Here is a 57,007-nt window from a genome sequence, read left to right on the forward strand (position 1 = left end):
GCCCAACATAGCTAGTGTCCTGATAATATCCGGTTCACCGTTCAGAATGCGCTGGAATGGAATGCCTAGTTCAATGCCGAATTCCCGTAGGTCCACTCTATTTACTGCCGCCAGTCTAGACATATGGGAGAAAGCGGTTTCCCGCGGGGCGGAGGCCGTCCTAAGAGGAAGGGGCGCGACATTGATCATGAGTTACTCTTATTTTTCGTTTCATCACCCAGCTATGCCATGTTTAGTCAACTGCAAGCTAATACCATTGTTTCAATTGCCGTCTCTCGTAAAGCCGGTTACATAGCATCAACAAAGGAGCTTCTCTGGGGTTTCGTCATACATATCCGAACGAGACCAAACCTCATTACCTGAGACGGCCCAGGAAGAGCGCGACGCGTTTCCAAAGTATTTTCTGCCTCAAGTGCCTGACACGAACGGCCCAGAATGAGAGGCGACGCCCCATCGCAGCTTCTTTGGAGCTGCCATTGATGTTAAGCACAGCATTTTTACCGGACAGACGTCAGCTAAGCGGGACAGAGCGCCAGTTCGCTGCGCTTGCTCGAACGGCCGCTATGGGGTGAATCTAAATTCAAACAGCAAAGCGCCCGATGGGTTGCACCGGGCACTTCTTTCTCAATTCACCTCGAGACTACTTAGTAGCGAGGATGTCGAAATTGTGGACGTTTGCCAACACACCATCGTCCCATCCGCCAGAGACCAATTCTGGAGCCTTTTCATTCAGGAGTCCGGCTACTTGTCCGGCAAAGTGCGCTTCGCGGCCAGAGTTGTCGGCAAAGATGTCGAAGATGGCAAAGTTGTTCTCGTCAATCTGCAGCGCCGCCCAGAACAATGTCTTGGGTTCGGTATCTGCGACGATGGGGCCGGCGGCGGTCAGCAAGGCTGCCAATTCGGGGCCTTTACCTGGAGTAGCTTCGAGCTTGATGTAAGTTGCGGTCGTTGCCGTGTAGAGATCAACCGGCGCCTTTACCGACAGGACATCGGAGTTGTTGATATTCGCGACAACACCGTCGTCCCATCCTCCGTCGACCAGCGCGTCCGCGTTTTGGTTCAAAGCCGCAGCAACCGCTCCAGAGAAATGAGCGTCGCGTGCTTCTCCATCTGCGAAGATGTCAAAGATTGCGAGCGTATCGTCGGCTTGCAGAGCAAACCAAAGTACGGTGCCCGGCTCTGTTTCTCGCACGATAGGTGCGGCACCAGCCAGAAACTCCGCGAAGGCTCCGGTCTGGCCTTCGGCGGCGGGCATGGCGATGTAACTGGCAGTATGATTTTCCATTGGGTTGTCCTGTGCAGTTGCAGAAGTTGTGATCAGAGCCACTGCAGCGAATGTCTGAAGGACTTGCGTCTTCATGGTCGTCTCCTAGTTTGAAGTGCATCGTGGTTGGTTTCGATGCACTCTTGTCCCATGCCGGATGCGTGGGACTCCAATTCCGAAATTCTATTCTTTGATAGACATGGGCTATCGTAGTTGGTTTGATGGCCTGAACCGGGATGTGACGGAGAATGCGGCGATGGAAATGAACCAGATCAGGTATTTTCTCGCTGTCTGCGAGCACCGAAACTTTACCCACGCAGCCAGTGCCGCCAATGTCTCCCAACCTTCCTTGACGACTGCGATCAAGAAACTTGAAGACGAGCTTGGAGGCGACCTGTTTGTCAGGGACCGTGCGGGATGCAGGCTTACCACCCTCGGAAAACTCATGCAGCCAAGGTTGCGGAAGGTTCACGATGAGACGCGACTGGCTAAGGCAGAAGCGATCCGTCATATGCGCTTGGAGCGGGTTCCAATCTCTGTCGGTGTCGGTGAAACGATTGGCCACCACAGGATTTCGGCAGCTATGGAGCGTACTCGTACGCGATTGCCGCAAGCCGAAATCGAATTGATCGTTGCGTCATCCTCCGAGCTTCTTGCCGGGTTGCGGGATGGTGAGTTTGACGTTGTCGTCAGCGCAGAGAAGGTCGGTGAAGACCTATATCGCATAGACCGTCTCTATGAAGAGGACTACAAGGTCGTGGTGTCAAAGTCGCACCCGTTGTCTGAACTAAATACGATTTCCCTGTCGACTCTTGCGAAAACTGACATGCTTGACCGACTAAATTGCGAAATGCGGGATGCTTTGTTTGGGACCTGCGCGGATCAGGGTCACGAACTCTACGCGGCCTATCGGTCAAATCGCGTGGATTGGCTGGTTGAGCTTGCTCGGCAAGGGTTAGGTGCGGTGATCCTGCCAGCCACCGCTATTCCTTCGGACATTGGCCTGGTGTCGAAACCCATCGATGGCCTTGAAATATCAAGAACTGTTGTGGCTCTTCGATATCGGCACCAAACGACGAGACCAGAGACAAATGATCTGATCCGTGAGATGACGCGCACGCCGGCGTAGTGAGGTCGGTAACCGACATTCGCCCATCGTGCAGCATTCGTCACTATGGGCTCGTTCCAGCCGTTCGCTGCGGTAGCCTGCCTAAATGCTGCCCAAGCTACAGGCCAAGATCTCCTACGCGGACGTTCCTGCCGTTCGCCGCATATGCTCGGTTCCCGTCGCTTCCGCGAAGCTAATCGGTAAGCAGGGCGGAGAGCTGACCTTTGCTGCAAGTGCGATACGGCGACGTCGGTGATCTAATAGCGGACATTCCTGGATTGCCGTCGCCGGTCTCATTGCGGCCTTCGCGATTCGAGTGATCAATGTCCGGCGCGGCGGAGCTGGCGCCCCCCCGCGCGCGCCAGGGGGCCTGATCCGGATGGCCGACCGAGGCCCTCAGCCCAGGGAACATTCCGGCCCGACAGGCACGATGCCGGTGGGGTTCAGCGCCTTGATCGAGTAGTAGCCGCGCTTGATGTGGTCAATGCTGACCGTATCGCGCACCCCGGGGATAGCGAGGATACGGGCCTGGTAGCGGCTTAGGGCAGGGTAGTCCGCGATGCGGCGCAGGTTACACTTGAAGAGGCCGTGATAAGCCACGTCGAAGCGCACCAGCGTCACGAAGAGTCGCACATCGGCCTCGGTGAAGCGACCTCCCAAAAGGAACCCGCGACCGTCGCCGAGGCGCTCCTCGAGTTCATCGAGCATTGCGAAAACCTCGCAGAATGCTTCCTCGTAGGCGACCTGCGTGGTGGCGAAGCCCGCGCGGTAAACGCCATTGTTCAAGCTCGGATAGATGCGGTCGTTGAGCGCCTCGATGTCCTCGCGGAGGTCCGCCGGATAGAGATCGATGCTATGGTCGGCCAGATCTCCGAAACCGGAGTTCAGCATCCGCAGAATGTCGGCGGACTCGTTGTTCACGATGGTCCCGCGCTTCTTGTCCCAGAGCACCGGCACCGTGGCCCGGCCCGAGATCGTCGGGTCGGCCCGGGTGTAGATTTCGTGCATGTAGGACGCGCCCTCGGCCTCGGTCGGATCGCCGAAGTGCCAGCCCTGGTCGGAGAGATCCGGTTCGACGACCGAGACCGAGATCACGTCCTCCAACCCCTTCAGCTTTCGGGCGATCAGCGTCCGCGACGCCCAGGGGCAGATCAGCGCGACATAGAGGTGGTAGCGGCCCGCCTCGGCCTTGAAGCCGCCCTCGCCGGTCGGCCCGGCGCTCCCGTCAGGCGTCACCCAGTGGCGGAAGCTGGAGGTCTGGCGGACGAAGCCACCCTTGTCGTCCTTGGCCTGGACCGGCTGCCAGTCGGCAACCCATTTCCCGTCTCGAAGCATGATCGTCTCCTTAATTCTTGAGCGTGATTGCGGTGCCCCAGGGATCGCGAACGGTCAGGCCGTTGGCATTCTTGATGCTTTCAAGCCCGGCGCTTTCAACCCGGCCAGCGATGGAGGCAATGTCCGCCGCATCACGGACAACAATCTCGATGGCATCGAGACCTGCCATACCCTCGGGGCGTTTGCTGGCCCGGCGGCTGTTCCAGATATTGCCGGCAAGCTGGTGGTGGTAGCCGCCGCTGCCGTAGAAGCTGGCCCCAGGATAGCGCGCCGCGATATCGAGGCCGAGCACGTCGCGGTAGAAGCGGTCGGCTTCGCCCGTGTCGCCCACCTGAAGGTGGACATGGCCGATGCTGCCGTTCTCGGGGAAACCCGACCATTCGGTGCCTGCGGCGCTTTGCAGCAGACCCTGGAGATCCAGCGGGTCGGTGCTCATCCGGATCTCGCCGCCCTCGCCGTGCCAGGCCGAGACTGGGCGGTCCGTATAGACCTCGATGCCGTTGCCCTCGGGATCGGCGAGATAGAGCGCCTCGCTGACGATATGATCCGAGGCACCGTGAAGCGGCACACCCGCCTCAGCGATGTGAGCGACCCAGCGGGCCAGGTCGGATCGGGTCGGCATCAGGAAGGCGGTATGAAAGAGCCCGGCCTGCCGCGGGTCGAGTGGGGAAAGGCCTGGGTCGCCCTGAAGCTCCAGAAACGGCGTGTCGCCGGTGCCGAGGGTGACGCGATGCTCGCTGGTCGCGACCGGGCTGAGCCCCAGCGCCATCTGGTAGAAAGTGGAGACCGCATCGAGGTCCCGCACCTTGAGCCGGACCGCCCCGATACGCATCGGCGCGGTCGTCATGTCGAAGAAGTGGTCGACGGTGGTCATTGCAGGTCTCCTTGTGAAAGAGTGCGGCCGCGGGAGATGACCCGCGGCCAGCAAGGGAGGTCAGGCGAACTGGCCGAGGCGTTGGTCGAGCTGCGGCACGCGCAGCGCTAAGGCTCCGCGTCCCAGGACGGCGACGACGCCTTGCACGACCGCCCAGAACAGCGGGTATTCCCAGCCGCCGCCTTCGTTCGAGAAGCTCCAGCCGAAACCGGAATGCGCCCATGTCGCGCCCAGGAGGACGGGGATCAGCGCGATCGAGACGAGGCGTGTGCCGAGACCGAGGATCAGGGCGATACCGCCCGCCAGCTCTGCGAAGATCGTGAAGTAGGCGAGCACGCCGGGCAGGCCGAGGCCTTCGAAGAAGGCGACGGTGCCGGGGATGGTAAAGGCGCTCACCTTCATCCAGCCATGGGCGAGGAACAGGACGCCGGTCGAGATGCGAAGGGCGGCGGCGGCGTAGTCGGTATGGGTCTGCGTGGTCATGTCAGATGCTCCGTGGGGTTGGGGATGTCAGGAAAACTGCCAGCGCGGCGCGATCCCGGTGCCGTGACCGAAGACGTAGCCGAACTGGATGTTGAGGAAGCCGATGGGCTCGAGGTAGCGGGCGTTGGCGAGCGGGCCGGCATCGACCGGCTCGAGGCCGATCTCGGCGGCCAGCGCCTTGACCGTCTCGCGCGCGGCCTCGTCATCGCCAGCAACGAAGGTCTGGATGGGCTGGCCATTGACCTTGAGGCCCGTGCCGTAGTGCTGGGCGAAGACCGTGTTGAACGCCTTCACCACCGTCGCGCCGGACAGCCTGGAGGCGATCTCTTCGGCCGCCGAGGTCTTGTGCCCGACTTGAAGGCCGGAGAAGTCCTCGGTCACCGGGTTCGAGACGTCGATGACGGTCTTGCCGCTGAAGTCGGCCTTGCCGGCAAGATCCGCGATGGCCCCGCAGGGCGTGGCGACGACTACCACCTCCGCCTTGGCGACGGCGGTAGAGAGATCGTCGTTGCGGCCGATGGTTGTCACCTCGTGGCCGGCCTCGCCCAGAATCCGCGAGAGCCCTGAGCCGACATTTCCGTTGCCGATAACTGCGATACGCATGGCATTCTCCTTCGCTTTGCCGCCCTGCGGCGGCCTGTTGATCACTAAAGCGAAAGTAAGGCTTTCCCATATTCCATAAAATGACGATGTTATGGAATGACTATCGCGAATTTATTCTCAAAAGGGCGCTCATGGATATTGTCGACGAACTCAAGGCTTTCGTGGCCACCGCACGTACCGGCTCCTTCACCGCAGGGGCCGAGCAACTGGGGGTCTCGAACCGCCTGACCTCGAAATACGTGGCCGAACTGGAGGCGCGCCTCGGCGCGCGGCTGCTCCAGAGAACGACCCGGAAGGTGGGGCTGACGCCAGCCGGCGAGGATCTCCTCGCGCGGGCGCCAGCCGTCCTCGATGAGCTCGATGCTCTGCTGGGGGCTGTGTCAGAGGGGTCGCGCGGCCTGAGCGGGATCATCCGGGTCTCGGCGCCCGTGACCTTCGGCGAAGTCTACGTGGCCGGCATGTTGGCCCGGTTCGCCGAAGCGCACCCGGATCTGACTTTCGACCTCAGGTTGGACGATCGCTACGTCGACTTGGCCGCCGACGGCATCGATCTGGCGTTCCGGATGGGTGTGTCGGAGACGCTGTCACTCAAGACGCGCAAGCTCGGCACGTTTCACAGCTCACTGGTTGCGCATCCAGACTACGTGAATGAGCACGGGGCACCGAGAACACCAGATGATCTCTCTCAGCACGCCTGCATTGTCGATACCAACCGGCGCCAACCGCATCGGTGGACGTTTAGCAAAGACGGCACCGCGATCGTCACCCAAGTGCGGGGCCGGTTCCATGTCAACTCGGCCCGGGCGGCAATCGAGTTGGCCTCGGCCGGCATGGGGATCGCCTATGCGCCGCGGTTCGCGACCGCCGACATGCTGGACACTGGCCGCCTCGTTCCATTGCTCGAGGATTTCGACATGGATGGGGGACCGGTTACCGTCGTTTATCTCGAAGGTCGGACCTTACCTCGAAAGATACGAACCCTCATCGACTTCGCTGCTGAGGATGTTCACGCCATGTCTTGACGAGCCATGAGAGGCAATCCTGGTCGGGTCAACAGCACCGACATGAATGGCACCTTCGGGTAAGTTGCGACGCAGCGAAAACCTCCCTGACGAAGGTCTGGTCTGGGCCCGTGAACGACTGCCTTCCACTTCCGAGAGAAAGGGCGGAAACCAGACACTCGCTGCAAATTGCACAAAGGTCAGCTTTGCCGAAAGCAGGCTCAGCAGCCCTGACACCAGCTACAGCGGCAACCTCTTGCAACTCTCAGACCGGGAAACACCCTAATGTATTTGCCAATGCCGCAAGCGGATAGAGGGGGGGCAGCGGGCATCAGGCGGTGGGCCCGTGATCGGCAAGACATTCCTCATGGTCGCGCAGCACCTCAAGAATGCGACAATCAGCCACCCGATCCGCATTGCAGGCACCGATCATGCGTAGCAATTCAACGCGGAGGGCCTCGAGCCGCACCAGCCGCGCCTCGACGTCGCGAAGTTGCCTTTGGGCGATGGCATCGACCTGCGCACAGGACCGGTCTGGCGTGTCTGAGAGGTCCAACAACTCTCGGATCGCCTCGAGCGAAAAGCCGAGCTGGCGGGAATGGCGGATGAAGGAGAGGCGGTCCAACTCAGCATCGCCGTAACGCCGCTGGCCGCCTTCGGTCCGGCCGGGCTCGGGCATCAGACCGATCTGTTCGTAATACCGGATCGTCTGCACTTTGGTGCCGGTCCGTTTTGCGAGTGTGCCGATCGCGAGCATATCTGACCCCTTTCATTCTACAGTCTCTGTAGGTTTTTTGAAGGGTGTCGCACAAGCCGGCAGTTCGTGAACTGGATGACACTCAACGCTGAGATTTCTGCAAATCGTTGTATCACGTTCCGCCACGCGGCCATTCTCGCAGCCTATTGCAAAGAAGGATGATCGGGAGAAGAAAAGTTAAACAAACCACTTGAAGCTACAGTTGCTGTAGGTCGTATCTCTGTGTCTGACGGTGAATCGGATTGGAAGCAGACATGACGGACGGGAGCACAGCACAACGGGAATGGCGCGTCACGGGGATGGACTGCGGCGCCTGCGCGGCCAAGGTGCGCGGCGCGGTGGAGCGCTTGCCCGGGGTCGCGGATGTCGATGTCGCGCTGATGTCAGAACGGCTGTGCCTGACGCTGGATAAGAATGAGACCTCGCCCGAGCGGATCGAGAAGGCCGTGCGCGGCATCGGTTTTGGCATCTCTCCAAAGGGGGCACAGGCAGAGAGGCCGAAGGGCGGTTTCATCCTGCCGGACGATGCAGTGATCGGTGGGACAGCGGCATCACCTCAAGCGCATGCGCCCGAAGAGATGCCAGACCCCGCTTGGTATCAAACCGCGAAAGGCCGCTTGGTCCTCGGCAGCGGCGCTCTGCTCGCAATGGCATGGGCCTCGCGGCTTGTCCTGCCTGCTGAGGTTTCGCATTGGGGCTTTGTCATCGCCACGTTGATCGGGCTTATTCCCGTCGCGCGCCGGGCCTTTGCCATGGCACGGGTGGGCATGCCCTTTACAATCGAAATGCTCATGACCATCGCCGCCAGTGGCGCGCTTGTGATCGGAGAGCCGGAAGAAGCCGCGCTGGTGGTCTTTCTCTTTGCCGTGGGCGAATTGTTGGAAGGTGTCTCTGCCGGGAAGGCCCGCAACAGCATCCGTGCGCTGACCAAGCTGGTGCCGAAAACGGCGCGGCTTGAGGTGGGCAACAAGACGCGGGAGGTGGCGGCAGAGGCGCTCAGCGTCGGCCAGATTGTGCAGGTGCGCCCCGGGGACCGGGTGCCCTGTGACGGCGAGGTGGTCAGCGGAACTTCGGGCGTAGACGAAAGCCCCGTTACCGGCGAAAGCGTGCCGCGCCTTAAGGAGCCGGGTGCGGATGTCTTTGCCGGATCGATCAACACAGAAGCGTTGCTGCGCATCCGAGTCACAAAGGTTGCGGCGGACAACACCATCGCGCGTATTGTGCGGCTGGTGGAAGAGGCCGAGAGCGCCCGCGCGCCGACCGAGCGCTTCATCGATCGGTTCAGCCGCGTCTACATGCCTGCCGTGGTCGGTATGGCCGCTTTAGTGGCCGTGGTGCCGCCGCTTGTCTTTGGTGGCGCCTGGGGCGAATGGATCTATCGGGCGCTGGCTCTGTTGCTGATCGGCTGCCCCTGCGCGCTGGTGATCTCGGTGCCTGCGTCGATCACCTCGGCCCTGTCCACCGGGGCGCGCAACGGGTTGCTGATGAAGGGCGGCGCAGTGATCGAAGCGGCGGCGCGGGTCACCCATGTGGTTTTTGACAAGACTGGAACGCTGACCCACGGCAAGCCCCGCGTAACTGATGTTCAGGTGCTTGTGGGAAATGAAGCCGATCTTCTGGCCCTCGCCGCTGGAGTTGAGAACGGTGCGAGCCACCCGCTCGGCCAAGCGATTTGCGGTGCGGCTGAGGCACGCGACATCGACCCCGCCGCAGCGACACAGTCCCGCGCCTTGCCCGGCAAAGGGGCCGAGGCGGTGATCGCGGGGGCAACCATCTGCGTCGGCTCGCCGCGTTTGGCGGCAGAACGCGGGGCGCTGTCAGAGACTTTGCGCGCCCAGGTCGAGACGCTCGAAGCGCAGGGCAAGACCGTGGTGATTGTCTTGCGCGATAACGAGGCCCAAGGCCTCATTGCTCTTCGCGATGAACCCCGCGCCGATGCGGCAGAAGCAGTGGCGCAATTGAACGCTTTGGGTATTTCATCGGTGATGCTCACCGGGGACAACCGGCGCACCGCTGCGGCCATTGCAGAGGGGCTGGGCATCGACCACCGCGCTGAATTGATGCCGGAGGATAAGGTTGCGGCCATTCAAAACCTCACGGCTGAGGCGAAGGTCATGATGATCGGCGACGGCATCAATGATGCCCCTGCATTGGCCGCAGCGCACGTGGGCGTCGCAATGGGCTCCGGCACCGATGTGGCGCTCGAGACTGCCGATGCCGCGATCTTGCGTGACCGGGTGACAGATGTGCCCGGCCAGATCCGTCTCGCCCGCGCCGCGATGGGCAATATCCGGCAGAACATCGCCATCGCGCTTGGGCTGAAAGCCGTGTTCCTTGTCACCACGGTGCTTGGCATCACCGGCCTCTGGATTGCGATCCTGGCGGATACTGGCGCGACTGTTCTGGTAACGCTCAACGCCCTGCGGCTGCTGTTTTTCCGGTCAACTACCGCCGAGCGGTTGGCCGAGCCCGGTTGCCGCCCTACAACCCATGCAACCAACGAAACGACAGTCTGAACCTTTGGAAGGATTTTACATGACCCTCACACGACGCAGCCTGCTGGCCTGTTCCGCAAGCTTTGCCGCCGCCGCACCATTTGCGGCATGGGCCGAAGACAAGCCCGCCATCCACGTGATGAAAGACCCCAACTGCGGCTGCTGTTCGGCGTGGATCGAGATTCTGGAGAACGAGGGTTTTGCCGTGACGACCGAGCGCAGCTTGGGAACGCTCTTGATCAAATACAAGCAAGACAACGGCATCCCGCAGGACATGGCCTCTTGTCACACCGGAAAGATTGACGGCTATATGATCGAAGGGCACGTCCCGCCCGCCGACATCCGTAAATTGCTTGCCGAGCGCCCGGATGCCATCGGCCTTGCCGTGCCGGGGATGCCCTATGGTTCGCCGGGGATGGGGCCGGAGAGTGAGCGCGACGCCTATGATGTCTATCTGATTGCTCGCGATGGCAACAGCGAGGTGTTCACAAGCTACGAGGCTGCCTAAATCGCAGCGGACTTGGACCAAACAAGCAGGAAGCGCGCATGGCGCATGATCACGCCCATATTGACCCCGAAAGCGGGGACCGCAGAGTATCACTGGCCATCTGGGCGAATGCCCTTCTGACTGTGGCGCAGATCGTGGGCGGTGTCTTTGCGGGGTCGCTCGCCCTTATCGCGGACGCGCTTCACAATTTTTCAGACATGGCCTCCTTGGTGATCGCCTTTGTGGCTCGCAAAATCGCACGGCGTCCGGCAGATGCGCGGATGACCTTTGGCTATGGCCGGATCGAAATCGTTGCCGCGCTGATCAACTACACCACGCTTATTCTTGTCGGGGTCTATCTGATCTACGAGGGCGGGATGCGCATGATTGATCCGCCGCAAGTGGCGGGCTGGACGGTGGTCATTCTGGGCGGGGTCGCGCTGGTGGTTGATACGATGACGGCGCTGCTGACCTATTCGATGCAAAGGGGTAGCGTGAACATCAGGGCATTGTTCTTGCATAACCTGTCAGACGCTCTGGCCTCGGTCGCGGTGATTATCGGCGGCACGCTCATCATCCTTTACGACCTGCGTTGGGTTGATCCCGCGATCACCATCGGTATCGCGCTTTATATCCTTTATCTGGCACTCACTGAAATCGGCGGTCCGATCCGTATGCTGATGCTGGGTAGCCCGCCTGACCTGGATGCAGGCGCAGTGGTCGACGCGATGACTGATGTCGATGGGGTCCGGGATGTGCATCACGTCCATCTCTGGCAGATGCAGGAGCATGAGGTGGCGCTTGATTGTCATGTAGTGTTGATGGGGCGAGATTGGACGGACCTTGAAGCTGTAAAGCAGGCGGTCAAGAAAAAGCTCGCGGATGACTTCGGCATCACCCACTCGAGCCTTGAGTTTGAAACCTCAGATAATGCCCATCAGGGTGCCGCGTTGTTTGGCCATAAAGACGGTGGAAACAACGCCGGCGAAGAACCTGGTGCATAAACATCTTGAGATGCCGAACAGCGTGGCAGCACGTTTCAATTGTCTACGTTCCGACCTTCAATGCGTTACGGTAGACGCTACGGTTTCTATCACTTCTCAATAAGCGGTGCGGGCAATGTCCGGTTTGGCCTGCCGCACCGTATCATAAGGTGTAAATGGTGAAGGTCTTCTAAGGGCCGTCTCCGTCCTCTACCAAGTCCCGTGATAGGTCGATGCTGCAACACGTGAGCGCCTGATGGCTGCCTACACTTGAACTCGGTCGAGACCTATGCGGAACAGCGGTTTGGCAAAGGGCGTAGTTTGCCGCTGCTGCCGCATCTGCTCCTCGATCCTCAGGCTGTCTCTTGGAAGAACATGCACCGCAGCGTTCGCCTGTTTGAAACCCCAGAGTCACAAACGATATCGTAAGTAATAGGGCATCGATTGGCGCGCCTGCCAGAGAATCACTGAGAAAATGGTGCAATTTTCAGCAGGATTAGGAAGAACTACTGATAATATACCGAATGAGTTCTTCGCTATGTAACAATTAGTTACCGATACTTGCTTGGTTAGGTTTAAATATTGCAGCTCCAAAAATAATTGCGCTTATTTGCCGACGTGAAAAAATGTTCGGGCGAATAGTCTCGAAAACATTCCATCCTGTCGGAGGAACGTTTTCCGCACCAAATCAGGATATATTCATAGGCATGAATTGTTTGGAAATTCGGGGCCAACTACAACGTTTTGTTTTTACAGCGTTTAAAGGTAAATCTATTGCCTTATATGATTCGAACCGGGGAGATTCAGGCACTGTCAAGGAGGCCGAAAAGCGGTGTTTTGTGGAGCCTTGCTAAGTGCTGAGGTTTCTGAAATTCCGAGCGGCGTTGCGAAAATTGGAAAAAAGGTCAAAAAAAGCGCGTGAATTGCAGCAACAGTCCACGCGCTTATCCGAACCGCCGAAGGCGACTCTCTTGAGCTCACAGTGTGCCATTTTGCACTGATACCCACAAGTTCCTTCGGCAAAACAAATAAAACAAGAGCCCGAACGCCGCACTCAACGTGCGGCGAACGCTCCCTGATGTCGAAAGAAGACCTATGGATTATCCAAACACGGCTGGGACTTTTCAGTTACCAGCCACCTCAATTGCAGAGCGGCAGCCCCCCGTTTCGTCCCGAGGACATGCGAACGGCCAACTTGTCGTTGGACGCCACGGTGCGCGACGCGGCCTCCACGTTGAGTCCGATCTCGAGTTCAAATGGGCAAGCATCTTGGATGCGGATCCCGATGTTGTATACTTACGAGAACAGGTAAGGGTCGAATGGGCCGATGGCTCAAAAACTCGAATTCACTTCTTTGACTTCGTCGCGACCTTCAGCTCGTGTAAATCGATAGCTATGATCGTGAAGCCATCTCATCGAGCAAACAAGCCCAAATTTCAGTCGGAAGTTCAACTTTTAGCGCGAAGCGCTGTGCAGTCTGGCTTCGTCGATGAAGTCCGCGTTTTGACGGAGGCCAGCTTAGACGATGCTCGCGTCCGAAATGCTCGTTTCTTAAGAAGTGTTCGTGAAATTGATGTCGTTGCTGACACGAATGCTCGAGCAGTGGCCGCGCAACTTTTGGGCTACGTAAGCCTTGCTGATTTGACAGCGAAGATTGGATTGGGAGGCCGTGGCTTCCGGGCTCTTGTTAGGCTTATCGGTGAAGGAGTGCTGAGCTGCGTTACACATGAATTGATCTGCCCTTCCACACTCGTTCAGGGAGGCAAGTGGAATGAGAACGCATGAAAAGTTTGCCCCGCGTGGAAAGGTTTACTTTGGAACATTTGACCGCGTCACAATCGGAGGAGCTGCGTTTAATGTGTCGATGTCGAATTCAGAAGGCTATCTACTCAAAACTGAGGATGCCGAGGGCCTCACCCAGTTGTTTCCCTACCGCGATCTGGCGGCGCACAGCGAAGCAGGAAATATCAAGGTGGAAAGAGAATTCTACGCTCCTGCCGCTTCTACGGTCAAAAGCCGACATACTGAGTTCGATTTAAGGCGGCTTCGAAAGAAACAACTGGAAAAAGTAGGGGTTCGGCTGAGCTACTCTTTGGCGGTGGAGGAACTCTACGGAAACGGTGAGATCCAACTCACTTATGAATCGATCGTCCAAACATTTCCTCAGCTTAAATCGAAAGCGAACGTGGCTTTTCGAGACTTCTTTCTGACCCATGTTGGCAATAAGAAAGCTTACGGCGGAGGGACTTGCATCGGTATTGCTGATGCGAGTTCGACCTCTGTCTTAAAGTGGTTCAAAGCGTATCGTGATGGTGGAGTTGCAGGCTTAGTCGACGGCAGGTGGAAATCTGGCCGAAAGGGGAGCCGGTTATGCTCTGAGACCGAAGCACTGCTGCAAAGGTGTGTAGCGGCTTACCTCCATCCGGACTCTCCGACTAAGCGCGCCGTGGTCGCCGATACTATTGAGAGTTTCAAGCGCGAAAACCGCGCGCGAGAAAGAGCGAGGCAGCCGCAGCTACCTATTCCGTCAAGAAATACTATTCGTGCGCGCCTCCGGGAGTTCACGCCATTCGAAGTGACCTTGCATCGAAAAGGTGAGGACGCTGCGAGGAAGGAATTCTTTCCTGTCGGCGCGGGGCTTCAACTCGGGCGTCCCCTCGAGCGGGTGGAAATGGACGGCTGGACCGTTGATTTGATGACAATCGCCAAGTCCACACGTCTATTAGAAAAATTGGCTCCAGAGCTTGTTCAGGAGATGGAGCTCGACGGTGGGAAGAAGCGCTGGCACTTGATCGGAGCAATCTGCTGCACGACCAGATGTTTGGTGGGTGTCACGTTGTCCAAGTCCGAAAACGTTTCGGCCGCGATCGACTGTTTGCAAATGATTATGCGCGATAAGGGGCATCACGCGGACGCGGTGGGCGCACTGTCGCCATGGCACATGCATGGCATTCCTGACCTGCTGGTAACTGACAACGGAAGCGCGTTCGCAAACTATCGATTTATTGCCGCTGCAACATTTGCTTCTTTGGACCTGATGCGCGCCCCGGCAGGGTTGCCACAGCTCAGGGGCACGATCGAGCGCGCGCTTGAAACAACCTCGACTAATCTGGTGGGCCGGCTTTCAGGTCGCACGTTTTCTGACGTTGTCCAGCGTGGGGATTACCCTTCCGAAGCGAGAGCGGTGAATACCGTGGAAGATTTTGCAACAATGCTGGTGCGCTGGGTTGTAGATGTTTACCACAATACTCCGCATGAGGGATTGGGCGGCGAAACACCCTTTGAATGTTGGGAACGGCTTTCCAATCTTTATGGAGTTCGACCGCGACCTGACTTGCGAACCCAACGTATCGCGTTTGGTGTCGAACTCGAACGGAAGATCGATAAATCCGGTCTCACTGTCTTAGGCGTTTCTTACAATAGTGAGCGACTGGGACGTCATTTCCGGCAAATGGGATCGTGTTCTCTGCAATTGCGTTGGTTGCCGGAAAACATCGGTGCGATCGAAGTGTCGCTCAATGATGAATGGGTGGCTGTGGAGGCGGTTTTGCCCGAGCTCCAGGGGCGGACTGCACGCGACTGGACCCTTTGCAGAAACCTGATCCGTCGGGGAGATCCAAATGCTCGCGAAATCGCCAGCTCAGTCGTTGCCACCGCTTTAGAGGAAATCGATCGCATGAACGCGGCAGCCGGCCGACAGGCGGGCATCCTTTCGGAGCAGTGGACCAAGGATGGGATAGCGCGCTTCGAACAAGATCTGGGGATTGGTTTCTATGCGGGAACGAGGAATGCCTCGCAGAAGACCGCTTCTCAATATGGAACCCTCATCGATGTCGGACCTCCAAGCGATCCAGGAATTGGGCGCCATAGGGCTGAACAGCTCGATGCCCTCTCCTCGAAGCCTAAGAAGAACGATTGGAAGTTTTGACCAATGACAACGCATGCAAGCATCGTCACGTTGGCGTCAATTGAGCGAGCTATACAGCAGCTATCCGCAATTCATGTCGAGACGCAGCGCGATGACCAAACTCGAACGGCGTTCAACCGGTTGTTTTTCGGCGAAGGAGCCGGTTTTTCCCCTCGGTTCTTTGCCGAAGGGCAAGAAACTCGGGGTGTCGCAATCGTAGGCGCGCCAGGCAGCGGTAAAACTGCACTCGTTAGTCATATTCTGTCAGAACACCCGAGTCTGCACTTTAAGGGTGAGCTCGGAGTCACGAAATGTCTTCAAGTTACTGTCCCCAGCCCAGCAACATTGAAAAGCGTTGGCCTGGAACTGCTCAAAGCACTGGGCTATCCGCAGGTATCCGAAAGAAGAGAACGGTGGGCGATCTGGGAAATGGTCAAGCACCGTCTCAGTGTTCTCGGAATAAAGGTGCTTTGGATCGACGAGGCGCACGATATTTATAATGCAGGGAATGTGCGAGAGAAGGAGGATCTGCTCAAGACACTCAAGTCTCTCATGCAAGGCCCGCAAGCGATCGTGGTGGTCCTGTGCGGCACAGAGCCTGTCGCCGAGCTGTTGAGATCTGATCATCAAGTTGCGAGGCGTTTCTCACAAGTCCGGCTGCCGCCGATCTCGTTTGCAAGCGATGGCGACGGTTTGATGAATCTGATTAGGTCCTACGCCGGTCGCGTTGAACTCGGAGTCGAGATTGATCCAGACCTCACTCAATGCCTTCTGCATGCTGCCCGCGATCAGTTTGGCATGGCTATCGAGATCGCAATTGGCGCTATTGAAACTGCACTAAGGTCTCGTCGACCTTCGCTTACTCGGCAGGACTTCATCGACTATTGGTTTATGCAAGAGAGTTGTCCACTCGACGAGAATGTCTTCGCAACAGGAAACTATTCAGCGTGGGAAGATCGGGAGGTCCGTGCCAATAGGGCCAACTCAGGCAAGGGGAGGCGGCAATGAGTGGTATCCTTGTGCCGCAGGTGCCTTTGCAAGAAGACGAGAGCTCTGTGTCCTGGGCAATTCGCACTGCGCGACACCATGTGGACCTCAACCTTCCGGAGTTTCTCCACGATCTGCAGCTTCCGCTGCCAGATTTGCTCGCTGGTAAGCGATCAGCAATGTCGAAACTTGCTGCGCTTACCGGCATTGCATTCGAAGCCTTGGTCGCTCACCAACCTGAACGCCTACAGGCCCGTCAATATCGATTTCGCGGGCATGAGTTCTCGAGCAGTTTTTTGGGCGGAAATCGAACAGCCTATTGTCCTCATTGCCTTCTTGAAGACGAGGGGCAGGGGGATGGACAGCGAGTTGCGCGTTGGCCCTGGCTCTTTAAGGCGGTGAGGACGTGTGAAGTTCACGGCTGTGCGCTTCAATCCGCCGCTAAAACTGCGTGGTCTGATCAAATGCGCAATTTGCAGACCTTGGCTCCTGATGCGCGAGAACTGCATCGTCTTGTGGACCAAAGCGACTTACGGCCGCCGTCTCCATTGCAAACCTATGTGCTTCGGCGACTGCGTGGCAAACATACATCGGCGCTGTGGCTCAACAGTCAAGATATCGAGCAAGCGTTCCGTGCGTCCGAAATGGTCGGTGTTCTCGCGGGGTGGGGCGCAAAGCAGAGATTGGGCGGGTTTAATGACCAAGACTGGGAAGATGCGGGGCGGTTGGGTTTCGATGTGACCGGGGAAGGTGAAACTGGTATTCGAGCACTTTTCTTTGACGTTCTTCGTAACGTTGAGCTTCGCCATGGGAAGGCTGGATCGCACACTATATTTGGCTTTTTCTATGAATGGTTACAGTTCGACAAAACAGGGCGCGATCCAGGGCCGATCCGGACCATCTTGCGAGAATTCATTCTTGAGAACATGGCCGTATCGCCAGGAACAGACCTCCTTGGTGAGGAGGTCGTTAAGACGCGCCGCCACCATGCACATTCCGTTGCGGTGAAATTTAATCTTCACCCCAAGACAGTCCATCGTGCCTTCGTGTCCCGAGGGCTGATCTCGTCCGAAGACCCCGATCGGATGACCGGCATGGACACATGTGAGGCAGATGCGGCTGAAGAACTGGCAGGAGAGCTTCAACGGGCGGTTCCTGTAGCGAAGTTGCCAACTCGCATGAACGCTACACGACCCCAAGTGGAAATGTTGCTTCGAGAGGGCTTCTTGAAGCCACTTGATAGCGGCTACCGCATCCTCACTCAGGTCTTACGGGGGGTAGATGCCCGCGAAGTAGATCGGCTACTGGCACGCCTCACTAAGCGAGCAACATATGTCTCACGAGCGACACCGGGGCAGGTTCCAATACCCCAAGCGGCTCAAGAAGCGAAGAGATACTCAGGGGAGATCATGTGTTCCTTGCTTGCAGGTGACTTGCACAATGTTGAGATTGTCGATGGCACGAAGGGCTATCTTGCGCTCCTGTTGGATCCCTCCGAAGTTCAATCGGTTCTGCCGCGTGATACTTCGCATTTGCCTTTGACCAAAAAGGCCGCGGCCGAGCAGCTGGGGGTGTCTCTGACTGCATTGGATCTTCTGCTCGGACTTAAAGGTAATACACCGTTAATCGAGTGGGTGGAGGATCGGCTGCCAGGGCCAATCAAGGTCCGAATTGAGCAGGCGGAAGTGAATAGTTTCAAGCGACAATATGTGACACTTGGCGAACTGATCCAACGCGACGGAACCAACCATTGGGTTGTTATTGGCAAGCTCAGAGCTGCCGGTATCGACCCAGTTCAAGATCCAAAAGAGATAGGTGTCTATTTGTATGATCGACTGCGGGCCATTTCAGTTCCGCCTTGATGATTACTATAGGATCCGAAGGAAAAGCCGCGCTGATGCGCGGCTTTTTTTGTTCCGTTGTCGGGTGAGTTGCAACTTTATAGTGGTCGCAGTTGCAAGGTGCGTTAGCCTTTTCTGGTAATGTCTTGCGTAAGTTATTGATCTTATTCTGTCCGCCTTCGAGCAATTGCAGACTCTTGTTGGTTTTCACATGTGTTCTGACCACCAATAAATAGCCATTGGCCGGGTTGAAATGTCCATTTCGCAAGCAAAATAAGTCAATCGGGCGGAAACGCCCGATTTTGGCGTTCTGGGCCCCCTTATGTGAAAAATGGAGGGCCGCCCCTGTTGATTGTCACTGAGAACTGATGGGGTGGATACCCCCTCCCGACGGCATCGCAATGTGCCAAGGTGATGTGGGTCACATCACTGATAGGAGGAAGCATCCATGGATCAACTTGGACCTGCATATCACCGAATGGAACATACGCACGCGGGACTATGATGAGGTAGGCATAAGGTCCGCCTCGACCATTCAGGAGCAGTTTGAAAACATGCTGGAAACAGGGGTCGACCGCGCCTTCGTTTGGCCCGTTCAGCACAATACGGACAGCGACCTTGCGGGCGGCCCCAAGGAAAGCCCGGTTCTCGATCCCGACGGGCGGCTGACCAACTCGGTCACGGGGGCATCTTTGATCTGATGAGCGAGAGCCTGCCCGGGCTTGAATTGGTCGCGACCGAGTTCGAGGGCGACGATGGCAGTTTCGAGATCAACGCCTATCAGTCCGAAGATAAGACCGTGATCTATGTCTCCTCCCGCTCGATGGAGGTTTTGAACCTCGATGTCGATTTCGCCGGATTGGTGCCCGAGGGGGCGACCGCGACCGGCATTCAAATCGGCATGGATCAATCCGCGCAAAGTTCCGACGGGTTCCATTGGCGCAGCGATGGCGGCCATACCCCTTCGGCCTCTGTTCAGGTGGATGGGCGGGCCTATTTCTACGATGAACATGACGTGCGCGCGCAATTCACCGACAGCCGCTTTGACAGCCCACAGGTCGAGCTGCGGTTGAAACCCTTCGAAGTGATCGAGATCACCTTCGACGCCGGGCCGACAGCGGGCGGGGAAAAGATCGACGGCAGCGGCGCGGCGGACGATCTGACCGGCACGGATGGAAACGACACGATCGGCGGCTTTGGTCAGGACGACACACTGCACGGCGGGGATGGCGACGACGTGATCAATGGCCATGGCGGTGACGACAGTCTCACTGGCGGGCGCGGTGACGACGACCTGCGCGGCGCACCGGGGGAGGACACGCTCCACGGCTGGGGCGGAGACGACACCCTGCGCGGCTTCGACGATGATGACCTATTGGTCGGCCAGCAGGGGGATGACCATCTGCTGGGCAACCGGGGCGACGATCAGCGTTCCGGCAGGGAGGGGCAAGACCAGCTAAACGGCGGCATCGGGCATGACACGGTCGTCGGCGGGGCGGGGTCAGACACCGTCACGGGATGGACCGGCGACGACGTTTTCGGCTTTTCTGAGGGCGAAGTGGCCACGGGCGATATCATCACCGACTTCGCCCCCGGCGTCGACGTGATCCAGCTCTCACTGTCTGGCATCAGGGGGCTCAATGATCTTGAAATCACGGCGCGAGAGGGCGGTGTTGCGGTCGGCCTCGGCGCGCATGGGGTGATCTTTCTGCAAGGCGACCTGACGGAAAGCGCGGTGGCTCAGAATCGGAACTTCGTAGTCTAACCGGCCACGCGCAGCCCGCCATCAATAGGTCGCGGGCGGATCGCTGGCGGGGAAGGACTCGTCGACCGTCTCGTCCACGATATTCCATTTGCGGGGTGGGTCGATCATCTCGCGCGGGCCCGCGACGCGGACGTGGTCTTGCGCCCGGTCATATGCCACCGCCCTTTGGGCGCGGGACTGGCGGTTCATCAGATAGGCGAGGCTCGCGGCACCGGCGCCGAAGATCAGCAATGCGCTCATTCGCATGGGTATACTCCTTTTCAAGCTTACCTGAAAAACCATGGGGCTGATGCTTGGTTCCTTGGCCCGCTGGTGATTGGCGGGGGCTTGCCACCGCTGGAAGGGGGGCGACGCGGAAAGGCGACCGGCCCCTGCGCGCAACACCCGTGATGCGCGAAATTTCTCTCATCCCGCTGCCGCGCTGAAACCAGACCGGCAAAGCGATCATTGCCCCTTTGTAACCCTAGTTTTTTGAACGCCCCGCCCGCGTGGGGCCACAACAGATAGGAATGCACCATGACAGGTCAGAATTTTGATGCCCTCAACACCCCGCAAAGCCAGCCCGGGCGGGAGCATAAGATGGACCCCGCGCCCGATTACACCCCGCGCTACCCCGGTTCCGACCGGCTCAAGGGTAAGGTGGCGCTGATCACCGGGGGCGACAGCGGGATCGGCCGCGCCACCGCGCTGCTCTATGCGCGCGAGGGGGCGGATGTCGCCATCGTCTACCGCAACGAAAGCCGCGACGCGGAAGAGACCAAGCGATTGGTGGAGGCCGAGGGCCGCCGGGCGTTGTTGCTGGAAGGCGATGTCGGTGAGAAAGCCTTTTGCAAAGATGCCGTAAGCCGCACGATGGAGAGCTTTGGCAAGATTGACATTCTCGTCAATGATGCGGGCGAACAGCACGCGCAGGAAAGCCTCGAAGACATCGAAGAAGCGCAGATCGAACGCACGTTCCGCACCAATATCATCGGCATGATCCTGATGACGCAGGCAACGCTGCCGCATCTGAAAAAGGGCGCGCGGATCATCTGTGTCACCTCGATCACCGCCTATAAGGGTCAGGACCTGTTGCTCGACTATGCATCGACCAAAGGGGCGATCCTGTCCTTCCTGCGGGCGATGGCGAGCAAGCTGGCGCCCAAGGGTATTTTGGTCAACGGCGTGGCCCCGGGGCCGATTTGGACGCCGCTGATCCCGGCTTCCTTCCCGGCGGATAAGCTTGAGGAATTCGGCGAAAATACCCCCCTTGGCCGCCCCGGTCAGCCGAATGAGGTGGCCCCGTCGCTGCTGTTCCTCGCCTGCGAGGATTCGTCTTATATGAGCGGGCAGGTGTTGCACCCGAACGGCGGCACGTTGGTCGGCGGATAAGCCAGATGAATGTTGCCCCGCGTGCGATGGCGCGGGGCAAACGCAATCCGGGGGCGTGTCTGTAGGTCAGGTTTATTTTGGACGCGATGCGCCCCCGGTCACCCCACCGGACGCCGCCGGGCGCCGGACCGCAGCGGCAGAGTGCCGTCATCCGCCCCTTCAATCGTGACCGACTCTGCAATCTCAGTCCGTGGCATGATCGAGATGTCGTGAATGCGCCAATGCAGGTCGAGCAGTTCGGCCTCCGCCGCCTCGACCCTCTCGGGCGTAGCACCGTTTTCATGCGCCACGACATAGATCGTGCCGGTCAGAAAGCGCCCTTCTTCGCGCAGGCGCAGGCGGCTTTCGCCGACCCATGGCAGCGCGTTGAAAGTATTTTGCACCTCTTCGATCAGCGGGTCGAACTCTTTATCCTCTATCGTGCGCGGCATCTCATCGCTGAGGTCCCGGATTGCCGCGCCGGTGTGTTTGAAACCGTCGTGCAGCACGTCCAAGGCGATCACGATGGCCGCGACCGCATCGGCCCACCACCAGCCCATCCCGATCCCAAGGATGCCCACGATCCCGGCAAGCCCTGTCATCCAATCTGCCTTGTTCATCATGGCATCGGCATAGAGCGTCTTGTCATGGAGCATCTTGGCGGGCTTCATTTTCAGGTGGCCGAAAATGACCGGCATCACGACGCTATAGGCCAGCGCCGCGATCATCACCCAGCCGAACCAAATGGTGGTGCCGAAAAGCTCGACACTGCCGATGGTGGGGTGCTCCTGTTTGATGAGCGCGATGGACGAGTCGACGATAAGAAAAATCCCGACCCCGCCGAGCGACACGGCGCTGATCAGGTAAGCGATTGATGTGACGCGGATATAGCCCAGTGGGAAACGGCGGTTGGGCTTCCATCCTTCGATCCACGAGCCAACCAGAAAGGCAATGGGCGGCACGAAGCTGAGCAGGTCTTCGATCCACGCGGTTTTCATCGCTTGGCTGCTACCCACTGCAAAATAGATCGCCGCCACGATCGACCCCAAGACCGCAATCCAGATGACCTCAAGCCAGCGCGCGCGGTGCAGCGCCTTCTTCTGCGCCTCGGGCATGGTGCGGATGGAGCGGGTCATGGGGCGGATGCGCGCAAACGCGCCCCGATGGTTCCGGCCTCATCTCGAAGAAAGCCTTCGATCTCCATCAGCCAAGCGTTTTCGCCCTGCTGCACGGCAACGACATGCTGCGCCCGCTGTAGCGTGGTTTCGGTGGCGGTAAGGTCTTTCTCATCAAGTTGCCAATGGGGGACGGCGGCGAGGTTGAGACCTTCCGCCCATTGATCCACCGGAATGCCACCTTCCTTTTCAACCAGCGCGGCAAGGGGCAGGTGGGGCGGTACGAAAACGCGTTGGCCTTCGATGTCATGGGGCAGGGCGTCTGGCCCCCGGCTGCCGATGACAAAGGACTCCTCGAAATAGGGGTAACTCGGCGCGGCACCTTTTACCGGGGTCACGTCCTTGCGGGTGAAACCCCCGATGGCGAGGTCGATGTCGCCCTTCTCCAACCCCTCCAACGCTGCGAAGGCGCCGAGGTGTTTCCACTCGATGGCCACCCCCAAGGTTTCGGCGAAGGCACGGGTCAGTTCGGCTTCGACCCCCTGCGGCGGCTGGCCGTCTGCCAGCACGACCCATGGTGGGTTTTCCGATACCGCCACGGTCATTTTCTGGTCGGAGAGAACGGTTTCGAGGGTGTCTTCCACATCCCGAGGGAACCGCAGGTCGTCGCAAGCGGCGAGCAGGCTTAGGGCAGCGAGGGGGATCAAGATTTTCAAAACAATTGAATTGTCCACGCCTTTGGCACCATGGGGCGTAGTTTCGCGGGGCGTCATTACATTATTCCTTTGGGCCGGATCGCAGGGGACCAACGGGCGGTTTCCCGAAAGGTTCCTGTTACTGGCAGCGCGCCCCCCGTGCGCGATCGGTTGATTTCCGCCGGAGCCGCGCTTTGGAGCCACTTCTTCGGAACACCTGCTGCGACCCTCGCGTTCCAGTTGAAACACTCGGTCTGCCATATTCAGCAACAGGAGGTTTCTTGATGACATCTTATCCTTACGACCAACGCAGCGCCGCTGAGGGCGCGCGGGACGCGCTGACAGAGCGGCAAAGCTCTCTGTTCTGGGGGCTCGGCGTCGGTGCGCTTGCCGGGGCGTCTGCCTATGCGCTCTACGCCGCGCGGCGGGATCGTGACGGGCTGAGCCATCGGCCAGCAGATTCCGCGCCCGGGCGCAGTGCGAAACAGGCGCGTTTCGGGGATTATGCCGTTGTCGGACGCACGGTGACGATCGACCGTCCGCGTGACGAACTCTACCGCCACTGGCGCGACTTCACAAGTCTCTCAGAGTTCATGGAGAACGTGAAGGCGGTCGAGCCGATCGACGCCGCGAAGGGTCAGTTCCGTTGGATGATCGCAGGCCCGGCGGGGACAGACCTGCGGGTCGAGACCGAGGTGGTCAGTGACAAACCGGGGGAAGAGATCGCGTGGCGCGCCCTCGACAGTTCGCAGATTGATACCGAGGGCAAAGTCTCGTTCCGCGACGCGCCGGGCGACCGGGGCACCGAGGTGGAGGCGATCATCGCCTATAACCCGCCCGCCGGGGAGCTGGGGCGCTGGATCGCCAAGCTGTTTCAGGCCGAACCCGCGCTTCAGGGGCGGCGGGATTTGAAGCGGTTCAAAATGCTGATGGAGACAGGCGAAATCGCCACCTCCGCCAATCGCAAATCGGACAAGTGAGGAGAGAGACATGCGCGCATTGACATGGCAAGGCAAGCACGACGTGCGGGTCGATACGGTCCCCGACCCGGAAATCGTCAACCCCCGCGACGCCATTATCGAGGTCACCTCGACCGCGATCTGTGGCTCTGACCTGCACCTTTATGATGGCGTGATCCCCGGCGTCATGGCGGGCGATATTCTGGGCCATGAGTTCATGGGCCGGGTGGTCGAGACCGGCCCCAAGAGCACCCTTAAGAAAGACCAGCGGGTGGTGGTGCCTTTCACCATTTCCTGCGGCTCCTGCTTTCACTGTAAAAAGACCCAGTATTCGGCCTGCGACAACTCCAACCCGGCGGACAAACAGGATTTGACCGAAAAGCAATTCGGCCATGCGGTCGGCGGGTTGTTTGGCTATTCTCATCTGACCGGCGGCTATCCCGGCGGACAGGCAGAATATGTGCGGGTGCCTTTCTCTGATGTGGGGCCGATCGTCATTCCCGAAGGGTTCGACGATGACGATGTGCTGTTCCTGTCGGATATCCTGCCGACCGGCTGGATGGCCGCCGAAAACGCCGACATCGAAGAGGGCGACACCGTCGCCGTCTGGGGCTGCGGCCCGGTGGGGCTTTTCGCCGTGCAAAGCGCGCTCAAGATGGGGGCCGCGCAGGTCATCGCGATCGACCACTACCCGAACCGGCTGAACCTCGCGCGGCAGATGGGGGCGAAGGTCATCGACTACACCCAGACCCATGTGCTGGAGGCGCTGATGGAGATGTCGGGCGGTCACGGCCCCGATGCGGTGATTGATGCGGTCGGCATGGAAAGCCACGGTTTCGCGCCCGATACGATGATGGACAACGTCAAACAAGCGGTCGGCGTCGGTGCCGATGGGGGCCATGTGCTGCGTGAAGCGATCATGGCCTGCCGCAAGGGCGGTCGCGTCTCGGTGCCCGGTGTCTATGGCGGCTTCCTCGACAAGTTCCCCTTGGGCGCGATGATGGAGAAAGGTCTGCAAATCCGCACCGGCCAGACCCATGTGCAGCGCTACACCAAGGAGCTGTTGCACCGCATCGCCGAGGGCGAGATCGACACCCGCTTCATGATCAGCCACCGCCTGCCGCTGGAGCAGGCCGCCAAGGGCTATCACAACTTCCGCTTCGATCAGAACGACTGGACCAAAGTGGTCCTCAAACCCGGCATGCAGGCCGCTGCATAGCAAAAAAGGAGAGTGACATGCCAAACGAGCCAGATCACGCCAAAGAGAAACGCCCGCCCCATCGTGAGCGCCACAATGCGCAGGACGACCACGAGGGCGCGGCGCACCGCCCCGAGGAGTTCGACCCAAAGAACCCGCAAAAGGTGGTGAAGCAAGAGAAGTGAACGGCAAAGCAGCGCGAGAAAATCGCGCTGCTTTTTCGTATCGCCCGGGCATTTTCCGGGCGCCATCTCACGCACGCAGAAGGGGCAGATTAGACCCCGCGAATATTGACCGATTTCATAGAAAGGCAGAAAAGGATGCCACAGTTTCACAAAACCCTATCGCTCATATGCCTTCTGGCCCCCGCTGGGGCCTTGGCGCAAACGGTGGATCAGACAACCACCACAGCCCCAGAGATGGAGCGGAACACCTCCGCCTCGGATTGGAGCCTAGAGGTGGGCGTCACGCCGAAATTCTTTTACCGTCTCAACGATGGCCCCGGTGCCGCCGAAAGCGCGGAGATCGAGGCTTTTGCGGAGGTCGCCTATGGCCCGGCCTATTTCCATGCCCTCGTTCTATCGCTGGACGACCCAAGGGATGACGCGCAATTCGAACTGACGCTGGGCCACCGTGGCGATCTCACGGAGAAACTGGCCTATGACGCCTATTACACCCGCTTTCTGCGCGATGAGACGGGCGATGTGCGCGGCGAGTTGCATGGCAAATTCGACTATAGCGTGAGCGAAGAGTGGCGGGCCACCGTCGATCTGGGGGTCGAGCCGGAGTGGGGCGATTGGGTCTATAAGCTCGAAGGCGGCTATACGTTCAACGACCGCGTTGATGCCTATGCCTTTGTCGAGCGGGACGATATTCTGGATTATACGGGCTATGAGGTCGGGGTGAACTACGATCTCGACGAGGGCAACGCGCCGCTCGATGCGTCATTGCTCAGCTACGTGAACCACACCGAAGGCGGCGACACTGTTTTCGCGGTTCAGATCACGCTGTCACGTTTTCTGTTGGGCGATTGATGCGGGGGGAAACAGTTATGACAACTGACAAGAATTTGGTTCTGCTCGGCGGGGCGCATGTGCATCTGTCCGACCATCTGGCGCATATCGAACAGCGCGGCTGGCGCGTCTCGCATGTTTTCGACCGGGATGAGGCCCGCCAAGAGGCGCTTTGTGGCCAGTTCAAGGCCAGCGGGGTGGCCTTGTCTGACCTTGCCCGATTGGATATGCGCGGCGCAATTGTGTGCAGCGAAACGGTGTTTCATGAGGAGGACATCACCGCCGCTCTGAACGCCGGTCTGCCGGTTTTTGTCGAAAAGCCGATGGCGGGCAGCGCCGAAGCGGCGCGCCGCTGTGCTGACTTGGCCTGCGAAAAGGGCTTGGTCTTGGCGACGGGGTATTTCCTGCGCAAATCCGCTGCGCTCAACCAGCTGCACGAGAGTATCGCGCGGGGCGCATTGGGCCGGGTGTTAGAGGCCCGCGGACGCTTTTCCCATGACGGCGGCTATGCCGATTGGCTCGACCTCGATTGCTGGATGACCGACCCGGCGCGCGCCTGCTATGGCGGGTTCGTGGATGAGGCGGTGCATGTCATCGACCTTTTGCAATGGCTCGTCGGCCCCATCGCCTCGGGCCATGCGGTCACGGGCAACGCGCTTGGTTGGCCGGTGGATGACCACGGCGCGGCCCTGATCCATTTCGCGACCCCACCCGCCACCGGCGTGGTTGAGGCAGGCTGGACGGATAGCGAAATGCGCCTTGAGTTGGACATCGTGGGCGAGGCCGGTTGGGCGCGGTTGCGGGCGGGCGTGCTGGATTTCGGTCGCAGAGGCCAGCAGAAACCGGTCGAGAGCATAGAGCTTCCCCCGCTTGATGCGGGCGAGGGGGTGGAGCCTTTTTTGGACACCTTGGAAGGCAAAGATGCGACCGGCCTCGTGCCGCCGCAGGACGCCGCGCAGGTCAATGTCCTGCTTGATGCAATGAAACTCAAGCGCGGCGGATCGTGATTTTTCCGACCTTCTTGGAACAATGACCAACGGCGGGCGTTCTTTCGTTAATTGGTCAAAAAATTTACCTGAAATAGGAGCGGTCTTTATGTCCCACCCCTCCAACGTCCGGCCCCCATCACGGCGCGATCTTTTGAAAATGATCGGTCTGGCCGCTGGTTCCTCCACCATGCTGCACGCCATGTCCTCCCTCGGGCATGCCCGGCAAAGCCCTTACAAAGGCCCCATCGAACTTTCCGGCGCGCCTCAGGGGCGCAAGGTTGTTGTGCTGGGGGCGGGTCTTGCGGGCATGTGCGCCGCGCTGGAACTGCGCAACGCGGGCTACGAAGTCAGCATCCTAGAGTATCAAAAGCGCGCCGGGGGCCGCTGTTGGACCCTCAAAGGCGGCGATGAATTCGAAGAATTGGGCGGCTATAAGCAAAAGGTCGAATTCTCCAAAGGGCAATATATCAACATCGGCCCGTGGCGCATTCCGCATCACCATCTGGCGCTCTTGGACTATTGCCACCGGTTGAACGTGCCGCTGGAAGTATTCGTTCAGGAAAACCAAAACGCCTATCTCCATTCGCAAACGGCATTCGACGGCAGACCAATTCGCTATGGCCATGCTTGGGCGGATTACGTGGGCCAGATCACGGAATTGCTGGCCAAATCGGTCGATAAAGGGCGGCTTGATAGCGCGCTGACCAAAGAGGACACTGAGATCCTTTTGGAATCCCTGAAATCCTTTGGCATCCTGAACAATGATTACAGCTATGAGGCCAGTCTCGATACCGCTGAATACCGCGGCTATCCTGAGAATGGCGCGCCGGGCGGGGGGCTTTACAACGCCGCGCCTGAACCTTCTGAGCCGATTGCCTTGGAAGACCTGCTGAAATCCCGCTTTTGGGAGAAGATGCGCAACCACACGACCTACCGCCACCATGCGCCGATGTTCCAGCCCGTGGGCGGCATGGAAGAGATCGCCCATGCCTTTGCCCGTGAGGTGGAGGATACGATCACCTATAACGCCAAGGTTGACCGGATCCGGCAGACCGAAAGCGGGGTCGAGGTGGAGTATTCCAGCGCCGATGGCGAAGGCGAGGGCGGGGTTGAAACGGCGGATTACTGTATCTGCACCATCCCCTTCACCGTGCTCAGCCAGCTTGATGTCGATGTCTCTGCCGACATGCGCCGCGTCATGCGGGCGCTGCATTACCATGAGGCGGTGAAAGCCGGACTTGAGATGAAGCGCCGCTTTTGGGAACGGGATGAGCAAATTTACGGCGGCATCACCCTGACCGACCTGCCGATTGCCGAGATCAGCTATCCTTCGGCTGAGATGCATTCCGATGGGCCGGGCGTGCTGCTGGGCTGCTATGCCTATGGGCCCCATGCCTATGCCTTCAACTCGATGTCGCCCGAAGAGCGGCTGGAAACCGTCTTGGAGCAGGGCGCGCGGATCCACCCGCAGTACCGCGATGAGTTTAGCAGCGGTGTGGTGCTGAGCTGGCACCGGGTGCCGTGGATGCTGGGCTGTTACTCCGATTGGGATGACCGGGGCCGCGATTATGAGATCGCCGCGACCATGGACAACCGTTTCGTCTGCGCGGGGGAGCATATCAGCTATCTGCCGGGGTGGCAGGAAGGCTCTCTGCTCTCTGCGCTGGATGCGGTGCGACAGGTCCATGACCGCGCGGTGAAGGAGGGTTGAACCATGCGTTATCTGATCTTTCCCCTGCTCATGGCGCTCGCCACGCCGAGCCTTGCGCAGGAGGACAATTCTCAGGTCGATGCCGGTCGGCGTGATCTAGGCTCCACCACAGAGAAATTCACCGATAGCGAGGGGTCCGATCTTTACCGCCGCGCCTGTTCGGGCTGTCACGGGCCAGAGGGCGAGGGGGCATATGGCGCCGGGAAATACCCCGCTTTGGCCGCCAACCCACGGCTGGGGCACAAGCGCTATCCGGTCAACCTGATCCTTGAAGGCAATGGCGCCATGCCAGCCTTTGCCGATTGGCTGGATGATGAACAGGTCGCCGCCATCGTGTCCTACATCCAAACCAACTTGGGCAATGACTACGAAGGCGATGTCACCGCCGAAGAGGTCAAGCGTATGCGGGCCGAGTTCGCCGATCTGGAGGAGGGGTAGACCATGCGACTTTCAATTCTTGTTCCCTTTGCCACCTTCGTCGCCTGTGCTGCCGCGGCGCAGTCTCCGCCACCGCTCTTCGACGACGCCGATGATGGCGGCGTGGAACGTGCCCCGGATACCGCTTTGGGCCGCACCGTCGCCTCGGGCGGCGCGCAGCAGGGCGGCGTCGGCATGAAATGCATGGCCTGCCACGGGCTGGATGACGCAGGCGCAGGCTTGGGCGAAATGCCCGGTCTGGCCGGGCTGCCTGCCGATTATATCGAAGCGCAGCTTCAGGCCTTCATGGCGGGTGAACGGTTTTCCCCGATCATGGTGCCCATCGCCACGCAGTTGACCGAAGAAGAGCGTTTGGCCGTGGCGGATTACTACGCCTCCGTCGCGCCGAAACTGTCCAAGTTCGATCACGGGGCCCCGCCGGATGTGGTGCAACAGGGCGGCGCGCTTGCGGCCTCGGGCAGTGACAGCGTGCCAGCCTGCAACCAATGTCACGGTGGCAGCGACACAAGCGGCGCGGCGATCCCGCGTTTGGCGGGGCAATCGGCGCAGTATATCGCCGATCAACTGGTGGCTTGGCAGAACGGCGACCGGGCGAATGGGCCGCTTAACGTCATGGAAGACATCGCCAAATCGCTTAGCGATGAGGAAATCCGCGCGGTTGCCCTATACTACCAACAGACGCCGCCTGATGCGGAATAAAGCTACACCACTACGGATACAGATGGCCCCAAGCTGATGGCAATTCGCCCGGCCTCTTTCTTCCGGTCGGGATCCTCGACCGTGATGACCGTCGCGCGGCCGCGTGTAATTGCGCTGACCCTCGGCAAACACGCGCCGATCTTTGGCGCGTTGTGCCTGCCGCCCGGTGCTTGGGCCTTGGCCGAGGGGGACTTGCCGCTAGCGCTGGTCTTGCTCGCGCCGGTTGTCCTCTCGGGCATGGTGCATGTCACGGTGCGGTCGCGCCCGCTGCCCGATGATCTGCGCGGGATGGAGGCGATGATGACCGTGGCTTTGGTCTTTCTCATCGCCGCGCTGTTGACCACACCCGCTTTCGTTGCCCTTGGCATGCCCCCCATAGATGCGTTTTTCGAGGCGGTGAGCGGCATCACCACCACCGGCCTTACCGTCGCGCAGGAGGCGGAAAGCTGGCCTTTCGCGGGCCATGTCCTGCGCGGCTGGATGCAGTGGTGCGGCGGTCTGGTGATCGCTACGGCGGTGCTGGCCCTACTGCTGCCGCGGGGCCGCCCGGCGCGGCGTCTGGGGCGGGTCGATATCCAGCAGGGGGATCGCATTTCATCGACCCGAGAGCAGGCGCGGCAGCTTCTGACTGTCTATAGCGCGCTGACCTTGGTCATGGTGCTGCTCACCATGCTGGTGATCCCCGATTGGCGTGAGGCATTGGTGTTGACCCTCGCCGCGATTTCGACCGCAGGATTTTCGCCCCGCCCCGACAGTCTGGCCAGCTATTCTCCGCTGGGGCAGGGCATGGTCATCCTGTCCTGCGTCTTGGGCGCGATATCGCTGCTGGTCTTTGTCTTTGTCGGCCAGGGGCGGCACCGTGAGGCTTGGAAGCTCGGCTCGGTCCAGCGGGTGCTGGTGGCGATTGCGGTGGCCTTGGTCATTTACCTCGCCGCGGTGCTGACCACCTCCCAAGATCGCGAGCTCAGCCTCTACGCCCATGCGCTGAACCTGATTTCGGGGCTGACGACGGCGGGGTTTTCCACGGGCCCGGTCTATGATGCCGGTCCTGCCTTGCTGATCCTGTTGCTGGCGATGCTCTGGGGCGGCGATGCCGGATCGACGGCGGGGGGGCTAAAGCTCAGCCGTCTGCATGTCTGTATCGGGGCAGTGGTCCATGCGGTGCAGCATGTGCGGCTGACGGAACATGCCATCGCCCCCCTGCGCCACAGTGGCCGGCCCGTGTCGACCGAAGCGGTCGTGTCACTTTTGGCGCTGGTGCTCATCTACTTCAGCTTTGCAGGGCTCTTGTGGTTTCACTTCGTGGCCCATGGCTATGCCCCGTTGCCCGCCTTGTTCGACACGATTTCAGCGCTTTCGACCGTGGGCCTCTCAACCGGGGCGGTGGGGGCGGACATGCCCGGCGATCTGAAACTCTCGGTCGCCTTCGCCATGTGGCTGGGCCGATTGGAATTCATCGCGGTGCTGGCGCTTTTGCTGCCACGCAGTTGGACCCGCCCGAGTTAGGAGATTACCCATGCGTATCGTCATCATCGGCGCGTCGAGCTTTGGCCTCGCCATTGCGGAGGAGTTGATCGAAACCGACCGCGAGGTCGTGTTGATCGACAAGTCGCGCGAGTTGTTGGAACAAGCGGCAGAGCGGATCGACTGCGGCATGATAGAGGGTGACGGCAGCAACCCCGATGTGCTGCGCGAGGCGTTCCGCGACGAAGATGACGTGTGCATCGCCGTGACCAATGCCTCCGAGATCAACATCCTCGCGGCGCTCATTGGTCGGTCCATCGGCTATGGCCGCGTGATCCCGCAGATCACCTCGAACGCGCTGCTGCGGGTCTGTTGCGAGTTGGGCTTGGACGACGTGATCAACCCCCATGCCAAGGTCGCCGAAGACATCGTGGATATGCTGACCGGCGATGACGAGGCAATGAAAGAGCCGCTGCTACAGGATGATCTGCTGCTGACCCGCGTCACCGTGCCCGAGCGTTTGGCCGGGGAGCGGTTGGACCTGCCGGGCCAAGGCCGCGTTGTGGCCCTGATCCGGGATGGGGAAGAGCAATTGCCGGGGCGGGATGTCACCATGCAAACGGGCGACGTGCTGATCGTGGTTCTGCCGCGCGACAGGCAGGAAGACCTGACCAAAGCCTTCGCGGCAGGCTAACCCGCTCAGCCCGCGCTTTGGGCCAAGCTGTCGTGCCGCAGCAGTTGCCGCACTTGAAGCGCCACCAGCACCATGAACAGCCCGCCGCCTGCGACCCACATCAACGCGCCCGCCAGTTGCTGGTCAGCCAAGGCGGAAAGCCCATAGGGCAGGGCGGTCAGCTCGTGCCAGCCATGCCACGCCGTGGGGGCGAGGGTGAGGGTCACCGCAAAAGCGGTCAACTGTGCTGCGGTAAAGACCGCAGGCACCGCCGCCTGCGCCCCGGCACCGCGAAACCCCATGAAAAGCGCAATCGCGCAGCCCGTCAGCGACAGATGCATCGCCCAATAGACAAGGTCGGACTGCAAGGTCGCCGCATAGGGCGTCGGGCTGTGCCACCCCCAAAACAGCAGGGCAAAGACCAAGGCGAGGGGCCAGAGCGGCAGCCGTACTTTCGGCAGTGCCGCCGCGATCAGCGGTGCGGCGATGAGGGTGAGCAGAATATGTTGCCCCACCCGGGCCGAGAACAGCGCCATTGAGGCCGCGCAGAGCGGTGAGATGAACAAGAAGGCCACCAGCGCCGCACCGCTCAGCGCTTGGCCCCGCCGCTCGGCCCGCGTCCAGAGCAGGGCCGCAAATGCCACCAGCCCGACCAGCAGAAAGGGGTCGAGGGTCCAGCGGGTCAAAAGCTCTCCGGGGAGGGGCGGTGTGCCGCAGAATGGGGTATAGGCGTCCTGTTGCATGAGGGGTCTCCTCTCTCTCTATCCGTGGCAGCCGGGCAGGATCAGCACCGGGGTTAGATTGGCCAGCGTGGCGATGAGCGAGATCAGCCCGGTCCACCATCCCGCGCGCAGAAGGGCGGTCTCATCCCGGTTCAGGTCCGACCGCCGACCGCTATGTGCGCCCCGCCACATCCAAAAGATTTGCACCATCGCCATGGCAAGCGTCAGCACGACGGCGATGATCAGCAGGTGGTCCTGCCCCAGCAGTGCGCGCGGCGCGCAGGCGGCTGAGATCAGCGCGTAGATCAGCGTGAAATGCAGCGCCCAGAGCAGGGCCGGTTTGGCGATGCCTTTGGTCAGACCTCTCATATCGCGCCTCCTGCCAGCAGATAGGCCGCCGCCGTGACCCCGCCCATGATGGCCACCACCTTGGCGAATGTGGCGATGAGCAGGTTGGGCAGCATCTGCCCCGGCTGGACCGCGCCCACGGCTTTGCGCAGCGCATTGATGAGCGACCAGTAGAGCACCACGGCAAGGTATCCCGCGACGAAGGCGAAAAGCGCCCAGCCCACGGCGGCATAGGCCGACCCATAGGGATCGACCTCTTGGATCGACAGGAACAACAGCGCGCCCAGGGCGATGGCGCCCACGGCCAGTCCCAGATCGACGGCGATGACCGATTTGACCTTGGCCCCATAGGCCGCCCGGCGGCTGGCCCAACTGAACAGCAGCAGGCCCAGAGCGGCGAGGGCTGCCAGACCCGCCATGAGCGGATCAGCGGCGGGTGTCGTCTCGGCCCAATGGGGCTGGGTGTTCCACAGGTAAAGCCCGGCAAAGAGCAAGGAGGCGAAGAGTGCGGCGGAGATCAGCATCGTGCCCACCACCGCCAAATGCAGGTGACTGCGCGGATCGACGATATTAACCGGCAGGCGCAGTTTGCCCAAGCCGCTGTCGCGCAGCACGCCGCTGTCCGACGGCTCCCAAATCCACGCGGTGATCCCCGCCAGCGCGATGGCGAAACCGACCGCCACCAGCCAATAGGCCGAAGCCAGCGTCGCGCCAAAGCCAAGCGCCAGCCCGAAGGCCGTGATCAGCGGCACCCATGTTGGATGGGGCAGGCGCACGATCTGCATCGGCGCGCCGGTCACTGGGTCATTGCCCATAGTCTCGCGCCGGTGGTCGGTGGTGGGGCGCAGCGCGCCTTCGACCTTATGGGCCGGGCGGTCCAGCAACTCGGGCTGATCCCAAAGCGGCTCACGCGAGCGGACGGGGGGAATGGCGTGGAAGTTGAACCCCGGCGGGATTGGCGGATAGAGCCATTCGAGCGTGCCCGCGCCCCAAGGATTGCGCCGCGCGCGCAGCCCGTGACGCTGGTGCCAAAAGAAGTCGAAGACAAAAAGCACCACGCCCGCGGCGAGAATGTAGGAGCCGATCGACGACAGCATGTTAAGCCGGTCCCAGCCCAGCCCTTCGGGGTAGCTGGCGATCCGCCGCGGCATGCCGCGCATGCCCGTGAGATGCATCATGAAGAAGGTTACGTTGAAGCCGATGAACATCAGCCAAAAGACCCAGCGGCCCAGCGTGTCCGACATCATCCGCCCGGTGAAATGCGGCATCCAGTAGTAGAGCGCGCCGAACATCGGGAAGACGAAGCCGCCGATCAGCACGTAGTGCAGATGCGCCACCACGAAGTAGCTGTCATGGGCCTGCAGGTTGAAGGGCACCGCGGCCACCATCACGCCGGTGAGGCCGCCCAACACGAAGATGAACAGGAAGCCGAGGATGAAGAGCATCGGCACCTCCATCCGCGGCTTTCCCTGCGCCAGCGTGGCGAGGAAGCAGAAGATCTGCACCCCCGTCGGGATTGCCACCATCGTCGAGGCGGCCGAGAACAGCGTCAGCGACATCACCGGCAGGCCCGTGGCGAACATGTGGTGCGCCCAGAGGCCGAAGCTGAGGAAACCCATCGTCACCACCGCGGCCACGGCAAACCCGTAGCCGAAAAGCGGCTTGCCCACGAAGGTCGGCAGCATCGTCGCCACCATGCCCGCGGCGGGCAGGAAGATGATGTAGACCTCGGGGTGGCCAAAGAGCCAGAACAGGTGCTGCCAGAGCAGGGGATCGCCGCCAAGCGCGATGTCGAAGAAGGGCAGGCCCAGAAGGCGCTCGGCCTCCAGAAGGATCGAGCCGATGATCAGCGGCGGGAAGCCCACGGCGATCATGAAGGCGGTGATCAGCAGATACCACATCAGGATCGGCATCTTGGTGAGGCTCATCCCCGGCGCGCGGGTGCAGAGGATCGCGGCGATGATCTCCACCGCCGCGGTCACGCTGGCGATCTCGGCGAAAGTGATGCCGATGAGCCAGAAATCCGCCGAGAGGTCCTGCGTATAGGCGCTGGTCGAGAGCGGCACATACATGAACCAGCCCCCCGCGGGGGCGGCGTCGAAGACGAAGGACGACAGCACGATGATGCCGCCAAACAGGTAGCAGTAATAGCCAAAGGCCCCGAGCCGCGGAAACACAAGGTCGCGCGCGCCCACCATGAGCGGGATGAGATGCACCGCGAACCCCTCAAGCATGGGGATCGCGAAGAGGAACATCATGATCGTGCCATGCATCGTGAAGACCTGATTGTAGGTCTCGGAATCGAGGAAGGTGTTGTCCGGCACGATGAGTTGGGTGCGCACCAGCAGGGCGAGGAAACCAGCGATCAGGAAAAAGACGAAGCCAGTGACGAGGAAGCGTTTGCCCACCACCCGGTGGCTGACCGAGGACAGATAGCGGATGCCCGGCGGGTAATCCCAAATCTGCTCGAACCCCTTGTCAGGCGCGCCCTTGGCGCTGCCGGAATAGGTCTGATCCTCGGGCAGATCCACGACATATGCTTTACGGTCCGTCATTTAAGGCTCGCCAGATAGGCCGAGAGCGCGCGCAGGTCGGGCCCCGGCAGATGATTGTAAGAAGGCATCTTGGCCCCCGGTTTCATCGCGGTCGGATCCGCGATCCAACCCGCGAGCGTGCCTTGGTTCATGCGGTACATCCCCGCGCCAAGGCTGCCGCGCGCGCCCACGCGGGTCAGGTCGGGCCCAAGCGTTCCGGTCTCAGCCACGCCGCGGATGGTATGGCAGGCGGGGCATCCCGCCTCGACAAAGACATCGCGCCCGCGGGTCAACTCCGTGGTGGCCGCGTCTCGCGCCTCGCCACTGCCGCGTTGCATCCAAGCGTCGAAGTCTTCGGGCTCCATCACGACGACCTCAAAGGCCATCTTGGGGTGCGACAGCCCGCAGAACTCAGCACATTGCCCGCGAAAGCGCCCCGTCTCGGTCGCCATGACGGGCAGGCTGTTCACCCGCCCCGGGATCATGTCCATCTTGCCGGTGAGCTTTGGCACCCAAAAGGAATGGATCACGTCGCTGGATTTCAGCCGAAAGGTGACAGGGCGGCCCTTGGGGATGACGATCTCGTTGGCACCGCGCATGGCCCAGCCTTCGGGGTCATAGACCACGTCCCACCAGAACTGCTTGCCGGTCACTTCGATAACCAGCGCTTCGGGGTCTTCCGAGGTGATGCGTTGCAGGATGACGGTAGAGAAACCCATCAGGATCAGCACCGAGACCAACGGCAATGCGATGCCGCCTGCCCAAATCCACCATTTTTGCGGGGCGAGCCTTCCAGCGAGGACACCCCAGACGAAAAGCAGCAGCAACACGAAGACCACGCCAAAGGCCACGGTCATGCCGATGGTCAGCCCGTTGATCGCCGTGGCACCGACCCCCTCTGGCGCGAGGGCGGATTGCACGCCGTATTCGCCAAGCGTGGACTGTGCGGTCTCGCTCATTCGCGCACCTCCGATCCCAGAAGATAGGCGGCAATGTCGCGCGCTTCGTCACGTTTCAGGCCTAGGTTCGGCATGGCGGTCTCAGGGCTATGGGCGGGTGGGTTCATCAACCAACGGGTCAGATCGCCGGGGCGGTTCGGCAGAACGCCCGCGACATAGGATTGTTGGGCGAAGTCATGCAGATCAGGGCCAACGGTACCTTGGGCATCGCGCAGCCCCGGCACGCGGTGGCAAGCGCCGCAGCCATGAAGCCGGATCAGGGCAACCCCGCGCTGCGGGTCGGCATCCAGAAACCGGCGCGAGGCGGCTTCGTAATCCGGGGTCTTTTCCACCAGTCCTTGGCGAATGTTGATCCGGGCCCAGTCCGACACCTGCCGCGAGGCTTCTCGGATCGGTCCTGACACAGCGGCGGCAAGGCTGCTTTGCGGCGGCAGGGCCGACCAGACCATCGCGAGGCCGGTCAGCAGCAGAACCGATATGACGGTGAAGACGCGCATGCCTCAGCTCACTGCGTCGGCGCCGTGGAAGGCTCCAACAGCGGTGACGTCTCGGGCGGCAGCGGCTGCGTCGGGCGGACACGGTTGTAATAGGCGCTGACGGCTTCGATATCTTTCTGGGTCATCTTTTTGGCGATGGCGGACATGACGTTGTCCACGTCATTGTCGCGCTTGCCCTCTTTCCACATCTGCAATTGATGCGCCATGTAGCTGGCATATTGCCCGGCAAGGTAGGGCACCGAGGGCGGGTTGCCGAGGCCGCTTGGCCCGTGACAATTTACACAAGCGGGCACGCCGCGCTCAGCCGAGCCGACAGCGCCAAGCTGGCCGCCCCATTGCAATGTCATGCCATCCACATCGCCCAAGGGCGGAGTATAGGGGGCCGCGATCGTGGCGTAATAGGCAGCAACAGCCTCCATCTCTTCTTCGGTCAACTTCTTGGCGATGCCCGACATGACGCGGTTCTGCCGGTCGCCCGAGGCATAGTCCTTGAGCTGCTTATAGGTGTACCACCCGGCCTGACCGGCCAGCCGTGGGAAGGCGCCCGAGCCGTCGCCCGCGCCATCGCCGCCGTGGCAGGTGATGCAGGCCATGCCGCTGTCGCCCGCCTCGGATCCGCCCATGGCGACCAGCCGACCCAGCTCCAGCACATCGTCGTCGACCTCGGTGTTCACTGTCGCGTTGAAGCGCAGAACGTTGTCTTGCAAACGTTGCTCCATCGCCGAGATGCCGGGGGCGGCCTCGTAATTCTGGGCGCGGATGAAACCGGCGGAAATGCCGAGAACGGCGATCGCGCTACAGGTCGTCAGAACGGTACGGAATGTCATGGGGCGGTCCTTTCGATCTGTCTTAGGCATCCATCAAGGGGCCGGGGTTCGGCAGGTAGTCGCGTTTCATGTGTTCAAGCGTCCAATAGGCGAGGCCCATCAGCGGCCCGGTGGGGTTGTAGCCAAGGTTCTGCGGGAACAGGCAGGCACCGAAAACAAAGACGTTGTGATGGTCCCACATCTGGCCATAGCGGTTGACCACGCTGGTCTCGGGGTCGGTGCCGATCACCGCGCCGCCGACGTTATGGGTGGTCTGATAGGGGACGATGTCATAGTGGCTGTCGATCGCCGCGTTGTTGCTGCCGCTGACGGAAGTCACATTGTCCATCTCGCGGGCGACCTCCATCGCGCGCTGCATCACATAGTCTGACATCTTGCGGTCATTCTCGGGGAAATCGAAGGTCATGCGCAGCAGCGGGCGGCCATAGGCATCGGTCCATGTCGGATCAAGGTCGAGGTAATTCTCGGGCGTCGAGACCGAAGAGCCATGCACCACAAGATCGGCGTGATGATTGTAGTTCTCGCGCACCGCGCGTTTCCACTCCGCGCCCCATTTCGGCGTGCCTTCGGGCACCGGCTGATAGCCGATGGGCCGGCCATGGTATTGTTTGCAGGCGATATAGCCGCCGCCGACGAAGCCCAGATCGCTATGGTCGAAATTGTCGCCGTTGTAATCGTCGATCACCACGCCGAGCGCGCCCGCGCCCATATAGGGGTCGGTTTTCACACTGTCGTCGAAGAAGGCATCGACCCCGGCCACGGTTTGATAGCTGTAGTTGCGCCCAACGACGCCGGTGCGGGTCTCGGGGTCATAGGGTTTGCCAAGGCCGGAGACGAGCATCAGATGCACGTTCCACAGCGCATAGGCGTTCATGCAGATCGTGTCGGCGGGCTGAAAGACCTCTTCGCCGTTCTCATCAAGATAGATCGCCCCGGTGGCGGTCTTGCCGTCTTCGCTCTTCTCGATGCGCAACACCTGTGCGTTCAGGCGGATCTCGAAATTCTCGTGGTCCTTGATCCGGTCATAGACGCAGATGATCGGGTCGGCCTTGGCATAGTAGCCGCAGCCGAAACGCTCGCAAAAGCCGCAATAGGTGCAGGGGTGCAGCTGCGCGCCATAGGGGTTTACATAGGCTTTGGTCACATTGGCCGAGGGCATGGGGAAGGGGTTCAACCCCATCCGCTCGGCCGCCTTGCCAAAGAGCGTGTTGGAGATGGGCTGGCGCATCGGCGGGTTGGGGTAATCCGCGCTGCGCGGCCCCTCAAAGACGTTCCCCCCGGCAAGTGCGTCGCCGTTTAGGTTGCCAGCTTGCCCGGCGGCTCCGCAAATCCGTTCGAAAAAGTCGAGATGTGGTTCAAGCTCATCATAGGTGACGCCCCAGTCCTGAATGCTAAGCTCGGGGCCGATGAAATCCTTGCCGTAGCGCTCTTCGTAATGGCTGCGCATTTCAAGGTCAGAGGGCAGGGGCCGCCAAAGCTGGCCGTTCCAATGGATGCCTGCACCGCCCAAGCCCGATCCGGGCAGGAAAGACCCCAGCCGCCGCATCGGCAGCGCTCGTTGGTCACGGTTGTTGCGAAAGGTCAGCGTCTCTTTCTTGACGTCGACCATATGCTCGTAACGGTGGGCGTATTTAAGCTCGTCATGCTCCTCGGGCGCGCCGAAGGATGTGGCGGTATGGCGTTGTTTGCCCCGCTCCAGCACGACGCAGCGCTGTCCGGCATGGGCCAATTCGTAGGCGGCAGTCAGGCCGGTCCAGCCACCGCCGATAATCAAGACATCCGTTTTGGGAAGCGTTCTGGGTGTCATCAGTCAGACCCTCCGCCAATCGCGCGGGGCGGATAGGGGGAGCCGCCACGATCATGGGCAATGCCACGCGGCGGCGGCGTGACCGAGCGTTCGTGTTCGTCCACCCGCTCAGTGTAATAGGCATGCGCCCCCGGGAACCCGACCATGCGCCAGCCGGCGTAATCGTGATTACCCAGATAGATCGGATCGGCGAAATACCCCTGCCGGGTCAGCTTCCACAGTTCCGCGATCAGCGTGCCGATAAAATCATCCCGGTTCGATAGTTCTTCGACATGATCGGCGCGGGCAGTGGCATCCATCGTGGCAAAATCCCCCAATTGGCGCGCCTGCTCTATTCCTTGGCGGAGGAGTTGGGCCGGTGTGAATTCAAGCTGATATCCCTGTTCCGCCACAGCCCCATCGGGAAAAGGCGGTTCAAGGTAGAGCCCTTTCCCCGCGCCATAGGCCGTGGCCATCTGGTAATCGATAAAGTCGACCACACCGGCTTGCGAGGCCGAGGGAAACTCGTCTTGGGGAATGAAAACATCGACCACGGCGGCCATCCACCGCGCTTCGTCATTCGTGAAAAACGCCCAAGGCCGGTCATCGCGGGCGGCAAAGGCGTGTTGCACCGGCAATCCGACTGTCGCGGCACCTGTACCAAGTGCGATTTGGGCTAAAATAGCTCGCCGTGAAAAGAGCTTTGCCATAAATTGCGGCTCCGCTTAAAAAATAGGTCTGCATCACAACAACGGTAAACTTCCCGTGGGGTTCCGGAACTTTGTGAACTTTTTCACTAATTCGCGAACGGATCGCCCCCTCGCGCGTTGACCGGGCATGTTTGCAAGCCTTTCCACCCCGATCCTCTTCGCTCTTGGCGGCCTCGCCGGGCTTATCATTCTCGTGACCGGCTACCGTATGACGGGGCTCAGCGACCAGATCGCGGACCGGACCGGCTGGGGGGAGGCGCTGGTTGGCGCGGCTTTGCTCGGCGCGGCCACTTCCATGTCTGGCACCGTCGTCTCACTGACCTCGGCGCTGGACGGGCGGGCCTCATTGGCCTTTTCGAACGGCATCGGGGGGATCGCGGCGCAGACGGCCTTTCTGGCCTTAGCGGATATGATTTACCGTAGGGCCAACCTCGAACATGCGGCAGCTGATCTGGCGAATGTCTTTCAAGCGGGGCTGCTGCTGCTTCTGCTGACGGTGCCGCTGATGGCCTTCACCGCGCCGGAGGTGGCGTTCTGGGGTGTCCATCCCGCCAGTGTCGCGCTGTTCGCGCTCTACGCCTATGGCATGCGGGCCACCGCCCGGCTGCGGGAAGAGCCGATGTGGCATCCGGTATCCACCTCGGACACCCGCGCGGATGAGCCGGAGGACGACGAAGAGGCCGAGAAACCCGTGGGCGCATTGGTCGTGCCCTTTCTGATTTTGCTGGTGCTCATGGGTCTTTCCGGCTTCGCCGTGGCGCGGATTGCGGCGGAAATCTCGGACCGGTTCGACCTGTCGGATACCGTGGTGGGGGCCACGATGACGGCGGTGCTCACCTCTCTGCCCGAGCTTGTCACCACCCTCGTCGCAGTGCGGCGCGGGGCGCTGCAATTGGCCGTGGGCGGGATCATCGGCGGCAATACGTTCGACACGCTGTTCCTGACCCTGTCGGACATCGGGTATCGGGACGGCTCGCTCTATCACGCGATCACGGCGGATGACCTGTTCTGGCTCACCGTGGCGATGATGATGACGGCGGTTCTGATCCTTGGCCTGATCTTTCGCCAGCGCAAGGGGATCGGTTGGGAGAGCATCGGCTTGTTGGTGATCTACGCAGGCGCGCTGGCGGTGCAGGTCTTGTAAATTCACGTAACAAGGGAACTATCTCATCAAGTTACCGTTATCCCCATGATGCTACCGGCCTCGCCCGCCCGAATTTTCAGCAGGAGATAGTCATGAGAAATGCGCCGCTTCTAGCAATTACGCTGATTGGCAGCCTCGCCGCGACGGCACTGCGATCCGAGACTGAGACACCGCAATTCATTCCCCAAGACACGATGATCGCCCTGTCGAGCCTGAATGGCCACAAGATGTTTCTGCCCGCCAAGGATGCGCCGCTGGCCGATATCGACCTCGAAGAATTGAAAGAGCCGATGGAAGGCTGGACCATGGCCGGGCAGGTGTCCGAAGTGGTCATCACCCGCGACGGAACACTGCGCGGCATCATCGTCGATGCGGGCGGATTTCTGGGCAAAGGGGCGACGCGGGTGTTGTCCCTTGATGATCTGCGTTTCCTGCCGGACGCGGATGAAGAGAACGAGTTCTTTCTGCTTTATACCGGCCAGAAAGAAGATCTGAAAGCCGCCCCTGAATACAACGAAGACGACGTGCGCCTGCGCGCTGCCGATATGCGTGAGGGCGGTGAGAAGATCGAGATCGTTAAATTGAGCGATCTGGATTCCGAAGAATTCCTCGGGCTCGCGGTCTTTGGCCAGAACGACAATTGGATCGGTGAAATTTCGCAGGTCACTTTTAGCGAAGATGGCCAGATCAAAATGGTGATCCTCGACATCGGCGGCTTCCTTGGCTTGGGCGAAACGCAGGTCGCTGTGCCGCTGGATATGATCGAGTTGCGCCGTTTGGGCGGGGACGATCTGCGGGCCTATGTCTCGGCGACCGAGAAGCAATTGCAGGAAATGGAGCCTTGGGAAGAGGACAACTGAGCCACTGGCCGCGCGGGCCAACCTCGGAATTAGGCGCAAAGAATATTTTAGGAGAGCATGATGGAGAGCGCGAAATTTGATCTACACCTGATCGACTATGCGATTGTGGTGGCTTATTTTATCGGTGTCGTCGCCCATGGCATTTACGTTTCGCGCAAACAATCCGGCGGGTCCGAGGATTATTTCCTCGCCGGTCGGTCGCTGCCTTGGTATCTGATCGGTTTCTCGCTTTTTGCCTCCAACATGTCCGGCTCCAGCTTTGTGGGGCTAATGGGCGGGGCCTATGCGAATGGCGTCGTGATCTTCAACTACGAATGGACTGCGGCGCTGGTCTTGATCCTATTCGCGATCTTCATTCTGCCGTCTTACCTGCGGGCCAAGATCTCGACCGTGCCGGGATTTCTGGAAGAGCGCTATGACGTCCGCTCACGTCGGGCGTTTTCGCTTTTCACCATCCTTGCCATCATGTTCATCGACACCGCCGGGGCGCTTTATGCGGGCGGCTTGGTCATCTCCAACGTCACCGGCTACCTGAACCTTTGGGCTGCCGTCGCGGTGCTGGCCTTGGTCGCAGGCATCTACACCATTCTGGGCGGGCTTTCCGCGGTGGTTGTCACTGACACGGTACAGGCGATCTTGCTCATCATCGGGGCCGCGGCCCTGTTCTGGATCGGCCTTGATGAGATCGGCGGCTGGGAGGAACTGTTCACCGGCACGCCCGAAGATATGACCCATATGATCCTGCCCGCGGACGATGATTTCCTGCCGTGGACGGGGCTTTTGGGCGTTATCTTGCTCGGCTTTTACTATTGGACGATCAACCAGTTCGTCGTTCAGCGGACATTGGGAGCAAAGGACCTAAAGGAAGGGCAGATCGGGGCCATTTTCGCCGGTTTCCTGAAACTGCCGAACATCTTTTTGATGGTGCTGCCGGGGGTGATTGCGCTCAAGCTCTACCCCGATCTTGAAACGCCTGACCTTGCTTTCCCCACGCTGGCGTTTGAGTTGATGCCGATTGGCGTGCGCGGGCTGATCATGGCGGCGCTGATTGCGGCGATCATGTCCTCGCTCGACTCCGCCTTGAACTCCGCCTCGACCTTGGTGGTAAAGGACTTTGCCGAGCCGATGTTCAACGTGAGCGAAGAACGTCAGGTCTGGATGGGCAAGCTGGTCACCGCGGGCGTCATGGTCTTTGGTGCGATCTATGCCCCGATGATTGCCGGGTTTGAAAGCCTGTTCAGCTATTTCCAATCCTCGCTGTCCTATATTGTGCCGACCATCGTGGTGGTCTATATCCTCGGCCTGATGTTCAAACGGTTGAACGGCAACGGCGCGTTTTGGACGATCATGTTTGGCCTCATCATCGGCATTCCGCTTTTCGTGTTGAAAGAGGTGACGAATTACTGGGCCTATATGGGGCTGCCGGAAATCCACTATACGGTGATGTCCTCGATCATGATGACCATCGGGATCATCCTGCATTTCGGTATTTCCTACGCCACCTCGCCGAAGGAAAAAGAGAATATCGAAGACCTTGTCTGGCAGGGGGAAGAGGCCAAGGAGATCTTTACCCAATGGGAGAAACCGCTGTGGCAGGATCGCACCCTCTGGGCCGGGCTGCTTGTTGTGGCCACGCTGGCGATGGTGGTTTGGTGGGCCTAAGCGATGGAGACGCTGGACCGCATAGCGACAGGTGTTGCGACGCAGCTTGAAGCCGCGCCCGATTTCGTTAGCCCCTTGCTTGCCGTGCTTCTGGCCTGCGCGGCGGGGCTGGCGGCGCATTGGATCGGATCCAGCATTCTCGACCGCGTAATCTCGGAAAAGAACATCACTGGGCGGTCCTTGCTGCGCCGGGCCCGCAGACCGCTGCGCCTTGCTGCCGTGGTCGCGGCGCTCGCTTGGGTGCTGCCGAATGTACGGCTCTATGGCTGGCAGGACGGTGCGGCGCATCTGTTTCTGGTCTTGCTGATCATCCTCGTGGGCTGGACGCTGATCCTGCTGACCAATCATTTCGCCGAACGCGCCGTGCGGCGGCATCGGTTGGATGTCGAAGACAATCTTTCGGCCCGCAAGTTCGTGACCCAAGCGCGGGTGCTGCGCCGGACCGTCACCATCATTTTGGGGATTTTCACCGCCGCTGGGGTGCTGTTGACCTTTGAAAGCGTGCAGAAATACGGGGCCGGGCTTTTCGCCTCGGCCGGGGCGGCGGGGCTGGTGGTTGGGCTGGCGGCCCGCCCGGTGCTGACCAATCTGATCGCGGGGCTTCAGATCGCCATCACTCAGCCGATCAGGCTCGAAGATGTGGTGATCGTCGAAGACGAATGGGGCTGGGTGGAAGAGATCTTCGCCACCTATGTCGTCGTGCGCCTGTGGGATTGGCGGCGCATGGTGGTGCCGCTGTCCTATTTTATCGAAAAGCCGTTTCAGAATTGGACCCGCGAAAGCGCGTCGATCATCGGGACGGTGTTTTGGTATCTCGATTACACGGTGCCGATTGGCGAAATGCGCGCGAAGCTTGAGGAACTGGCCAAAGCCTCCCCCCTATGGGACGGGCAGGTGGTCAACCTTCAGGTTTCTGAGACCGAGAAAGACAGTATCGCCGTGCGCGGTCTTGTCAGCGCACGGACCTCACCACAGGCATGGGATCTGCGCTGTGAAATCCGCGAGAAGATGATCGACTGGCTGCAAAAAGAGCATCCCCAAGCTCTGCCACGTCTGCGAGGGAATATGGAGATCCGCAGCCGTGATGAGCCGGACATGTCATCGAAAGGCGAGGCTCCGGTGATGCCCTAAAGGGGGCGCAGGGCCGACCAAGGAAACGAACAACAAAGGAAAAAATAGGTGGAAAATCTCGCACGGCGTCTTGGCCTGAAAACAGACCCGGTCATCTTTTTCATTTCAGCCGGGCTCGCCGCGCTTTTCGTTCTGCTGTTGATCGCGGTGCCCGAACCCCTCGGAGACATCTTCGCCGTGGGTCGGGCTTGGGTCGTGACCAATCTTGGCTGGTTCTTCATTCTTGGCGTGAATGTCTGGCTGGGTTTTCTGATTTGGGCCGCCGCGTCGCGCCACGGCCATATCCGATTGGGGCCGAAAGGCTCTGAGCCGGAGTATTCGAACCTGTCGTGGTTCACCATGCTTTTCGCCGGGGGCATCGGCACCGTGCTCATGTTCTGGGGCGTGGCCGAACCGATCAGCCATTTCCAGAAACCGCCATTGCCGGGGGTGGAACCCTATTCGGAACAGGCGGCGAAAGATGCGATTTCAATCGCGATCTATCACCTTGGGCTGCACACTTGGGCGATTTTCACGCTGCCGGGTCTGGCCTTTGCCTATTTCATCAACCGCTATGATCTGCCGGTGCGCGTCAGCTCGGTTTTCTATCCCCTACTGCGTGAGGGTATTCACGGGCCGGTGGGCAAAGCCATTGATATCGTGGCCATCTTGGGCACGATCTTCGGCGTGGCGGTGTCCCTCGGTCTCGGCTCTTCGCAGATCGCGGCGGGCCTGTCCGAGCTTTTCGGCTGGGATGCTTCGACCTTTTTGAAGATCATGATCCTCGCCGTGCTGACCATGGTCGCCGTCGGCTCGATCGTGGCGGGGCTCGACAGCGGGGTGAAGCTCTTGTCGAATATCAACATCGGCATGGCAGTTCTGCTGATGATCTTCGTGCTGGTGACCGGATCGACCCTGTTTCTTTTGCGCGGCATTGTCGAAACCGCGGGGCTTTATCTGCAAAACCTGCCGCGGCTGGCCTTTTGGAATGATATGTTGGCCAATCGGAACCCGTCGAACGGGGATTGGGGCTGGCAGGGGGATTGGACCGTCTTTTACTGGGCGTGGACCGTGACCTGGTCGCCCTTCATCGGGCTGTTCGTGGCGCGGATTTCGCGCGGCAGGACCATTCGCGAATTTGTCTTTGGCGTTCTGCTTGCGCCGACGGCCTTCACGCTGATCTGGTTCTCGATCTTCGGTTGGCAGGCCATCGGCTTTGACGGCATCGGCACGGCGGCGCGGGAAGCGATGGGCGATCAGGCGGGCGAGATCAGCCGGGCGGTGGCAGAGAGCATCCCCCTCGCGCTTTTCGTCTTTCTTGAGCATTTCCCCTTCACGCTCTTCGTCCAAGGCGTGGCGATCATCATCGTCGCGATTTTCTTTGCCACCTCGTCGGACTCCGCTTCACTGGTCGTCGATATGCTTTGCACCGGCCATGCCAAACCCGGCCCCGTGCGCCAGCGGGTTTTTTGGGGTCTTGCCGAAGGGCTGGTGGCGGCGATGCTGATCCTGTTGACGGGCGACACTGGGCTGACCGCCTTGCAGCAGGTGATCACCGTGGTGGGGCTGCCGATCTTTGTGCTGGTCTGCATGATGATACCGTCCTTGGTACGCGGCTTTAAGCTTGAGGATATCGACAATGTTTCGGTCAACGGGCGGCCAAAGCTAAGGGATTTCTAAGGCGGTTTGTAGCCCCGACTGACCGCCGGTTTGCAGCGGTCGCAGGAGGGGGCGGCGGGGGAGGTCTCCCACCCGCCAACCCTCAACATCTTGATCTTCCCGTAAAACATCACTAGCCGTAACGTAACTTCGCGACAGGCGACCGGGGTATCTATACCCCGGCGTCGGAACCGGCTATGCCTATGGCCAAGATCGTTGCGGCGGGCGAAATGCCGCGACGGATCGCAGCGCAGAGGGGCGCGCGCCATCCTTTGGCCGCGTGTTTCGACCGCGCCTGCGGCTGGGCAAAGCGCCCACGCCAGTGCGAGGGCGGCGGCCAATGACGCGGCACCGCAGCAAGACGCCGAGCGCTTTGTCAGAGCGTTCGAGCAAGAAAACAAACAAAGGGGGATACAATGACCAATTTCACAAACCGTCAAACCGGCCCGAGCCGTCGCAGCTTTCTAGCCGGGACCGCCGCCGCCGTGGGGGCAGGGCTGATCCTGCCACGCGGAGCGCGGGCACAGGCGCAACCCAAGAAGGGCGGCACCCTGCGGGTGGGCTTTACCCAAGGCTCGACCTCCGACAGCCTTGATCCTGCGACCTTCAACAACGACTTCATGTTCGCCAGCGGCTATGCGGTCTTCAACACATTGACTGAGATCGCCCCCGACGGCACCGCCCAGCCCGACCTTGCAGAGAGCTTTGAGGCCAGCAGCGATGCGGCCACATGGACCTTCCGCCTGCGCGACAATGCGCAATTCTCGGACGGCAAGGCGGCCACGGCGAATGACGTGATCGCTTCGATCCGTCACCACATGGGGCCCGAGTCCAAATCCGGTATCAAACCGCTGCTTGAGCAGATCACCGATATCCGCGCCGATGGCGATAAGGTCGTGATCTTTGAACTGGCCGCCGGCAACGCGGATTTCCCGTTCATCTTCAATGATTACCACCTCGGCATTCGCCAAGACACCGGCGATGGCACGATCGACCCCAACAGCCGCATCGGCACCGGCGGCTATGTGATCGATGTCTTCGAGCCGGGCGTGCGGGTCGAACTCTCGCGCCGCGATGACTACTGGAAAGAAGGCCGCGCGCATTTCGACAAGGTCGTGATCCTGAAAGTCGGCGACCCGGCGGCCCGGATGAACGCGCTGATGACCGGTGAGGTCGACCTGATCGACCGGCCCGACCTCAAAACCATCAACCTTCTGGGCCGCGCGCCCAACGTGAAGATCCACACCCAGGACGGCACCCTGCATTACATCATGCCAATGCAGACCAACACGGCGCCCTTCGATGATCTGAACGTGCGCATGGCGCTGAAATACGGCATCAACCGCGAAGACATGATCGAAAAGGTTCTGCGCGGCTATGGCACCGTGGGCAATGACCAACCGATCTCGCGCTCCATGCCCTATTACAACGACGATCTGGAACAGATCACCTATGATCCGGAGCGGGCGAAGTACCATCTGAAACAGGCGGGGCTGGAAAGCCTCGACGTGACGCTTTCGACTTCGGATGCGGCGTTCAACGGGGCCGTGGATGCCTCCGTGCTCTTCGCCGAAAGCGCGCGGCCTGCTGGCTTGAACATCGAAGTGAAGCGCGAGCCGGATGACGGCTATTGGTCGAACGTCTGGCTGCAAAAGCCCTTCTGCTGTTCCTATTGGGGTGGCCGTCCGACGCCTGACCTCATGTTCTCGACCGGCTATGCCGCCGATGCGGAGTGGAACGAGACCAAATGGGACAACGAGCGCTTCAATGAGCTGCTGTTGCAGGCCCGGCCCGAGCTGGACCAGACCCGCCGCGCCGAGATGTACGGCGAGATGCAGAAGATCGTGAAAGAGCAGGGCGGCGCGCTGATCCCGGCCTTTGGTCAATATGTCTCGGCCATGAGCGAGAGCGTTCAGATGCCCGAGGAAGTGTCCGAGATGTGGGATCTCGACAGCCAGCGCTTCATCGAACGCTGGTGGATGTCCTAAGCCACAGCTTCACGCGGGCGGCCCCCAAGGGCCGTCCGTTTCCCGCACCAATGGCCCGCCCCGGGCCGGAGAAAACCTTAAAATGTCCCGGCTTCAGAAGCTTGTTATCGGCCGAGTGTCCCTCGGCATTCTGACCCTCTTTGTCGTATCCGCCCTCATGTTCGTTGGCATCGAACTTTTGCCCGGTGATCTGGCGCAGCAAATCCTTGGCCAATCGGCGACTGAATCGACCCTCGCGGCCTTTCGCGCCGAACTCGGCCTCGATCAACCAGCGCATCTTCGGTATTTTGATTGGCTTGGCGGCGTGCTGCACGGTGATTTCGGCACCTCTCTGGCCTCGGGGCGCGAGGTGTCTGAGCTGTTGGGGCCGCGGCTTGCCAATACCATGTTTCTGGCCGTCTATGCCGCCGTCATTGCCGCCCCGCTGGCGGTGATCCTTGGGCTGCTGGCGGCGCTGTGGCGCAACACGCTGTTTGACCGCGGCGTCAACCTGACCGCGCTTTCCGCCATCTCCATGCCCGAGTTTTTCGTGGGCTATGTCCTGATCCTGATTTTGTCGATCAAAGCAGGCGTCTTTCCGACGCTGGCACGGATCGACAGCGCCACGGGGCTTTGGGACGCGCTCTATCGCAGCTTTCTGCCCGCGCTGACGCTTATTCTGGTGGTCGTGGCGCATATGATGCGGATGACGCGGGCGGCCATCATCAACGTGCTGGCCTCGCCCTATATCGAGATGGCCCGCCTCAAGGGCGTGCCGCGCTGGCGCATCATTCTGCAACACGCGCTGCCCAACGCGCTGGCGCCGATCGTCAATGTGGTGGCGCTGAACCTTGCCTATCTGGTGGTCGGCGTGGTGGTGGTTGAGGTCGTCTTTTCCTACCCCGGTTTGGGCCAGTTGTTGGTCGATGCCGTCTCCAGCCGGGATTTCCCGGTGGTGCAGGCCGTGGGGCTGTTCTTCGCCGCTGTCTATATCACGCTGAACGTTCTGGCCGACATCATCTCGATCATGTCGAACCCGCGTCTGCGGCACGGGAGATAACGATGAAATCTTTGCTGAAATCCGCGCCCCCTTCGGCGATCTTTGGCATGGTGGTGCTGGTCCTGGTGGCGATTACCGGGCTTTTCGCCCCGTGGATCGCGCCCTATGGCGAGACGGAAGTGGTGGGCGACGCCTATCTGCCGTGGAGTGGTGCGCATCCGCTTGGCACCGACAATCTGGGCCGCGATATGCTGTCACGCATGATCTTTGGCGCGCGCAATACGGTCGGGCTGGCGCTGCTGACCACGGCCATTTCCTTTTCGGTCGGGGCCACGCTGGGGATGCTGGCCGCGCTTAAAGGGGGTTGGCTGGACGAAGTCCTGTCGCGGCTCGTCGACGTGTTGATGGCCGTGCCGCCGCTGATCTTGGCGCTGATGCTCTTGGCCATTGTCGGCCCCTCGATCCCCAATATGGTCGGGGTGATCGCGGTGATCTATGTGGCGCCGGTCTACCGCCTGTCGCGCGCGGCGGCGATGAATGTCGTCGGCCTTGATTTCGTCGAGGCCGCCAAGCTGCGCGGAGAGCGCACGCCGTGGCTGCTGCGGCGCGAGATTCTGCCCAACATCTGGTCCACCCTGATCGCTGAATTCGGCGTGCGCTTTTGCTTTGTGTTTCTCTTCATCGCGGCGCTGTCCTTTCTTGGCATCGGGATTCAGCCGCCTACGGCGGATTGGGGATCGATGGTGAAAGAGAACGCCACCTTGATCAGCTTTGGCGATATCACGCCGCTGATCCCGGCGGCTGCCATCGCTTTGTTGACCGTTGCGATCAACCTGATCGTCGATTGGATGCTGCACCGCGCCAGCGGTCTGAAAAGTTAACCAAGCAGGGGCCAAGCATATGGGAAATCTTCTGAACATTCGCGGTCTCCGGCTTGAGGCAGGCAGCCGCGCGCGGCCCAATGTAATCATCAAGGGGCTCGATCTGGAGCTTGACCGGGGTGAGGTGTTGGGCCTTGTCGGCGAAAGCGGGGCGGGCAAAAGCTCCGCCGGGCTGGCGGCGATGGGCTATGTCCGCGACGGGGTGCGCTTTGCCGGGGGCAGCGTCGAATTCGACGGCACCGAGTTGATCGGCATGGGGCGCGGGCAATTGCGCCGGTTGCACGGCAAACGCATCGCCTATGTCGCCCAGTCCGCGGCGGCAAGCTTTAACCCCGCCAAGACGCTGATCGACCAATATACCGAAGCGCCGCGTTTGCACGGTGTCTCGGGCCGCACGGCGGCAGAGCAGGACGCCGTCGCGCTCTACCGTCAGATGCAATTGCCCAACCCCGAAGAGATCGGCTTTCGCTACCCGCACCAAGTGTCGGGCGGTCAGTTGCAGCGGGCGATGACGGCGATGGCCATGGCCTGCCGCCCCGACCTGATCATCTTTGACGAGCCGACGACCGCCCTAGACGTCACCACCCAGATCGAAGTGCTGGGCGCGATCCGCGATATTGTGGAGCAATATGACACGGCGGCGATCTATATCACCCATGATCTGGCGGTGGTGAGCCAGATGGCCGACCGCATCTGCGTGATGAAGGATGGCGCGGCGGTGGAGACCGCGCCGACCAAGACCATGCTCGACGCCCCGCAAGAGGATTATACCCGCTCGCTCTGGGCCGTGCGGTCGTTTCGCCGCCCCGATGCAGAGGCGGGGGAGGCTCCGGCGCTGATCCGCTGCGAGGGGGTTTCGGCGGCCTATGGGCCGATGACGGTTCTGGACAACCTCAACTTCACCTTTCCGCGCGGCCAGACCACTGCCGTCGTCGGGGAAAGCGGGTCGGGTAAATCTACCCTCGCCCGGGTCATCGCGGGGCTGTTGCCCCCCGTCGCCGGGCAGTTTTTCTGGAACGATGCGCCGCTTGAGCCGCAACTGGCCAAACGCGGGGCCGAGACGCTGCGCAATATCCAGATGATCTATCAATCGGCGGATACCTCGCTGAACCCGCGCCACAGTATCCGCGAGATTTTGGCCCGCCCGGTGCGCAAGTTCACGGGCCGCAGGGGGCAAGAGCTTCAGGCGCGGGTGGCGGAACTGATGGATTTGGTCGACCTCGACCGCGCTTTCCTTGACCGCAAACCCAGCGAACTCTCGGGCGGGCAGAAGCAGCGCGTGGGCATCGCACGGGCGCTGGCAGCCGAGCCGGAGTTCATCATCTGTGACGAGGTCACCAGCGCGCTGGACCAATTGGTGGCCGAAGGGATCCTGCGGCTTTTGGTGCGGTTGCAGACCGAGCTGGACCTGACCTTCATGTTCATCACCCATGACTTGGCCACGGTAGAGGCGATTGCCCATAAGGTGATCGTTCTCAAGAATGGCCACATCGTGGAGCAGGGCGGGCGTGACGAGATCTTCGGCGATCCAAAGCAGGCCTATACTAAGCGGCTGCTGACATCGGTGCCGCAGATGGACCCGGAATGGCTGACCGAGGCCCGCGCGCGGGAGCGGTCCCTGCGCGAGGCGCAGTAGGGCCGCAGGGTTAAACCCCCTCGGCCCGCGCGGCGGCGAAGGCGGCTTCGGTCGCCTCTAGAAACAGCGTCGCCTCGGCCTGCTGCAAGACAAGCGGCGGGCGGATTTTCAGCACGTTGGCCCCCGGCCCGGTGGCGCTGATCAAGACGCCATTCTGGCGCAGATGGTTGACCACGAATTTGGCGCGGGCGGCATCGGGGGCGTTGGTCTCGCGCGCGGTGACGCATTCGACCGCCAGAAACAGCCCCGCGCCGCGCACATGGCCGATCTCAGAGTAGCGGGTGGCGATGTCTTGCAAACCGCTCTTGAGAAAACCGCCGACGGCTGTGGCATTGTCCTGCAATCCTTCATCCGCGATCACGTCGAGCACCGCCATGCCTGCGGCGGCGGCCACGGGGTTGCCACCAAAGGTGTTGAAATAGCGTGCCCTTTCGCCAAATTCTTGCACCAGTTTTGGCCGCATCGCGGTGCCGGAAAGGGGGAAGCCATTGCCCATCGGCTTGCCCATCGTGACCATGTCAGGCACCAGACCGTGGCGCTGGAACCCCCAGAAGGCATCGCCGGTGCGGGCAAAGCCGGGTTGCACTTCGTCAGCGATGAAAAGCCCCCCCTCGGCGCGGATCAGATCGACCGACGGTTGCAGGAACCCCGCCGGATCGGGGTGCAGCCCGTCGCTGGAAAAGATCGTATCGACGATGAAGGCCGCAGGCTCGATCCCATCGGCGCGCATCTCGGCAATCGCTTGGGCCAGATCGGCGGCGAGTTTTGCGCCTTGCAGGGCTGCCGGAATGCGCAGTGTGTCGGGGGCGTCGATCAGCCGGATGCGCGAACTGCGCGGGGTGAAGTCGCCCAAGGAGGGAGAAAGTTCGGCCACCGCCTCGGTCAGCCCGTGATAGGCAAGGCGGGTGACGATGACGCCCTCGCGCCGAGTATAGCTGCGGGCGATGCGCAGGGCGATGTCATTCGCCTCGGACCCGGTGCAGGTGAACATGACATGACCAAGCGCTTCGGGCATGGTGGCGAGCAGCCGTTCGGCGTAAGTGACAACGTTTTCATGCAGATAGCGGGTGTGAGTGTTCAGCACGCCCAACTGCTGGGTGATCGCCTCGACCACGCGGGGGTGGCAATGGCCGACCGATGCGACGTTGTTATAAGCATCGAGATATCTGCGCCCGTCCTTATCCCAAAGCCAGACACCCTCGCTGCGCGTGATATGCAGCGGCTGGTCGTAGAACAGCCGATAGGCGGGGCCAAGCGCCTTGGCGCGGCGGTCGATCAGGGCGCGGTCTGCGGGGCTAAGGGCCTCGGCCTGGGCGCTGTCATAGGCGTTGATCATGGTCATCGGTCACTCCGTTCCCGCAGCATGGTGCAGGGCTTTGATCGCGGCGGCGTCGCCGACATGGTCGAGCGCGGCAAGCCCGCGTTGCGAGGCGGCGGCGTTGCGCAGGATATAGGGGGCATTCTCAGGATAGCGCCGCGCGCGGGAGGCGCCGATCGCCAAGGTGGTGGCATGGCGCAGGCGGATCAGACTGGGCAGAAGCGCGACCTCTTCGGCCTCCAGCGGCAGCCGTGCGGCGAAGCCCGCGACCATCTCGCAAATGGCGCCCAGCGGGTCTGTGCCTTGGCCGAGTTGATAGGAGCAGGCCACCGCCAGATCGCAGGCCAGCGGCGTATGCACCATGTCACCGAAGTCGATCAGCCCGACGGGGTACTGCGCCTGTGGCGCGTCGACCAGAATGTTATGGGGGTTGAAGTCATTATGCACGATCTGCGCCCGCAGATGCGGCAATCGAGGGGCGGTTTCCGCGTCGAACTGGTCAAGCCTATGCTGCAACTGCTGGCGCAGCGCGGCGTCCCGCACATCCGCCAGAAGGGGGCGCAGATGGCCCGCTTGTTTGATGTCCCATTGCAGAAAATGCCCGCCCGCGGGGTGAAAGAACCCGCGCAGCCCAAGGGTGACCCGTGCGTGAAAATCGCCCAAGGCGCGGTAGAGGCCGGGCTGCGGGGTCGCATTGCTGAGCACGGTGCCGCCGAGGAAGGACATCAGGCGAACGACATGGGGCTGCCCATCGGCGGCGGTGGCGACCTCGGCAGCTTTGCCGTTCAGGCTGGCGCAGATGCGTTGCACGGGCAGTTCGGGATCGGCGGCGGCCAGATGCATCAGCGCCGCGGTCTGCATGTCGGTCACCGCCCGGTCTTCGGCGGCATTGGTGATCTTTAGCAGGGCCTTTTCGCCCGTGGTCAGGGTGATGAGAAAATTCGCATCTTTTTCAGCGGCTAGCGGTTCGATCTCTCCCGAGATCCCATAGCAGCGCAGCGCGACCTCTGCTGCGCGGGCCGCGTCAAAGGCGGGCGGGTCTTGCGCCAGCAGGTCGGTCTGGGCCCCGGTCTCTTCGACCAGCACGCCGCTGAGGAAGGGGGGCAGGCCGCCATGGGGCGTGATCCCGGCCTCGGTCATGGGGCGGTGCCTTCGGTCCCGCACCATTCAGCGATGAAAAGCGCCATGGCTTGGGTGATCTTCTTGACCGAACTGAGGCTAACGGATTCGTTGATCCCGTGAATGTTGCGCGATTTCGGCCCGTAGCAGAGCGCGGGGATCTGGTTGTACAGCGCATAGACCCGCGTATCGAGGTAGCCCGCCGTCATGAAGGATTGCAGCGGCGCGCCGATGGCCTCTTCATGGGCGCGTTCCAAGACGGCTTCGGCCTCGCTGCCCGGCTCCAGCACATAGCCTTCGGCGTGGAAACCGTTGAAGACCACCTGGGGCGGGTTGTTCGACAGGAAGTTGTCGCTTTGGGCGAAGGCCTTGACCCGCTCGGTGATCTCGCGCGCGGCATCCTCGGCGCTGCGGCCCGGGTAGATGGAAACGCGGCAATCGATGTTGCACCATGACGGCACCGATGACGCCCAATCGCCGCCTTCGATCTTGCCGATGTTAAGGTTGATCGGATGGGCCTCGCCTTCGAAATGCGGGTGCTCGCCCTTCTCGGCGTTCCAATCCTCCTCCATCTCGCGCAGGGCTGTGATGACGCGGGTGGCGGCATCAATGGCATTGGCCCCTTCGCCCATTTCGCGCACATGGACCGGCACGCCGCGCAACTGCACCTGAAACCAGATGACGCCGGTGTTGGCGCGGACCAGCATTTCCTCTTCGGGTTCGGGGATGAAAACCGCATCGGCGGTGTAGCCTTGCAGGAAAGTCTGCAAAGCGCCGTTGCCGGTGGATTCCTCCTCGACCACGGATTGCACATAGACGGTTGCCGCCGGTTGCAGCCCGATGCGGCGCAGCGCGTCGAGCGCAAAGATATTCGCGGCCGCCCCCGCCTTCATATCGCCCGCGCCCCGGCCATACATCCAATCGCCGTCGATCTTGGCCGAATAGGGCGGATCGTCCCACATGTCGTGCAAGCCTTCGGGCACCACGTCGAGATGCGATTGCAGAATCAGCGAGCGGCCTCGCTCATCGCGCGGGCGGTGGATGCCCACGACGATGGGCGCGTCGGAATGATCGTCGGAGTATTTCGACCCGCCGGGATGCGCCTCGATCGCGGCGCGGTCCATCTTGAAGCGGTCCATCGCGTAGCCACGGCTTTGCAGGCTGCGAAACAACAGGTCTTGGATCGCATGTTCATGGCCGCGCAAGGAGGGCATTTGCACGAGCTTTTGGGTAAAGCTCACCTGTTCGGCAAATCCGTCTTCGACAGCCTGAAGGATGCGAGACTTGAGGTCTGGATCAAGGGGCATGGCGTGTCCTTTCGGGGTTACAGCATCGCTTCGATGAGGAAGGGACCGGGCTCTTTCGCGGCCTCTTCGATGGTGCGCATCAACTCGGCAATGTCTTCGACCCGTTTGCCGGGCACGCCCATGCCCTTGGCCATGGCCACGAAATCCAATTGCGGGCGGTCGAGGTTCAGCATGCTCAGCGCGTCGGGGCCGGGTTGGGCGCCGACGTTGTGCAATTCGCCCTTGAGGATCTCATAGGACTGGTTGGCCAGAATGATGGTGGTGACGTTGGAATTCTCGCGCGCTTGGGTCCAGAGCGCCTGAATGGTGTACATGGCCGAGCCATCGGCTTGCAGCGTGATCACCGGGCGGTCGGGGCAGGCGATGGCGGCCCCGGCGGAAAGGGGGATGCCAATGCCGATCGACCCGCCGGTCAGCGCGAGCCAAGTGTTCGGCGCGGCACTGTCGCCCGCCGGGAAAGTGGCCCCGCCGGAGGAGACCGCCTCATCCACCACGATTGCGTCTTCGGGCAGCGCATTGGCCAAGGCCGCGCCGAGGTTTTGCAGGCTGATGCCGCCCGCCTGGGGTGCCGCGGGCCGCGCGTGGTCGCGCGGGGTGGCGGGTTTTGCACCGATACGGTCCGCCAGAGCGGCCAGCGCGGTGGCGCCATCGGCATCGACGGGAGCGAGCGTCACGTTGTGGCAATCGACAGGCAACAGCAGGCTCGGCTTGCCGGGGTAGGCGAAAAAGGCGACCGGCGGCGGGGTCTCGATCAGGATCGCGCGGCT

53 protein-coding genes (2 of these 53 running past the window's edge) are annotated in these 57,007 nt (G+C 60.9%); 31 read left to right on the forward strand and 22 right to left on the reverse strand.

All coding sequences use genetic code 11. The features are described from left to right. Together ACGYLO_RS08630 and ACGYLO_RS08635 are read right to left on the reverse strand one after the other, a co-directional pair. Positions 1-189 carry the 5' end (the start) of a TniQ family protein gene (locus ACGYLO_RS08630; RefSeq protein WP_276154449.1) on the reverse strand. Its footprint begins 1,695 nt before the window's first position, so the window shows 189 of its 1,884 coding nt (coding positions 1-189); its start codon is at positions 187-189; the stop codon falls past the left edge of the window. A gap of 451 nt (positions 190-640) precedes the next feature. Then, complete coding sequence (locus tag ACGYLO_RS08635; protein WP_317939036.1) at positions 641-1,360, reverse strand: putative quinol monooxygenase; 720 nt, start codon at positions 1,358-1,360, stop codon at positions 641-643. 103 nt (positions 1,361-1,463) lie between these two features. On the opposite strand from ACGYLO_RS08635, the gene ACGYLO_RS08640 reads away from it, so the two are divergent. Continuing rightward, on the forward strand, positions 1,464-2,393 hold the full coding sequence (locus ACGYLO_RS08640) for a LysR family transcriptional regulator (protein ID WP_348312001.1): 930 nt from the start codon (positions 1,464-1,466) through the stop codon (positions 2,391-2,393). A gap of 375 nt (positions 2,394-2,768) precedes the next feature. Here ACGYLO_RS08640 and ACGYLO_RS08645 read toward each other — a convergent pair whose 3' ends face one another. Genes ACGYLO_RS08645 through ACGYLO_RS08660 form a run of 4 tightly spaced genes read right to left on the reverse strand, consistent with a single transcriptional unit; the run spans position 2,769 to position 5,667 of the window. Beyond that, positions 2,769-3,707: a glutathione S-transferase family protein gene (locus ACGYLO_RS08645; protein WP_271689133.1), complete on the reverse strand. Its 939-nt coding sequence runs from the start codon at positions 3,705-3,707 to the stop codon at positions 2,769-2,771. Between the two features lie 10 nt (positions 3,708-3,717). Beyond that, a complete protein-coding gene (locus ACGYLO_RS08650) occupies positions 3,718-4,581 on the reverse strand; it encodes a VOC family protein (RefSeq protein WP_166125640.1) in 864 nt (287 codons plus the stop codon). A gap of 60 nt (positions 4,582-4,641) precedes the next feature. Continuing rightward, positions 4,642-5,064 carry a DoxX family protein gene (locus ACGYLO_RS08655; RefSeq protein WP_276154451.1) on the reverse strand — a complete coding sequence of 141 codons (423 nt, stop codon included), beginning with the start codon at positions 5,062-5,064 and terminating at the stop codon, positions 4,642-4,644. 27 nt (positions 5,065-5,091) lie between these two features. Then, a complete protein-coding gene (locus ACGYLO_RS08660; RefSeq protein ID WP_276154452.1) occupies positions 5,092-5,667 on the reverse strand; it encodes an NADPH-dependent F420 reductase in 576 nt (191 codons plus the stop codon). A gap of 131 nt (positions 5,668-5,798) precedes the next feature. On the opposite strand from ACGYLO_RS08660, the gene ACGYLO_RS08665 reads away from it, so the two are divergent. Further along, positions 5,799-6,689: a LysR family transcriptional regulator gene (locus tag ACGYLO_RS08665; RefSeq protein ID WP_276154453.1), complete on the forward strand. Its 891-nt coding sequence runs from the start codon at positions 5,799-5,801 to the stop codon at positions 6,687-6,689. A gap of 310 nt (positions 6,690-6,999) precedes the next feature. On the opposite strand, the gene ACGYLO_RS08670 is transcribed toward ACGYLO_RS08665, so the two are convergent. Further along, positions 7,000-7,425, reverse strand: coding sequence for a helix-turn-helix domain-containing protein (locus ACGYLO_RS08670; protein WP_243265542.1), 426 nt, complete (start codon positions 7,423-7,425; stop codon positions 7,000-7,002). Positions 7,426-7,679: 254 nt separating this feature from the next. On the opposite strand from ACGYLO_RS08670, the gene ACGYLO_RS08675 reads away from it, so the two are divergent. The 9 genes from ACGYLO_RS08675 (at position 7,680) to ACGYLO_RS08715 (ending at position 19,890) form a co-directional block, all read left to right on the forward strand. Next, a complete protein-coding gene (locus tag ACGYLO_RS08675; RefSeq protein ID WP_271689176.1) occupies positions 7,680-9,941 on the forward strand; it encodes a heavy metal translocating P-type ATPase in 2,262 nt (753 codons plus the stop codon). Between the two features lie 19 nt (positions 9,942-9,960). After that, positions 9,961-10,428, forward strand: a complete 468-nt coding sequence (locus ACGYLO_RS08680; protein ID WP_271693710.1) for a DUF411 domain-containing protein — start codon at positions 9,961-9,963, stop codon at positions 10,426-10,428. 38 nt (positions 10,429-10,466) lie between these two features. After that, positions 10,467-11,411, forward strand: coding sequence for a cation diffusion facilitator family transporter (locus ACGYLO_RS08685; protein WP_394376392.1), 945 nt, complete (start codon positions 10,467-10,469; stop codon positions 11,409-11,411). A 1,074-nt stretch (positions 11,412-12,485) separates the two neighbouring features. Continuing rightward, positions 12,486-13,175 (forward strand): hypothetical protein, encoded by a 690-nt coding sequence (locus ACGYLO_RS08690; RefSeq protein WP_271689193.1) that lies wholly within the window; start codon positions 12,486-12,488, stop codon positions 13,173-13,175. After that, a complete protein-coding gene (locus tag ACGYLO_RS08695; RefSeq protein WP_271689194.1) occupies positions 13,162-15,318 on the forward strand; it encodes a hypothetical protein in 2,157 nt (718 codons plus the stop codon). Before ACGYLO_RS08690 ends, ACGYLO_RS08695 begins: the two co-directional genes overlap by 14 nt. A 3-nt stretch (positions 15,319-15,321) precedes the next feature. Continuing rightward, entirely contained in the window at positions 15,322-16,305 is a 984-nt protein-coding gene (locus ACGYLO_RS08700; protein WP_271689195.1) for a TniB family NTP-binding protein, read from the forward strand. After that, positions 16,302-18,146 (forward strand): TniQ family protein, encoded by a 1,845-nt coding sequence (locus ACGYLO_RS08705; protein ID WP_271689196.1) that lies wholly within the window; start codon positions 16,302-16,304, stop codon positions 18,144-18,146. The genes ACGYLO_RS08700 and ACGYLO_RS08705 overlap by 4 nt, the downstream gene beginning before the upstream one ends. Positions 18,147-18,583: 437 nt before the next feature. Next, complete coding sequence (locus ACGYLO_RS08710) at positions 18,584-18,826, forward strand: hypothetical protein (protein WP_271689197.1); 243 nt, start codon at positions 18,584-18,586, stop codon at positions 18,824-18,826. Beyond that, positions 18,826-19,890 carry a calcium-binding protein gene (locus tag ACGYLO_RS08715; protein ID WP_271689198.1) on the forward strand — a complete coding sequence of 355 codons (1,065 nt, stop codon included), beginning with the start codon at positions 18,826-18,828 and terminating at the stop codon, positions 19,888-19,890. Before ACGYLO_RS08710 ends, ACGYLO_RS08715 begins: the two co-directional genes overlap by 1 nt. A 21-nt stretch (positions 19,891-19,911) precedes the next feature. On the opposite strand, the gene ACGYLO_RS08720 is transcribed toward ACGYLO_RS08715, so the two are convergent. Continuing rightward, a complete protein-coding gene (locus ACGYLO_RS08720; RefSeq protein ID WP_276154454.1) occupies positions 19,912-20,136 on the reverse strand; it encodes a hypothetical protein in 225 nt (74 codons plus the stop codon). A 270-nt stretch (positions 20,137-20,406) separates the two neighbouring features. Here ACGYLO_RS08720 and ACGYLO_RS08725 point away from each other — a divergent pair, with 270 nt between their 5' ends. Then, the gene (locus tag ACGYLO_RS08725; protein WP_271689201.1) at positions 20,407-21,261 is read left to right on the forward strand and encodes an SDR family oxidoreductase; all 855 of its coding nucleotides are present in this window, start codon (positions 20,407-20,409) and stop codon (positions 21,259-21,261) included. A 98-nt stretch (positions 21,262-21,359) separates the two neighbouring features. On the opposite strand, the gene ACGYLO_RS08730 is transcribed toward ACGYLO_RS08725, so the two are convergent. Both ACGYLO_RS08730 and ACGYLO_RS08735 read right to left on the reverse strand, forming a co-directional pair. Then, the gene (locus ACGYLO_RS08730; RefSeq protein ID WP_271689202.1) at positions 21,360-22,376 is read right to left on the reverse strand and encodes a cation transporter; all 1,017 of its coding nucleotides are present in this window, start codon (positions 22,374-22,376) and stop codon (positions 21,360-21,362) included. Continuing rightward, complete coding sequence (locus ACGYLO_RS08735; protein WP_271689203.1) at positions 22,373-23,128, reverse strand: transporter substrate-binding domain-containing protein; 756 nt, start codon at positions 23,126-23,128, stop codon at positions 22,373-22,375. The genes ACGYLO_RS08730 and ACGYLO_RS08735 overlap by 4 nt, the downstream gene beginning before the upstream one ends. A gap of 206 nt (positions 23,129-23,334) precedes the next feature. Between ACGYLO_RS08735 and ACGYLO_RS08740 the strand changes: the two genes are divergently transcribed. The 10 genes from ACGYLO_RS08740 to ACGYLO_RS08785 all read left to right on the forward strand — a co-directional run bounded on the left by ACGYLO_RS08740 (position 23,335) and on the right by ACGYLO_RS08785 (position 32,215). Beyond that, on the forward strand, positions 23,335-24,030 hold the full coding sequence (locus tag ACGYLO_RS08740) for an SRPBCC family protein (protein ID WP_271689204.1): 696 nt from the start codon (positions 23,335-23,337) through the stop codon (positions 24,028-24,030). Between the two features lie 10 nt (positions 24,031-24,040). Continuing rightward, positions 24,041-25,228 (forward strand): zinc-dependent alcohol dehydrogenase, encoded by a 1,188-nt coding sequence (locus tag ACGYLO_RS08745; protein WP_271689205.1) that lies wholly within the window; start codon positions 24,041-24,043, stop codon positions 25,226-25,228. Positions 25,229-25,245: 17 nt separating this feature from the next. After that, positions 25,246-25,392: a hypothetical protein gene (locus tag ACGYLO_RS08750; RefSeq protein ID WP_156505615.1), complete on the forward strand. Its 147-nt coding sequence runs from the start codon at positions 25,246-25,248 to the stop codon at positions 25,390-25,392. A 135-nt stretch (positions 25,393-25,527) separates the two neighbouring features. After that, positions 25,528-26,241, forward strand: a complete 714-nt coding sequence (locus ACGYLO_RS08755; protein WP_276154455.1) for a hypothetical protein — start codon at positions 25,528-25,530, stop codon at positions 26,239-26,241. A 17-nt stretch (positions 26,242-26,258) separates the two neighbouring features. Then, a complete protein-coding gene (locus ACGYLO_RS08760) occupies positions 26,259-27,227 on the forward strand; it encodes a Gfo/Idh/MocA family protein (protein ID WP_271689207.1) in 969 nt (322 codons plus the stop codon). An 88-nt stretch (positions 27,228-27,315) separates the two neighbouring features. Continuing rightward, the gene (locus tag ACGYLO_RS08765) at positions 27,316-28,920 is read left to right on the forward strand and encodes a flavin monoamine oxidase family protein (protein ID WP_271689208.1); all 1,605 of its coding nucleotides are present in this window, start codon (positions 27,316-27,318) and stop codon (positions 28,918-28,920) included. A gap of 3 nt (positions 28,921-28,923) precedes the next feature. Continuing rightward, positions 28,924-29,358: a cytochrome c gene (locus ACGYLO_RS08770; protein ID WP_209217580.1), complete on the forward strand. Its 435-nt coding sequence runs from the start codon at positions 28,924-28,926 to the stop codon at positions 29,356-29,358. A 3-nt stretch (positions 29,359-29,361) separates the two neighbouring features. After that, positions 29,362-30,057 (forward strand): c-type cytochrome, encoded by a 696-nt coding sequence (locus tag ACGYLO_RS08775; RefSeq protein ID WP_271689209.1) that lies wholly within the window; start codon positions 29,362-29,364, stop codon positions 30,055-30,057. 36 nt (positions 30,058-30,093) lie between these two features. Next, positions 30,094-31,563: a TrkH family potassium uptake protein gene (locus ACGYLO_RS08780; RefSeq protein WP_271689210.1), complete on the forward strand. Its 1,470-nt coding sequence runs from the start codon at positions 30,094-30,096 to the stop codon at positions 31,561-31,563. A 10-nt stretch (positions 31,564-31,573) separates the two neighbouring features. Next, positions 31,574-32,215, forward strand: a complete 642-nt coding sequence (locus tag ACGYLO_RS08785) for a TrkA family potassium uptake protein (RefSeq protein WP_271689211.1) — start codon at positions 31,574-31,576, stop codon at positions 32,213-32,215. A 5-nt stretch (positions 32,216-32,220) separates the two neighbouring features. Here ACGYLO_RS08785 and ACGYLO_RS08790 read toward each other — a convergent pair whose 3' ends face one another. The 8 genes from ACGYLO_RS08790 to ACGYLO_RS08825 are packed head-to-tail and all read right to left on the reverse strand — an operon-like array spanning position 32,221 to position 40,499. After that, entirely contained in the window at positions 32,221-32,937 is a 717-nt protein-coding gene (locus ACGYLO_RS08790; protein WP_271689212.1) for a cytochrome c oxidase assembly protein, read from the reverse strand. 18 nt (positions 32,938-32,955) lie between these two features. Continuing rightward, entirely contained in the window at positions 32,956-33,285 is a 330-nt protein-coding gene (locus tag ACGYLO_RS08795; protein ID WP_271689213.1) for a hypothetical protein, read from the reverse strand. Further along, on the reverse strand, positions 33,282-35,819 hold the full coding sequence (gene ctaD, locus ACGYLO_RS08800; protein ID WP_271689214.1) for a cytochrome c oxidase subunit I: 2,538 nt from the start codon (positions 35,817-35,819) through the stop codon (positions 33,282-33,284). The genes ACGYLO_RS08795 and ctaD overlap by 4 nt, the downstream gene beginning before the upstream one ends. After that, on the reverse strand, positions 35,816-36,757 hold the full coding sequence (gene coxB / locus ACGYLO_RS08805) for a cytochrome c oxidase subunit II (RefSeq protein WP_271689215.1): 942 nt from the start codon (positions 36,755-36,757) through the stop codon (positions 35,816-35,818). Before coxB ends, ctaD begins: the two co-directional genes overlap by 4 nt. Continuing rightward, positions 36,754-37,254: a cytochrome c family protein gene (locus tag ACGYLO_RS08810; protein WP_271689216.1), complete on the reverse strand. Its 501-nt coding sequence runs from the start codon at positions 37,252-37,254 to the stop codon at positions 36,754-36,756. The genes coxB and ACGYLO_RS08810 overlap by 4 nt, the downstream gene beginning before the upstream one ends. 8 nt (positions 37,255-37,262) lie before the next feature. Then, on the reverse strand, positions 37,263-38,081 hold the full coding sequence (locus tag ACGYLO_RS08815) for a c-type cytochrome (protein WP_271689217.1): 819 nt from the start codon (positions 38,079-38,081) through the stop codon (positions 37,263-37,265). Between the two features lie 22 nt (positions 38,082-38,103). Continuing rightward, the gene (locus tag ACGYLO_RS08820; protein WP_271689218.1) at positions 38,104-39,888 is read right to left on the reverse strand and encodes a GMC family oxidoreductase; all 1,785 of its coding nucleotides are present in this window, start codon (positions 39,886-39,888) and stop codon (positions 38,104-38,106) included. Beyond that, positions 39,888-40,499 (reverse strand): gluconate 2-dehydrogenase subunit 3 family protein, encoded by a 612-nt coding sequence (locus ACGYLO_RS08825; protein ID WP_231886308.1) that lies wholly within the window; start codon positions 40,497-40,499, stop codon positions 39,888-39,890. The genes ACGYLO_RS08820 and ACGYLO_RS08825 overlap by 1 nt, the downstream gene beginning before the upstream one ends. 205 nt (positions 40,500-40,704) lie before the next feature. Between ACGYLO_RS08825 and ACGYLO_RS08830 the strand changes: the two genes are divergently transcribed. From ACGYLO_RS08830 to ACGYLO_RS08870, 9 genes are all read left to right on the forward strand, one after another. After that, on the forward strand, positions 40,705-41,721 hold the full coding sequence (locus ACGYLO_RS08830) for a sodium:calcium antiporter (RefSeq protein WP_271689219.1): 1,017 nt from the start codon (positions 40,705-40,707) through the stop codon (positions 41,719-41,721). A gap of 92 nt (positions 41,722-41,813) precedes the next feature. After that, positions 41,814-42,581 (forward strand): PRC-barrel domain-containing protein, encoded by a 768-nt coding sequence (locus ACGYLO_RS08835; protein ID WP_271689220.1) that lies wholly within the window; start codon positions 41,814-41,816, stop codon positions 42,579-42,581. Positions 42,582-42,641: 60 nt separating this feature from the next. Next, on the forward strand, positions 42,642-44,243 hold the full coding sequence (locus ACGYLO_RS08840; RefSeq protein ID WP_271689221.1) for a sodium:solute symporter: 1,602 nt from the start codon (positions 42,642-42,644) through the stop codon (positions 44,241-44,243). Between the two features lie 3 nt (positions 44,244-44,246). Then, positions 44,247-45,374 carry a mechanosensitive ion channel family protein gene (locus ACGYLO_RS08845; RefSeq protein ID WP_271689222.1) on the forward strand — a complete coding sequence of 376 codons (1,128 nt, stop codon included), beginning with the start codon at positions 44,247-44,249 and terminating at the stop codon, positions 45,372-45,374. A 48-nt stretch (positions 45,375-45,422) separates the two neighbouring features. Further along, entirely contained in the window at positions 45,423-47,033 is a 1,611-nt protein-coding gene (locus ACGYLO_RS08850) for a BCCT family transporter (protein ID WP_394376393.1), read from the forward strand. A gap of 395 nt (positions 47,034-47,428) precedes the next feature. After that, entirely contained in the window at positions 47,429-49,000 is a 1,572-nt protein-coding gene (locus ACGYLO_RS08855) for an ABC transporter substrate-binding protein (RefSeq protein ID WP_271689224.1), read from the forward strand. Between the two features lie 82 nt (positions 49,001-49,082). Continuing rightward, a complete protein-coding gene (locus tag ACGYLO_RS08860) occupies positions 49,083-50,039 on the forward strand; it encodes an ABC transporter permease (RefSeq protein ID WP_271689225.1) in 957 nt (318 codons plus the stop codon). Between the two features lie 2 nt (positions 50,040-50,041). Continuing rightward, on the forward strand, positions 50,042-50,860 hold the full coding sequence (locus ACGYLO_RS08865) for an ABC transporter permease (protein ID WP_082852164.1): 819 nt from the start codon (positions 50,042-50,044) through the stop codon (positions 50,858-50,860). A gap of 19 nt (positions 50,861-50,879) precedes the next feature. Next, positions 50,880-52,496 carry an ABC transporter ATP-binding protein gene (locus tag ACGYLO_RS08870; protein ID WP_394376394.1) on the forward strand — a complete coding sequence of 539 codons (1,617 nt, stop codon included), beginning with the start codon at positions 50,880-50,882 and terminating at the stop codon, positions 52,494-52,496. A 10-nt stretch (positions 52,497-52,506) separates the two neighbouring features. Here ACGYLO_RS08870 and ACGYLO_RS08875 read toward each other — a convergent pair whose 3' ends face one another. The 4 genes in view from ACGYLO_RS08875 to ACGYLO_RS08890 are tightly spaced (at most 17 nt apart) and all read right to left on the reverse strand, a layout consistent with a single transcriptional unit that may run on beyond the window. Continuing rightward, entirely contained in the window at positions 52,507-53,838 is a 1,332-nt protein-coding gene (locus tag ACGYLO_RS08875) for an aspartate aminotransferase family protein (RefSeq protein ID WP_271689227.1), read from the reverse strand. 3 nt (positions 53,839-53,841) lie between these two features. Then, the gene (locus tag ACGYLO_RS08880) at positions 53,842-54,954 is read right to left on the reverse strand and encodes a phosphotransferase (RefSeq protein WP_271689228.1); all 1,113 of its coding nucleotides are present in this window, start codon (positions 54,952-54,954) and stop codon (positions 53,842-53,844) included. After that, positions 54,951-56,240 carry an ArgE/DapE family deacylase gene (locus ACGYLO_RS08885; protein WP_271689229.1) on the reverse strand — a complete coding sequence of 430 codons (1,290 nt, stop codon included), beginning with the start codon at positions 56,238-56,240 and terminating at the stop codon, positions 54,951-54,953. Before ACGYLO_RS08885 ends, ACGYLO_RS08880 begins: the two co-directional genes overlap by 4 nt. Before the next feature lie 17 nt (positions 56,241-56,257). Further along, a protein-coding gene (locus ACGYLO_RS08890) for an acetolactate synthase large subunit (protein WP_271689230.1) crosses the window boundary here: on the reverse strand, positions 56,258-57,007 show its 3' portion. Its footprint extends 813 nt past the window's final position; 750 of the gene's 1,563 nt are visible here — the last part of the coding sequence; its start codon lies off the right edge, out of view — the gene reads right to left on this strand; its stop codon occupies positions 56,258-56,260.

It is taken from the genome of Sulfitobacter sp. 1A13353 (assembly GCF_043557255.1).
GTDB lineage: Bacteria > Pseudomonadota > Alphaproteobacteria > Rhodobacterales > Rhodobacteraceae > Sulfitobacter > Sulfitobacter faviae.

Bases quoted from the DNA above. Each gene is read 5' to 3' on its own strand.
- ACGYLO_RS08795 (WP_271689213.1), bottom strand. From the start codon at position 33,285: ATGAGAGGTCTGACCAAAGGCATCGCCAAACCGGCCCTGCTCTGGGCG.
- ACGYLO_RS08735 (WP_271689203.1), bottom strand. From the start codon at position 23,128: ATGACGCCCCGCGAAACTACGCCCCATGGTGCCAAAGGCGTGGACAAT.
- ACGYLO_RS08755 (WP_276154455.1), top strand. From the start codon at position 25,528: ATGCCACAGTTTCACAAAACCCTATCGCTCATATGCCTTCTGGCCCCC.
- ACGYLO_RS08845 (WP_271689222.1), top strand. From the start codon at position 44,247: ATGGAGACGCTGGACCGCATAGCGACAGGTGTTGCGACGCAGCTTGAA.
- ACGYLO_RS08870 (WP_394376394.1), top strand. From the start codon at position 50,880: ATGGGAAATCTTCTGAACATTCGCGGTCTCCGGCTTGAGGCAGGCAGC.
- ACGYLO_RS08770 (WP_209217580.1), top strand. From the start codon at position 28,924: ATGCGTTATCTGATCTTTCCCCTGCTCATGGCGCTCGCCACGCCGAGC.
- ACGYLO_RS08700 (WP_271689195.1), top strand. From the start codon at position 15,322: ATGACAACGCATGCAAGCATCGTCACGTTGGCGTCAATTGAGCGAGCT.
- ACGYLO_RS08820 (WP_271689218.1), bottom strand. From the start codon at position 39,888: ATGACACCCAGAACGCTTCCCAAAACGGATGTCTTGATTATCGGCGGT.
- ACGYLO_RS08880 (WP_271689228.1), bottom strand. From the start codon at position 54,954: ATGACCGAGGCCGGGATCACGCCCCATGGCGGCCTGCCCCCCTTCCTC.
- ACGYLO_RS08695 (WP_271689194.1), top strand. From the start codon at position 13,162: ATGAGAACGCATGAAAAGTTTGCCCCGCGTGGAAAGGTTTACTTTGGA.
- ACGYLO_RS08875 (WP_271689227.1), bottom strand. From the start codon at position 53,838: ATGACCATGATCAACGCCTATGACAGCGCCCAGGCCGAGGCCCTTAGC.
- ACGYLO_RS08675 (WP_271689176.1), top strand. From the start codon at position 7,680: ATGACGGACGGGAGCACAGCACAACGGGAATGGCGCGTCACGGGGATG.
- ACGYLO_RS08830 (WP_271689219.1), top strand. From the start codon at position 40,705: ATGTTTGCAAGCCTTTCCACCCCGATCCTCTTCGCTCTTGGCGGCCTC.
- ACGYLO_RS08835 (WP_271689220.1), top strand. From the start codon at position 41,814: ATGAGAAATGCGCCGCTTCTAGCAATTACGCTGATTGGCAGCCTCGCC.
- ACGYLO_RS08635 (WP_317939036.1), bottom strand. From the start codon at position 1,360: ATGAAGACGCAAGTCCTTCAGACATTCGCTGCAGTGGCTCTGATCACA.
- ACGYLO_RS08705 (WP_271689196.1), top strand. From the start codon at position 16,302: ATGAGTGGTATCCTTGTGCCGCAGGTGCCTTTGCAAGAAGACGAGAGC.
- ACGYLO_RS08745 (WP_271689205.1), top strand. From the start codon at position 24,041: ATGCGCGCATTGACATGGCAAGGCAAGCACGACGTGCGGGTCGATACG.
- ACGYLO_RS08790 (WP_271689212.1), bottom strand. From the start codon at position 32,937: ATGCAACAGGACGCCTATACCCCATTCTGCGGCACACCGCCCCTCCCC.
- ACGYLO_RS08750 (WP_156505615.1), top strand. From the start codon at position 25,246: ATGCCAAACGAGCCAGATCACGCCAAAGAGAAACGCCCGCCCCATCGT.
- ACGYLO_RS08690 (WP_271689193.1), top strand. From the start codon at position 12,486: ATGGATTATCCAAACACGGCTGGGACTTTTCAGTTACCAGCCACCTCA.
- ACGYLO_RS08780 (WP_271689210.1), top strand. From the start codon at position 30,094: ATGGCAATTCGCCCGGCCTCTTTCTTCCGGTCGGGATCCTCGACCGTG.
- ACGYLO_RS08865 (WP_082852164.1), top strand. From the start codon at position 50,042: ATGAAATCTTTGCTGAAATCCGCGCCCCCTTCGGCGATCTTTGGCATG.
- ACGYLO_RS08715 (WP_271689198.1), top strand. From the start codon at position 18,826: ATGAGCGAGAGCCTGCCCGGGCTTGAATTGGTCGCGACCGAGTTCGAG.
- ACGYLO_RS08685 (WP_394376392.1), top strand. From the start codon at position 10,467: ATGGCGCATGATCACGCCCATATTGACCCCGAAAGCGGGGACCGCAGA.
- ACGYLO_RS08885 (WP_271689229.1), bottom strand. From the start codon at position 56,240: ATGCCCCTTGATCCAGACCTCAAGTCTCGCATCCTTCAGGCTGTCGAA.
- ACGYLO_RS08670 (WP_243265542.1), bottom strand. From the start codon at position 7,425: ATGCTCGCGATCGGCACACTCGCAAAACGGACCGGCACCAAAGTGCAG.
- ACGYLO_RS08740 (WP_271689204.1), top strand. From the start codon at position 23,335: ATGACATCTTATCCTTACGACCAACGCAGCGCCGCTGAGGGCGCGCGG.
- ACGYLO_RS08765 (WP_271689208.1), top strand. From the start codon at position 27,316: ATGTCCCACCCCTCCAACGTCCGGCCCCCATCACGGCGCGATCTTTTG.
- ACGYLO_RS08640 (WP_348312001.1), top strand. From the start codon at position 1,464: ATGGGCTATCGTAGTTGGTTTGATGGCCTGAACCGGGATGTGACGGAG.
- ACGYLO_RS08810 (WP_271689216.1), bottom strand. From the start codon at position 37,254: ATGCGCGTCTTCACCGTCATATCGGTTCTGCTGCTGACCGGCCTCGCG.
- ACGYLO_RS08665 (WP_276154453.1), top strand. From the start codon at position 5,799: ATGGATATTGTCGACGAACTCAAGGCTTTCGTGGCCACCGCACGTACC.
- ACGYLO_RS08650 (WP_166125640.1), bottom strand. From the start codon at position 4,581: ATGACCACCGTCGACCACTTCTTCGACATGACGACCGCGCCGATGCGT.
- ACGYLO_RS08725 (WP_271689201.1), top strand. From the start codon at position 20,407: ATGACAGGTCAGAATTTTGATGCCCTCAACACCCCGCAAAGCCAGCCC.
- coxB (WP_271689215.1), bottom strand. From the start codon at position 36,757: ATGAGCGAGACCGCACAGTCCACGCTTGGCGAATACGGCGTGCAATCC.
- ACGYLO_RS08660 (WP_276154452.1), bottom strand. From the start codon at position 5,667: ATGCGTATCGCAGTTATCGGCAACGGAAATGTCGGCTCAGGGCTCTCG.
- ACGYLO_RS08680 (WP_271693710.1), top strand. From the start codon at position 9,961: ATGACCCTCACACGACGCAGCCTGCTGGCCTGTTCCGCAAGCTTTGCC.
- ACGYLO_RS08775 (WP_271689209.1), top strand. From the start codon at position 29,362: ATGCGACTTTCAATTCTTGTTCCCTTTGCCACCTTCGTCGCCTGTGCT.
- ACGYLO_RS08840 (WP_271689221.1), top strand. From the start codon at position 42,642: ATGGAGAGCGCGAAATTTGATCTACACCTGATCGACTATGCGATTGTG.
- ACGYLO_RS08760 (WP_271689207.1), top strand. From the start codon at position 26,259: ATGACAACTGACAAGAATTTGGTTCTGCTCGGCGGGGCGCATGTGCAT.
- ACGYLO_RS08855 (WP_271689224.1), top strand. From the start codon at position 47,429: ATGACCAATTTCACAAACCGTCAAACCGGCCCGAGCCGTCGCAGCTTT.
- ACGYLO_RS08730 (WP_271689202.1), bottom strand. From the start codon at position 22,376: ATGACCCGCTCCATCCGCACCATGCCCGAGGCGCAGAAGAAGGCGCTG.
- ACGYLO_RS08860 (WP_271689225.1), top strand. From the start codon at position 49,083: ATGTCCCGGCTTCAGAAGCTTGTTATCGGCCGAGTGTCCCTCGGCATT.
- ACGYLO_RS08720 (WP_276154454.1), bottom strand. From the start codon at position 20,136: ATGCGAATGAGCGCATTGCTGATCTTCGGCGCCGGTGCCGCGAGCCTC.
- ACGYLO_RS08645 (WP_271689133.1), bottom strand. From the start codon at position 3,707: ATGCTTCGAGACGGGAAATGGGTTGCCGACTGGCAGCCGGTCCAGGCC.
- ACGYLO_RS08785 (WP_271689211.1), top strand. From the start codon at position 31,574: ATGCGTATCGTCATCATCGGCGCGTCGAGCTTTGGCCTCGCCATTGCG.
- ACGYLO_RS08815 (WP_271689217.1), bottom strand. From the start codon at position 38,081: ATGACATTCCGTACCGTTCTGACGACCTGTAGCGCGATCGCCGTTCTC.
- ctaD (WP_271689214.1), bottom strand. From the start codon at position 35,819: ATGACGGACCGTAAAGCATATGTCGTGGATCTGCCCGAGGATCAGACC.
- ACGYLO_RS08655 (WP_276154451.1), bottom strand. From the start codon at position 5,064: ATGACCACGCAGACCCATACCGACTACGCCGCCGCCGCCCTTCGCATC.